The sequence below is a fragment of the Micromonospora sp. DT63 genome, assembly GCF_049841615.1.
Lineage (GTDB): Bacteria > Actinomycetota > Actinomycetes > Mycobacteriales > Micromonosporaceae > Micromonospora.
This window is the reverse complement of record NZ_JBNCKQ010000006.1, coordinates 447,025-504,201: the sequence shown is the minus strand read 5'-3', so window position 1 is coordinate 504,201 and position 57,177 is coordinate 447,025. Positions and strand designations below refer to the sequence as shown.

Below are 57,177 nucleotides of genomic sequence, written 5' to 3'. Positions count from 1 at the left end.
CGAGGTGTGCTTCCTCGACGCGGGGCGCGTCGTCGAGAGCGGCCCACCGGAGCAGGTGCTCGGCGAGCCGACGCAGGCCCGGACCCGTCAGTTCCTGCGCCGCATCATCGAGGCCGGCCGCCTGTGAGGTTCGCCGGCACCGGAGCCGGCGGCGTCAGCCGCCGAAGCCGACCCGCTGGGCGTTGCCGGCGGCCACGGTCCGGACGGCCAGGGCCGCGTCGAGCGCCGCCACTGTCGCCGCCCAGCCCTTGTCCTCCGCCGATCCGGGCAGCCCGGCCCGGTCCCGGGCCTGCTCGATGGTCTCCACGGTGAGCACGCCGTGCGCCACCGGCTTGCCCTCGTCCAGGGCCACCCGGGTCAACCCGTCGGTGACCGACCGGCACACGTAGTCGAAGTGGGCGGTGGCGCCCCGCACGACCACGCCGAGCGCGACCACCACGTCGCAGCGGCGGGCGAGGGCCTGGGCGACGACCGGCAGCTCGACGGAGCCGGCGACGCGCGCCACCACCGACCGCGCCCCGCACGCCTCGGCGGCGGCGACCGCACGCTCCAGCATGTGGTCGGTCAGGTCGCCGTGCCAGCGTGCGGCCACCACCCCGACGGTCAGCCCCGCGGCGTCGACCGCCTCGACTCCCGGCTCGCCGAAACCCGCCATCGTCATGCTCCGATCTCGTCGTCGGCGACCGGACGCCCCAGCGGCGCCTCGGACACCTCGTCCAACTCGTCCAGCAGGTGACCCATCCGGTCCCGCTTGGTGCGCAGGTAGCGCAGGTTCTCCGGGTGCGCGCCGGCCGGCAGGCTCTCGCGGCCGGTGACGGTGAGCCCGTAGCCCTCCAGCCCGGCCCGCTTGGCCGGGTTGTTGGTCAGCAGCCGCATCGAGCGCACGCCCAGGTCGTACAGGATCTGCGCGCCGGTGCCGTAGTCGCGGGCGTCGGCCGGCAGACCCAGGTCGAGGTTGGCGTCCACGGTGTCGCGTCCCTGGTCCTGCAACTGGTACGCCTGCAGCTTGTGCAGCAGGCCGATGCCGCGTCCCTCGTGCCCGCGCACGTAGAGCACCACGCCCCGGCCCTCGCGGGCGACCCGGGCGAGCGCGGCGTCCAGCTGCGGCCCGCAGTCGCAGCGCAGCGAGCCGAACACGTCCCCGGTCAGGCACTCGGAGTGGACCCGGACCAGCACGTCCTGACCGTCGCCGAGGTCACCGAGCACCATCGCGACGTGCTCGGCCGGGTCGTGCTCGGCGCGGTAGCCGAGCGCCCGGAACACCCCGTGCCGCGTCGGCATCCGGGCGTCGGCGACCAGCTCGACCTGCTTCTCGGTACGCCGCCGGTAGGCGATCAGGTCGGCGATGGTGATCAGCGTGAGGCCGTGCTCGGCGGCGAACTTCTCCAGGTCCGGCAATCGCATCATGGTGCCGTCGTCGTTGACCAGCTCACAGAGCACGCCCGCCGGGCGCAGACCTGCGAGCCGGGTCAGGTCGATCGCCGCCTCGGTGTGCCCGGGTCGGCGCAGCACCCCGCCCTCGCGGGCGCGCAGCGGCACCACGTGCCCGGGCCGGGCCAGGTCGGTCGGGTCGGTCGCCGCGCCGGCGAGCAGCCGGCTGGTGTGCGCGCGGTCGGCCGCCGAGATGCCGGTGCTGATCCCCTCGCGGGCGTCCACCGTCACCGTGTACGCGGTGCCGCGCCGATCCTGGTTGGTGTGGTGCATCGGCGGCAGGTCGAGCCGGTCGGCCTCGCTCTCGGTCACCGCCACGCACACGTACCCGGAGGTGTGGCGCACCATGAACGCCATCAGCTCCGGCGTGGCCCGCTCGGCCGCGAAGATGAGGTCGCCCTCGTTCTCCCGGTCGGCGTCGTCGACCACGACCACCGGCCGCCCGGCGGCGATCTCGGCGATCGCCTCGTCGATATCGGCGAAGCTGCTCATGCGACGGCCTCCGTGTAGGTGGGCGGGAGTGCGGCGGCCGGCCGGGTGGCACGCGAGGTGCGCCACCAGGCGGCGAAGCCCCAGGCGCAGAAGGCGCCGTAGACCAGGTACATGGCCGCCGACGGGTAGAACCCGCCGCGCAGCAGCAGCGGCACACCGACCGCGTCCACCGCGATCCAGACCAGCCAGAACTCGACCCAGCCGCGGGCCATGCCGTAGGTGGCCAGCAGGCTGCCGGTGAGGATCCAGGCGTCCGGCAGCGGGCCCCACGAGCCCAGCGCCTTGAGCACCGGGTACGCGACTGCGGTGCCGACGACGGCGGCCAGCAGCAGCACGAGCCGCTCCCGCCCGGTGGCCCAGCGCGGCAGCACCGCGGCGTGGTCGGCGTCCAGGCGGCTGTTGCGGCGCCACCGCCACCAGCCGTAGACGCTGACTGCGAAGAAGAACACCTGCCGGCCGGCCTGCCCGTACAGGTCGTGGGCCTGCGGGGTGGCGAACACCCCGCCGAGGAAGACGGTGAACAGCAGCGCGTTGCCGATCATGCCGACCGGCCACGCCCAGACCAGCCGGCGCAGCCCGAGCAGCGCGGAGACCAGCCCGAACACGTTGCCGACGATCTCCCGGGCCAGCACCGGCGAGCCGGCCACCTGCACCTGGGCGTCGAGCAGCCAGCCGAGGGGGCCCATCAGGCCACCCCGGGTGTGCTCGGGGTCGCCCCGGAGGCGTCGGTGAGCCGGGCGCCGAGCAGCCGCTCGACGTACTTGGCCACCACGTCGACCTCCAGGTTGACCGGGTCGCCGACGCCCTTCGCGCCGAGCGTGGTCAGCTTCAGGGTGGTCGGGATCAGCCCGACGGCGAACTCGTCCGCGCCGACCTCGGCCACGGTCAGCGACACACCGTCGATGGTGATCGAGCCCTTCTCCACCACGTACCGGGCCAGGGCGGCGGGCAGGCGGAACCGCACCGTCTCCCACTGCTCGGCCGGTTCCCGCGAGATCAGTTCGCCGACACCGTCGACGTGGCCCTGCACGAGGTGCCCGCCGAGGCGGCTGCCCAGTGCCGCTGCCCGCTCCAGGTTGACCGGGTCGCCGGGCCGCAGCGCGCCCAGCGCCGAGCGGCGCAGGGTCTCGCCCATCACGTCGGCGGTGAAGATGCCGTCGGCCGCGTCCACCACCGTCAGGCAGACGCCGTTGACGGCGATGGAGTCACCGTGGCGGGCGTCCGAGGTGACCAACGGGCCGCGCACGGCGACAAGCGCCGAATCGTCAGCCGTGGCGGTGACCCGGACGATCTCCCCCAACTCCTCGACAATGCCGGTGAACATGTCAGCCCTCCCTTTTGCGGGGCAAAGCGGTGATCCGGAGATCCGGACCGACCTGCGTAACGTCGACGAACTCCAGATCGATGGCCTCAGCGATGGTCGTCACTCCTGCGTCGACCAGGGCGGTGGGGCCGGCGCCGAGCAGCCGGGGCGCGACGTACCCGACGATCTTGTCGACCAGGCCGGCGGCCAGGAACGCGCCGGCCAGCCGGGGGCCGCCCTCCAGCAGCACCGCGCGAACCCCGCGCTGATGCAGCGCCGCGAGCAGCGCCGACAGGTCGACCCGGCCGTCCGGGCCCGCACCCACCTCGGCCGCGGTCGCGACCCACGTCCGCGCGGCGCCGTCGCGGACCCGGGCGTCGGCCGGGGTACGCCCCGAGCTGTCCACCACCACCCGCAGCGGCTGCCGGATGGCCAGGCTGCCGTCACGCAGGTTGCGGGCGGTCAACCGGGGGTCGTCGGCGAGCACGGTGCCCACCCCGGCGACGACCGCGTCGACGGTGCCGCGCAACGCGTGCACGTCCATCCGGGCCGCCTCGGAGGTGATCCACATGCTGGTGCCGTCCGCGGCGGCGGACCGGCCGTCGACCGTGGCGGCGTACTTCCAGATGACGTACGGCCAGCCCCGGCGCATCGAGGTCAACCACGCGACGTTGCCGGCCTCGGCCTCGTCGCCACGTACCCCCAGATCCACCTGGACCCCGGCGGCGCGCAACGTGGCGGCGCCACCGGAGGCCACCGGGTTCGGATCGGGTACGGCGATGACGACACGGGACACCCCGGCCTGGACGAGCGCGGTGCTGCAGGGGCCGGTGCGGCCGGTGTGGTCGCAGGGTTCCAGAGTGACGACCGCGGTGCCGCCCTCGGCGCGCGGGCCGGCCTGGGCCAGCGCGACGATCTCGGCGTGCGGCCCACCGGCGTAGGCGTGGAAACCCTCCCCCACGACCTCGCCGTCGGCGTCGAGCAGCACGCACCCGACCACCGGGTTGGGGCTGGTGGTGCCCAGCCCGCGAGCCGCCAGCTCGATCGCACGCCGCATCGCCTCATCGACGGAGACGCTGGCCATCGCCCTTTCCCTGCCCTCTCACTCGCCGGTCCGCGCGCGGGCGGTCAGGGAGGCGGCATGGGCCGCGGGCAGGCGGCGGCGGAGTCCGGGTACGGCACAGCCGACCCGGATGGGCGGCACGGCACGCTGAAGCCAGCGGCCGGCTCGGACCCGTCCGTCCCGCGCGCTGTCTCCCATCCGGACTGTCTGGGCGCGGACGAACCGCCCCCAACCGTCGGCCCCGGATTTTCACCAGGTCCACCGGGCGGCAGAGCCGTCCGGGTCGCGGGCTGACCACGGTTGGACCGTGGATCACCGCCGGTTCGGAATTTCACCGAGTCCCGCCAGCGCGTGGTGGGTACTTCGCAGTCTTACACGCCGAACGCGGTGTGTCCTTATCCAGGCGAGCTACTTCACAGCGGGATCACGCGTCAGGTGACGCCGCGCCGCCGGTCCACCGCCACGTACGACCCGGGTTGGCTCTTGGCGACCGTCTTCATCTCCGAGGCCACCGCGATGGCCTCCAGGGGGTCGGTGAACCGCTTGCCGGCGTCGGAGAGGGAGACCCCGATGGACAGCGTGACCAGGGCCGCCCGGCGGATGGTGCCCCGCCGGTCCTTCAGCTCGACGAAGCCCCGCTCCCGGTCGGTCGGGTCGTAGAGCGTGTCGGCGGACTTCTCGAAGTCGACCACCGCCCGGGAGGTCAGCGGGCGGACCTGGTCCGGCGCGCAGACGATCACGAAGTCGTCGCCGCCGACGTGGCCGAGGAAGGCCGGCGGCAGACCCACCGCCACCACCGCCCGGTGCAGGCTGCGGGCCAGCGCCGAGATGAAGTCGTCGCCGCGGACGAAGCCGTACCGGTCGTTGACGCTCTTGAACCGGTCGATGTCGATGTAGCCGACCGCGTAGTCCACCCCGTGCCGGACCCGGTCGCTGATCTCCCGACGGATCCGGCTGTTGCCGGGCAGCCCGGTCAGCGGGGAGACCTCCCGGAACTCCTTGTTGCGGCGCAGCGTCGAGGACACCCGGGCCACCAGCTCGGCGGTGTCGAACGGCTTGACCAGGTAGTCGTCGGCGCCGGCGCTGAGGCCGTGGACCTTGTCCACGGTCATCCCCTTCGCCGTCAACATGATCACCGGCAGGGCGGAGGTCATCGGGTCGGCGCGCAGTCGTCGGGTCAGCTCCAGACCGTCGATGCGGGGCATCATGAGGTCGACCACGGCCAGGTCCGGCCGTTGCCGCTCGATGACCTCCAGGGCCTCCTGGCCGTCACTGGCGTGGATCACCTCGAAGCCGTGCAGCCGCAGGTTGAACTCGACGAACCGGGCGATGTCCTCGTCGTCGTCGACGACGAGGATGATGTCCTTGCGGTCGACCTCGGGTTCCACCTCAGGCCCCGGGCGCCGCGCGCTCCGCGAGAGCCCGCAGGTGCCGGACCGCCTCGGCCGGGTCGGCGGCGCCGTAGACGGCGGTGCCGGCCACGAACGCGTCGGCCCCGGCGGCGGCCGCCTGCTCGATGGTGTCCGCGGCGATCCCGCCGTCCACCTCGATGCGCAGCTCCAGATGGCCGGCGTCGACGTGTCGACGGGCGGCACGGACCTTGTCCAACAGCTGCGGGATGAACCGCTGCCCGCCGAAGCCCGCCTTGATCGTCATGATCAGCAGGGTGTCGAAGCTGGGCAGCAGCTCCAGGTACGGCTCGATCGGGGTGTCCCGGTCGATGGCCAGCCCGGCCTTCGCGCCGGCCGAGCGCAGGTCCTTGGCCAGGGCCACCGGGTCGTCGGCCGCCTCGACGTGGAACGTGACGTTGTACGCCCCGGCGTCGGCGTAGCCCGGGGCCCACCGGCGCGGGTCGGAGATCATCAGGTGCACGTCGAACGGCATCGTGGTTGCGGCTCGCAGGCTCTGCACCACGGGCAGCCCGATGGTCAGATTGGGCACGAAATGGTTGTCCATCACGTCCACGTGCAACCAGTCCGCGGCGTCCTCGACGGCACGGACCTCTTCGGCGAGGCGGGCGAAATCGGCGGCCAGGATGCTCGGCGCGACGATCGGCGGCGGTACGGTCACGGGGCCAGTGTACGAACGCGGCCACCCGCCGCCCGCAGCACGGCACCAACTCCGACACGCTGTGACCCAGCAGTGACCAGTAGTGCAGAATGAGCCGGTCCGGGCCATCGATTCGGACGAACAGACATCAGTGGCTGGCCGATCGACCCAAACGGGACGACACTCCAAGCGGGACGGTGCCGTAGGCTGCACGCCCGCCGGGGTCGCGCCGCGGGGCGCGGTGACCGGTCGCCAGCTCGCGGGAGGGCGGACGATGCGACGGTGGCTTCCAGCGCTGGCGCTGATCGGCATCACGACGATGCTGCTGGCCGGCTGCGGGCCGGCGCGAGGCGCGGACGGTGACCTCACCGACGACTGGCCGGCACTGCGGGTTCCGCGGCCGTTCACCCCCGCCACCGACACCTGCCTGCCCCGGATCACCTCGGTCGTGCAGGCCAGCACGTACGAGACCGTCGACTGCGCCCGCAGCCACCTCGCCGAGGCGATCCACGTCGGCACGTTCACCGGCACGGCCGCGCAGGCCGGCACCCGACCGGGTTCGGGCTCGACAGCGCTGCGCGCCGCCCGCTCCGAGTGCGACCAGCGGGCCCGGGAGGTGCTCGGCGGCGACTGGCACACGGCCCGGCTCACCCTGACGCTCTCGCTGCCCAGCGGCCCGGCCTGGACCGGCGGGGCGCGCTGGTTCCGCTGCGACCTCAGCGAGACCGACAGCATCGACAACACCCGGCCGGTGAACCGCGTCGGCAGCCTGCGCGGCGCGTTGATCGGCGACACCCCGCTGACCCACGGCTGCTTCGACCCGAAGCTGATCGGCGACAACCTCAACTACATGGCCCCGGTGCTCTGCACCGAGCCGCACCGCGCCGAGTTCGTCGGCGTCTACTCCGAACGGGACATGAGCTGGGCCGAGTTCACCCGCTCGGGCGAGCAGGCGCACCGGCGCTGCATGGCGTTGATCGCCACGTACGCGGCCGTGCCGAACAACAGCGACCTGCCGTACCGGGCCGGGTCCATCTACTACCCACCGTCGCAGCGCGAATGGGAGGAGGGTGACCGGGGGGTGCGCTGTTTCCTGTGGAGCGACGACCGCAAACTCACCCGTTCGATGCGCGGCGTCGGCCCCGAGGGACTGCCGGCGATCTGAGTCACGGTGCCGTATGCTGCTGCGCCGTGGCGCTACCGGCCGGCTGGGGGCCGTCCGGAGCTCACCAGCGGCGGGAGGTCGACGATGCGACGGTGGTTGACGGCGATTGCCGGGGGCGCTGCGGTGGCCCTGGCGCTCACCGGCTGTGGCGCACCCGCCGGAGTCGACAGTGACCTCATCGACGACTGGCCGGCGCCCGTGGCGGCGCAGCAGTTCGTCCCCACCGCCGGCGTCTGCCACCACTCCTCCCAGCAGGTCGGCTTCCTGAGCGGCTACAACCCGATGGAGTGCGCCGAGTCGCACCGGGTGGAGACCCTGCACGTCGGCACGCTCACCGGCCCCGGCACCGACCGCGGCACACCTCCGCCGCCCGGCTCGGTGGGCATGCGGGCCGCGCAGGCCGGCTGCGAGACGGAGGTCAACAAGGCCCTCGGCGCCAACTGGCGCTCCGGGCGCCTCGGGCTGGCCGTCGTACTGCCCTCGCCGGCCGCCTGGGCCGGCGGGGCCCGCTGGTACCGCTGTGACGTCACCGAGATCGCCAGCATCGACGACACCGCCGTCGACCTGCGCACCGGCAGCCTGCGGGGCGCCCTGACCGGCGCGTCGCCGCTGGCGTACCGCTGCTTCAACCCCAAGCTGGACAAGGACAAGATCGAGGAGATGGTGGCGGTGTCCTGCACCGCCAAGCACCACGCCGAGTTCGTCGGGATCTGGCAGGCCCCGGACATCAGCTACGCGGAGTTCAACCGCACCACCAAGCGCACCCACCGCGCGTGCCAGTCGGTGACGGCCAAGTACGCCAAGGTGCCCGACAACTCGCAGCTCGACTTCCGCGCCGGAACGATCTACTACCAGCCGTACGAGCAGGAGTGGCGCAACGGCAACCGCGGCGTGCAGTGCTTCCTCTGGATCAGCGACCGGAACCTGACCCGCTCGATGAAGAACGCCGGAGACAAGGGCCTCCCGGTCACCTGACCCCGACCGACACGACCGCACCCGGCCGACTCGGCCGGGTGCGGTGTCGCGTTCAGCCCGTACGCGGGCCGGCGGTCAGCCCTCGCGCAGGACGGGTCAGCCCTCGCGCAGGACGGGTCAGCCCTTGCGCAGGACGGCGAGGAACATCGCGTCGGTGCCGTGGCGGTGCGGCCAGAGCTGCACGGTGGGGCCGTCGCCCAGGCCGGGCATGCCGGCCGGCAGCAACGGTCGGGCGTCGACGAAGTCCACCGACACGCCGCTGCGGCGAGCCGCCTCGGTGACCGTCACGTGCGTCTCCACGGTGTGCGGCGAGCAGGTGACGTACGCGACCAGCCCACCCGGTCGGACCGCCCGCAGCGCCGCGCCCAGCAACTCCCGTTGGAGCCGGGTCAGCGGCGGCAGGTCGGACGGCTGGCGGCGCCAGCGCGACTCGGGCCGGCGACGCAGCGAGCCCAACCCGGTGCACGGGGCGTCCACCAGGACCCGGTCGAAGTGGCCCTCCGGCAGCTTCGGGTCGGCGCCGACCTCACGACCGTCGGTGGCCACCACTGTCACCGGCAGACCCCGGGTCGCCTGGGACACCAGCCGGGCCCGGTGCTCGGCCACCTCCACGGCGGTCAGGCGGGCGCCGCGCTGCGCGGCCAACGCGCCGAGCAGACCGGCCTTGCCACCCGGACCGGCGCACAGGTCCAGCCAGCGCCCGTCCGGGCCGTCCAGCGGCGCGTCGGCGAGCGCGGCGGCCACGAGCTGGGAGCCCTCGTCCTGGACGTGGGCGCGACCGTCGACCACCGCCGGCACGTCGCCCGGCGCACCGCCGGGCAGATAGACGGCGTACGGCGAGAAGGCGCCGGGGGCGCCGCCGACCTGGTCGGCAAGCTCGATCGGGTCGATCAGGCCGGGACGGGCGCACAGGTGCACCGGGGGACGCTCGTTGTCCTCGATCAGGAGCCGGGCGGTCTCGCCCAGGTCGCCGTCGAGCGCCTCGGAGAAGGCCCGCACGATCCACTGCGGGTGGCTGTACGCCAGCGCCAGGTGCCCGACCGGGTCTGTCTCGATCGGCGGGGCGAGCTTGGCCACCCACGCGTCGATGTCGCGGGTGGACACCTCGCGCAGTACCGCGTTGGCGAACCCGGCGGCGCCCGGCGCGACCGAGCGGACCAGGTCCACCGTCGACGACACGGCGGCGTGCGGGGGCACCCGGGTGTGCAGCAGCTGGTACGCCCCGATCCGCAGCGCGTCGCGCGCCGGCGGGTCGATGCGGGCCACGTCCCGCCCGGACGCGTCGCTGAGGATCGCGTCGAGCGTGCCGACGTGGCGCAGGGTGCCGTAGGTCAGCTCGGTGGCGAACGCGGCGTCGCGGCCGTACAGCCCCTCCTCGCGCAGGATGGTGGGCAGCACCAGGTTGGCGAAGGCGTCGTCGCGGTGCACGGCCGCCACCGCCTCGTACGCCACGCGTCGTGGCCGGTCCAGTGGTGGCCGGGTCGGCCGGCGGTCGCCGCCGCGGCCGGCGGACGAACCGCCGCGGAACGGACGCGTCCCCTCCGGGGCCGTCACGCGAGGCCCTCGCCGGCGCTGACGCGGACGCCGCGCGCCCAGTCGGTGGCCGCCATGGCGCGCTTGCCCGCGGCGCGGACCTCACCGAGGCGCACCGGCACGGTGGCCGTGCCGGCCAGCACCCGGGTCTTCTCCACCAGCAGCTCCCCCGGTTTGAGGTCCGGGCCGTCGGGCACCGGTGCGACCGGGCCGAGCTTGACCCGCTCGTCCCGGAAGGTCGTCCACGGGCCCGGGGCGGGCGTGCAGGCGCGGATCCGCCGGTCCACGGCGAAGGCCGGGTCACTCCAGCGCACCCGGGCGTCCTCCACGGTCAGCTTCGGCGCCAGCGACACCCCGTCGGCGGGCTGCGGTTCGGCCCGCGCGGTGCCGTCGGCGATCGCGTCGAGCACCGCCACCAGCAGCCCGGCGCCGGAGTCGGCGAGCCGCTCCAGCAGGTCGCCGGAGGTGTCGCCGGGGCGGATCTCGTCGGTGAGGGTGCCGAAGACGGGGCCGGTGTCCAGGCCCTGCTCCAGTTGGAAGACGCTGGCGCCGGTCAGCTCGTCGCCGTGCAGCACCGCGTGCTGCACGGGCGCGGCGCCCCGCCAGGCGGGCAGCAGCGAGAAGTGCAGGTTGATCCAGCCGTACCGGGGGATCTCCAGGGCCGCCGGCGGCACCAGCGCGCCGTAGGCGACCACCGGCACGCAGTCCGGGGACAGCTCGCGCAGCCGGTCGAGGAACTCCGGGTCGCGGGGGCGGGCCGGCGTGAGCACCTCGATGCCGTGCTCGTCGGCCCACGCGCCGACCGGGGAGCGGGACAGGCCACGGCCCCGCCCGGCGGGCGCGTCGGGCCGGGTGACCACGGCGACCAGCTCGTGCCGGGAGGCGGCGACGGCGGCCAGGGCGGGTACGGCCACCGCCGGCGTACCGGCGAAGATCACACGCATCCCGGTCACCGACCCAGACCGAACGGGCTGCCGCCGGCGTGCGGGTTGACCTTGACCACCGGCGGCGCGGCGGCGTCGTACCACTCGGCCTGGCGGATGGCCTTCATGGCCTCCTTGCGACCGGCGGCGTCGAGACGGTCGAGGAAGAGCACACCGTCGAGGTGGTCGGTCTCGTGCTGCACGCAGCGGGCCATCAGCCCGGTGCCGACGATCTGCAGCGGGTCGCCGTAGCCGTTGAAGCCCTTGGCGATGACGTTCTGCCGGCGCTTGGTGTCGAAGTAGAGCCCGGGGATGGACAGGCAGCCCTCGGGGCCGTCCTGCTCCTCCTCGTCGGGGAACTCCAGCACCGGGTTGACCAGGTGCCCGAGCACGTCGTCGACGTCGAAGGCGAACACCCGCAGGCTGACACCGAGCTGCGGCGCGGCCAGGCCGGCGCCGTTCTGCCCCCGCATCGTGTCGGTGAGGTCGGCGATGAGCCTTCGCAGCTCAACGTCGAAGTCGACCACCGGATCGGCCGGCGTGCGCAGCACCGGATCCCCAAAAAGACGGATGGGCTGGACGGTCACGCGGGACGGCTCCTTCGGCAGGTGGGCGAGCGGTGCCGTACCAGTCTACGGAGTGCCTCCGAGTGACCCGGCCGGCGTACCTCGATCGGCCACCGCCGGTGTGCCCAGCGTCACCGGCAGGCTCTCGTAGCCGCGCAGGGTCAGGCGGGTCCGGTGCCGGGGCGGCCCCGCCAGGGCCAGCTCGGGCAGGCGGCGCAGCAGCATCGGGAACGCCAGCTGCGCCTCCTGCCGGGCCAGACCGGCGCCGAGGCAGTAGTGCGGGCCGGCGCCGAAGGACAGCGGATGCGCCTGCTCGCGGGTCGGATCGAAGCGCCCCGGCTCGGGGAACCGGCGCGGGTCGCGGTTGGCCGCGCCGAGCAGCAGCAGCGCCGTGCTGCCGGCCGGCAGGTCGAGCCCGCCGCAGCGCACCGGCGCGGTGCTCGTCCGGGTGGTCAGCTGCACCGGGGAGTCGTAGCGCAGCAGCTCCTCGACGTACGCCGGGGCGAGCCCGGGGTCGGCGCGCAGCGCGTCGGCGGCCCCGGGGTGGCGCAGCAGCACGACCAGGCCGTTGCCGAGCAGGTTGGTGGTGGTCTCGAAGCCGGCGACCAGCAGCACGACCAGGTTGGCCAGCAGTTCGTCGCCGGTGAGCCGGGCGCCGTCGGCGTCGTGCACCTGGACCAGCGCGGTGGTCAGGTCGTCGGCCGGTGCCCGGCGTCGGGCGACGATCAGCTCGACGAAGTAGTCGCGCAGCTCGGCGGCGCCCGCGTCGGCGACGGCCAGCTCCTCGGTGGTGATCTCCGGCTCCAGCACCCCGGTCAGGTCGCCGGCCCAGCGGCGGAACAGCGGCCGGTCGGCCGCCGGTACGCCGAGCAGCGCGCAGATCACCCCGACCGGCAGCGGGTACGCGAAGTCGGCCAGCAGGTCGACCGGCTCGCCGTCCGAGGCGCGGGCAATCATCGCGTCGAGCAGTTCCTCGGCCTGGGCGCGCACCACGTCGCGCATCCCGGCGATCCGGCGCGGGCTGAACGCGCCGGCGGCGAGTCGGCGCATCCGGCTGTGATCGGGCGGGTTGGTCCGCAGCATGGACCGGGCGATCGACGTGATCGCCGGGCTCTGCCGCCAGTTCGGCCAGACCTGGTCCCGCAGCGCGTCGTCGAGCACCCCGAGCCGGGGGTCGCGCAGCAGCTCGTCGACCTCCGGGTAGCCGGTCACCACGTACATGCCGGGCAACGCCTGCACCACCGGGCCGTGCGAGCGCAGCCGCTCGTACGTCGGGTACGGATCGACGCGTCCCTGCGGCGACATGAGCAGTGTGAGCGCCTCGGCAGCATCCATGACTGGCCTCCCCCGTCGATGCGTCGGAGGCTCCATCATCCCGGTGCCGCCGGCAGCCGGCATCCCCCCGCCCGGCACGCGCGTCAGCCCGGGGTGGCCGCCGCCCGGCTCAGCAGGGCGCGGACCCGCTCGCCGTCGGGGTGACCGAGGTCGTCGAGGATGCCCAGGGCACGCCGCCAGGTACGCGCCGCGCCGGCCGGGTCCCCCGCCGCGTGCCGGCTCTCGCCCAGCCGGGAGAGGGTGTCCGCCTCGTCGTAGCGGTCGCTGATCCGCCGGTACAGCCGCAGCGCCCGCCCGTAGCAGCGGATCGCCTCCCGGTGGTCGCCCAGGCGCGCGTGGATGAAGCCGAGGCTGTCCCAGGTGTTCGCCTCACCGTGCCGGTCGCCGGTCCGGCGCAGCAGCGCCAACGCCTGCTCGCAGTGGGTGAGCGCCGGGCGGTACTGGCCGAGCTGGGCGTGCGCCCAACCCACCGCGTTGCGGGCGCTGGCCTCCCCGGCCAGATGGCCGGCGTCCCGGTACAGCGCGAGAGCCCGCCGCACGTGGTCCAGCGCCTCGGCGTACCGGCCGAGGCCGTCGAGCATCGCGCCGAACGCCCGGTGGGTACGCGCCTGCCCGGTGTGGTCACCCAGCGCCCCGAAGAGCGCCAGGGCCTGCCGGTAGTTGCTCGCCGCCTCGTCGACCCGGCCCAGCCGGGACAGCACCCGGGCGAGGTCGCGGTGGGCGTTGGCCTGCCCGAGTCGGTCCCCCGCCTGCCGCGCCCCGGCCAGGGCGGTCCGTTGGGCGACGGCCAGGTCCGGCCACCGTCCCCGGCGTTGCAGGAAGTCCACAAGCGTCCACGCGAGCTGCCAGGCGTGGCCGTCGAACCCGGCGCGTTTCGCGTGCCCGACGGCCGCCAGCAGCACCGGGTACTCGACGGTGAACCAGGCGAGCGCCTCAGCGTGGTCGGTGATCTCCTCGGGCACCACGCCAGGTGGGGCCGCCGTCAGGGTGACCGGATCGCGACCCGGCTGCAGCAGCAGCGCCGCCGCGTGGGCGGTGTGCAGGTAGTGGTCCAGCCCGCGCCGGATCGCGGCCCGCCGCGCCTCGGCCGGCTCACGCCGCTCGGCCTGCTCGGCGGCGTACGCCCGGAGCAGGTCGTGCGCGCCGAACCGGCCGGGAGCGTGCTCGCTGACGAGATGGGCGTGGGCCAGCTCCGTCAACAGTCGGGGCACCTGTTGCCGGGGCAGCCCCGCCAGGCTGGCCGCTGCGGCGACCCCGATGTCCGGGCCGGGGTGGCAGCCGAACAGCCGGAACAGCCGGGCCGCCGCGGGCGTGAGGCTCCGGCACGACCAGGAGAGGACGGCCTGTACGTCGGTGCCCGCGTCGCCACCGTCGAAGGAGTCCAGCGGACGCGGCGCCCCGCGCAGCTCGGCGGCGAGGGTGGCCAGGGGGAACGCGGGATTCGCCGCACTCCTCGCGGCGAGCACCGCCAGGGCCAGCGGCAGCCGCGCGCACCGCTCGATGATCTCGTCCACGGCCTGCGGCTCGACCGCCAACCGCTCGGCCCCGAGTCGCCGGGCCAGCAGCTGCCAGGCCTCGGCGGCGCTGAGCAGGTCGACGCCGACCGGCCGGGCGCCCTCGGTGGCGACCAGGCCGGCCAGCCGGTTGCGACTGGTGACCAGGACCAGGCAGGTCGGGCTGCCGACCAGCAGCGGCCGGACCTGGTCGGCATCGCGGGCGTTGTCCAGCAGCACCAGCATCCGGCGACCGGCGAGCAGGCTGCGATAGAGACCCACCTGCGCGGGCAGGTGGGTGGGGATCCGTTCGGGCGGCACCTCCAGGGCCTCCAGGAAACCCCGTACCGCCTCGACGGCCGTCACCACCGTTCCGGTGGAGTCGAATCCGCGCAGGTCGACGTAGAGCTGGCCGTCCGGGAACCGGTCGGCGACCCGGTGCGCCCAGTACACCGCAAGCGTCGTCTTGCCCACCCCGGCCGTGCCGGACAGCGTCACCACCGTCGCCGGCGCCCGGCCGCCGTCGCCGGCGCTGTCCGGGTCGGCACAGGCGAGATCGAGCTGCGCGAGCTGGGCGGCACGTCCGACGAATCCGGGCAGCGCCGGGGGCAGTTGGCGGGGCACCGGGAAGCGGGCCGGAGCCGGGGCGGCCCGCGTCCCGCCGCTGCGGCCCCGTACGGCCCCGGCTCCCGCCCGGCCGGTGGCGGCGTGGTCCCGGGTCGCACGTCGACGTCGCTCCTCGATCCGGTCCCGCGCCGTGGCCAGCACCCCCTGCTCGGCGGGGGTCGCGCCGAGCAGCCGGATGAGCGCGTCGAACCGCTCCGGCGGAGGCAGGATGTTGCCGGCGAAGTACTCCCCGATGATCCCGCGCGACCAGCCGGTCTTCGCCGCCAACTGCCGGTACGTCAGCTGCGTCTCCCCCTGCTGCCGGGCTTCGCGGCGGCGCAGCTGGCGCAGCAGGCCGGCCAGCTCCGGCAGGGTCTGCGCCTCGACGCCGCCGCGGGCCACGTCGAACGCCGCGGGCGGCCCCTGCGGTGCTCGACGAACGCCGGACGGTACCCGTTGGTCGGACATGCGGCCCCCACCCCCTACCGGTCACCCGGCCGCCCCGGGTGCCGACACGGGCAGGCTAGTTGCGGTCACGCTCCGCTAGATAGGAGGCGGCCGATGTCTGACAGTTCACATCGGACCTTTGCCCCCGTCCGGCGGTGTCCGACCGTGTCCAGTCCCGTCCAGGATCGCCGTGCTGAACCGACGTCTCGTGCCACCGTCCCTGGTGCGGGTTCGGCCCGCGCCACGAAACCCTGGGGAAGGGGTACAGATGATCCGTCCACACCCGACCGCCCGACGGTCCACGACGATGCTGCGTCGCATCGCCGTCACCGCGTGCGGCCTCACGCTGCTCGTCGCGGGCGTGAGCGGCGCACCGGCCACCGCCGCGCCGAAGGGCAAGGCCACCACCGCCGGATCGTTCGTCGACAGCACAGCGGTGCCGGGCGGCTTCGCCTCCTGGTCCGAGCTGCTGGAGTTGCAGCAGCGGATGAACACCGCCGCCGCCCAGATCACCAACGCCGCGCAGCGCAGCGCGAACTCCGGCTTCGCCGGTATCATCGCCGATCCCACCACCCGCCAGCTCCAGGTCTACTGGAAGGGCGAGCCGCCGGCCCGCCTCGTGGCCAACGCCCGGGCCACCGTCGCGACGACGGTGCTGCCCGCCGCGTACTCGCAGCGGGAGCTGATGGTCGCGGCCGACCGGCTGCGGGCCTCGGCCGGCGACAGGATCACCACGGTGGGGCCGCGCGCCGACGGCGCCGGCCTGCTCGTCGGTACGCAGAGCGGGCTGCTCGGCGCGACGGCTCTCGCCGGCGTTCCGGTGACCGTGCAGACCGGCGTCGCCGCCGCTCCCGCCACCCGCTGGGACGACAGTCCGCCCTGGTGGGGTGGCGCCGCGTGGCGCAACACCGCCACCGGCGGCGGCTGCTCGACCGGCTTCGGCGTCTTTGCGGGCGGGGTGTCGCGGGTGCTCTCCGCCGCGCACTGCGCCAACCTGAACGTGGTGGCGGCCGACCCGACCGGGCAGACCATCGGCACCGTCATCAGCCGCAACGTCAGCAGCGACACCCTGCTCATCGCGGGCAGCTCCGGCGGCCGGGTCTTCAACAACAGCACCGACGCGGCCGGCGCGGTGGTCAGCGAGTTCAGCAACCAGGTGATCGGCGCGCAGGCCAGCCAGGTCGGCAACTGGGTGTGCAGCTCGGGCGCGTACTCCGGCACCCGGTGCTCGATCCAGGTGAAGGCCCGCAACCTGTGCATCAACGTGCGGAACTTCGGCACGGTCTGCGGCCAGGTGCAGGCCGAGAACACCACCCACACCAACGGTGTCGGTCAGGGTGACAGCGGCGGCCCGGTGGAGATCGTGAATGCGGCGAACACCCTCCAGGTCTGGGCGACCGGCACCAACACCGCCATCGACGACACCAACACCTCGACGGCGTGTACCGGCTACGTCCCCACCGGGCGGGTGTGCGCCTGGCGGTTCTACTACGAGGACATCTTCTCCGGCATGGCCGGCGTCGGCGCCTCGGGCGTGGTCCTGGGCTGACGCCTCGGGGCGTTCCGTCGGTCGACCCGACGGCCGGGCCGGCGCGCACCCCGCGCGCCGGTCCGGTTCCGCGCTGGGCTCAGGCGCCGACGCCCCGGTCGGCGGCGAGCACGGCGTCGCCGCCGAGCAGCGCCGGCTCGGGCAGCGGCAACTGGATCTTGTGGGCCGCCTCCCAGTCGTAGACCAGGCCGGGGCGCACCTGCGCGGCGAAGTAGTCCACGGCGCTCATCCCACCCACCACCGGCTCGTCGACCTCGGCGACGAGCTGGGCGGGGACCAGGGAGAAACCGTTCTGGATGGCGGCGCTGAGCCGACGGTGACCGTCGACGACGAAGAAGTACTCCCCGGTGAAGCCGATCTTCAGCGGTTCCAGGGACTCGTCGCCGGCCTCGGCCACGTCGCCGACGAACTCGCTGTCCCAGAGCCCGCGCAGCGTCGCGATGTCCTCGGTCGGGTAGACCCGCGCCGGGTCGAGCAGCAGCAGCGGCGGGCCGTCGCGCAGCACGTCGGCGCCGAGCGTGCCCTCGTACGCGGCGATGATGTGCTCGACCACCTCGGCGGCGGAGGCTCGGGTCGTGTCGCAGATCAGGTCGTAGTTGCGCAGCCGCGCCTTGTCCACCCCGTAGCGGACGATGAACCGGCTGCGTTCGCTCTCGCTGCGCTCACGGAGCTTGGCCTTCGCCTCATCCAGCGAGGCGTAGCTCTCCGCCGGGCCGGACGGGCGGGCCAGCACCCGGCGGGCCGCCTCACCCGGCTCAGTGATCATGTGCACCTTGAGCGCGTGGGTGAAGAAGTGCCAGGCCAGCCGCGAATCCATGATCAGATGCTCGCCGGAGGCGGCGATGTCGCGCTGGAGCTGGTCGACGTAACCGTCGACGGCCTGGTCCAGCTCGGCGTGCAGATTGAGCTGCAGGGCTGTCATCTGCCGCTGCTGCGCCATCTCCCGATAGAGGTCACCGACGCTGACCCGGCGCATCCCGAGCCGCTTGGCGATCTCCACCGACACGGTGCTCTTGCCGCTGCCGAGGTCGCCGTTGAAGACGATCGATTGTCGAACGGTCACGACTGGTCCACCCCTGATAACCGGCTTCCTGACATCATCGACATCGCGTCCGACCGACGCGTTCCCGGCCCGCCCGCTTCGGCGGTGCCGTGACCTGGGGCCGTCGTACGCCCGAGCATGACGGGCGATGCTACCACCTCGACGCCAGCGCTTTGCCGGACGCGGTGTGCGGGCGGCACCCGTCGGGCGGGGTACCGCCCGCCCGCGAGAGCGGCCATTCTCCGGGGAAAACGGTCAGAACAGGCTCAGCGGATCGACCTGGAGACGAACCGGGTCGGCGGCCTTGCGGGCGGTGCGCACCCCGGCGGCCGAGTGCAGGGCCTCGGCGAGCGCCGCGGCCCGCGCCCGGGGCACCCGGACCAGCATCCGCTCGCGCCCCTCGTCGGCCGGCACCGGCCCGAGCACCTCGGCGTCACCGGGCAGCCGGGCCGCGGCGAGCAGGTCGGCAACCGCCTCGGCCGGGCCGGTGACGCTGGCCATCCGCACCGCCGGCGGGAAACCCAGCTCGCGGCGCTCGGCCAGTTCCCGGCCGGCGAACCAGGCGGCATCCCAGCGCAGCAGCGCCTGCACCGGGGCGAGCGCGCCGTCGGCGACCACCACCACGCGGCCGGCCGGCGCCGGGCGGGCCAGGGCCGCGGCGGACAGCCACCGGCGCAGCGCCTCCTCGCCGGCCCGCAGGTCGGCCCGGGTCAGCAGGGCCCACGAGTCGAGCAGCAGGACCGCGCCGTAGCCGCCCTCGGCGACCGGCTCGGCGCCGGGGGTGGCGACCACCAGGGCCGCGCCGCCCGGCACGTCGGTCAGCACCTCCTCGCGCCCCGAGGTCCGCACCGGCACGTCGGGAAAGGCCCGGCCCAGCTCCTCGGCGGTACGTCGGGCACCGGTCACCGCGGCGCGCAGCCGCCGACCGCCGCACTGCGGGCAGGCGTACGCCGCGGCGACCCGGGCGCACCACCGGCAGGCGGGGGTGCCGCCGGCCGACGGCAGCGCGAGCGGCCCGGCGCAGTGCGCGCAGCGGGCCGGGGTACGACAGTCGGCGCAGGACATCGAGGGCAGGTAGCCACGCCGGGGCACCTGCACGAGCACCGGCAACCCCGCCCGCAGGGCGTCACGGGCGGCCGTCCAGGCGAGGCTGGGCAGCCGAGCGGTGGCCGCACCGGGATCACGGGCGAGCTGGGGGTCGTCACCGGTCGGCGCGATGGCCGGTATCCGCGCCCGCACCGTCGCCCGGTCGGCGACCACCTCCCGGGCCCAGCCGGTCTCCAGCAGCAGTTGCGCCTCGGCCGTCCGGGCGTACCCGCCGACCAGCGCGCCGGCCTCGCCGAGCTGCGCGCGGGTGAGCAGCACGTCGCGGGCGTGCGGATAGGGCGCCCGGGGTTCGGAGTGCAGGTCGTCACCGTCGTCCCAGATGGCGACGAGTCCGAGCCGGGGCACCGGGGCGAACATCGCGGCCCGGGTCCCGATGACCACCGGCACCTGCCCGCGCCGGGCGGCGAGGAACGCCCGGTAGCGCCGGGCCGGCCCGAGGGCGGCGGAGAGGCTGACGTGCCGGCCCGGGCCCAGCACGACGGTCAGGGCGGCGTCGAGGCGGTCGAGGTCGCGGGCGTCGGGGACCACGACAACGGCGCCGCGCCCACCGGCGACGGTGGCGGCCACCGCGTCGGCGTAGCGGGCGGCCCAGTCCTCGCCGGGCAGCGCGGACCAGACCGCGCGGGGCGCCCGGCCGTCGGTGAGCGCCCGCAGCAGCGCCGGCCCGGTCGGGTAGTCCCGCCAGCCGCGCGGGTCGACAGCCTCCCCCGGCACGGCGGGGGCCGTCGCCGGCGACGCGGGGGCCTCCCCCGGCGGGACGAAGGGGGCCTTCCCCGGCGGAGCGGAGGTCGTCCCCGGCGGGGCGGGGGGCTCTCCCGGCACAACGGGGCCGACCGCGTCGCCGGCAGCGCCGGACTCGGCCGCCGGCGTCAGCTGCTCGTCGTGGGGCTCCTTCTCGACCCGGGCGTGCCGGGGCGGCACGGCGAGCCGGAGCACGTCGGCCAGGTTGCCCGCGTACCGGTCGGCGACCGCCCGGGCCAACCGGGTGATCTCCGGGGCCAGCACCGGCTCGGGCGAGACCACCTTCTCCAGGTAGGCGAGCCGGCCGGTGTGCCCGGAGTCGTCCGCCCGCGACAGCAGCCAGCCGTCGACCAGCTGCCCCGCGAAGCGCACCTTCACCCGGGTGCCGGGCACCGCCACGTCGGCCAGCTCGGCCGGCACCAGGTAGTCGAACGGCCGGTCCAGGTGCGCCAGCGGAACGTCCACGCAGACGCGCGCGACCGGCGACCCGTCCGCGGGTCGCCGGTCGCTACGCCTGGTGGCGGTCAGGCTCCCGCGGCCGACTTGAGGTCGGCGGCCCGGTCGGTGCTCTCCCACGACAGGTCCGGCAACTCCCGGCCGAAGTGGCCGTACGCGGCGGTCTGCTGGTAGATCGGGCGGAGCAGGTTGAGGTCCCGGATGATCGCGGCCGGGCGCAGGTCGAACACCTCGGAGACGGCCTTCTCGATCGAGGCGACCGGCACGGTCTCGGTGCCGAACGTCTCGATGAACAGGCTCACCGGGTGCGCCTTGCCGATGGCGTAGGCGACCTGCGCCTCGCACCGCTCGGCCAGGCCGGCGGCGACCACGTTCTTGGCCACCCAGCGCATCGCGTACGCGGCCGAGCGGTCCACCTTGGACGGGTCCTTGCCGGAGAACGCGCCGCCGCCGTGCCGGGCGTACCCGCCGTAGGTGTCGACGATGATCTTGCGGCCGGTCAGGCCGGCGTCACCCATCGGGCCGCCGATCTCGAACCGGCCCGTCGGGTTGACCAGCAGCCGGTAGCCCTCGGTGTCCAGACCGAGGCTCTCCAGCTCGGGCGCGATGACGGAGTCGCGCACGTCCGGGGTGAGCAGCGACTCCAGCGAGATGTCCGCGGCGTGCTGGCTGGACACCACGACGGTGTTCAGGCGGACCGGGCGCAGCCCCTCGTACTCGATGGTGACCTGGGTCTTGCCGTCCGGGCGCAGGTACGGGATGGTCCCGTCCTTGCGGACCGCGGCGAGCCGGCGGGCCAGTCGGTGGGCGAGGGCGATGGGCAGCGGCATCAGCTCGGGGGTCTCCGAGCAGGCGAAGCCGAACATCATGCCCTGGTCGCCGGCGCCCTGCGCGTCCAGCGCGCTCTCCGACGCACCGGTGCGCAGCTCGAAGGCGTTGTCCACGCCCTGCGCGATGTCCTCGGACTGCGCGCCGATGGAGACGCTGACCCCGCAGGACGCGCCGTCGAAACCCTTCTTCGACGAGTCGTAGCCGATGTCGAGGATGGTGCGCCGGACGATGGTGGGGATGTCGGCGTACGCCTTCGTGGTGACCTCACCGGCGATGTGGACCTGGCCGGTGGTGATCATGGTCTCGACCGCGACCCGGCTGTGCGGGTCCTCGGCGAGCAGCGCATCGAGGATGCCGTCGCTGATCTGGTCGGCGATCTTGTCCGGGTGGCCTTCCGTGACCGATTCGGACGTGAAGAGGCGGCGTGTCACGGCACTCCTAAGCGTGTGAGGTCGTTCCGCGGCAGTCTAGTCACCGCTGCGGCCGGTGTCGGGATCGGTCGCGCGCTGTTCCACCCGTCAGGAGCGGTTGGCCAACCGCGCCACGACGAGGTCCCACACGGTGTCGGCCACGGCCTCCTTGGCCTGCTCCGGCAGACGGCTCACCGAGCCGTCCGCGCCGATGACCGTCACCGTGTTGGTGTCGGCGCCGAAGACCCGGTCCGGACCGACCTCGTTGACCACGATCAGGTCGGCCCGCTTCCGGGCGAGTTTCGCCCGGCCGTTGGCCTCCGCGTCGCCGGTCTCGGCGGCGAACACCACCAGCACCTGCTCCGGTCGCTTGCGCTGGCCGAGCTCCGCCGCGATGTCCGGGTTCGTGACGAGCTCGATGGTGGGAGCGACACCGTCGTCCGACTTCTTGATTTTGCCAGGCGCGTACGTCGCCGGTCGGAAATCGGCCGGAGCCGCCGCCATCACGACCGCGTCGGCCTCGGCGGCGGCCTGCAGGGTCGCCTCGTGCAGCTCGGCGGTCGTGCCGACGCGGACCAGGTCGACCCCGGCGGGGTCGGCGAGGGAGACGTTGGCCGCGATGAGCGTGACCCGCGCGCCCCGGGCGACAGCCGACCGGGCGAAGGCGTAGCCCTGCTTGCCGGACGAGCGGTTACCGAGGAAGCGGACCGGGTCCAGCGGCTCGCGGGTGCCACCGGCGGTGACCACCAGCCGGCGGCCGGTCAGGTCGGCGGGGGCGGACACGCCCCGAGCGAGGACCTGGCGGGCGACGGCGAAGATCTCCGCCGGGTCGGGCAGTCGGCCCTTGCCGGTGTCGGCGCCGGTGAGCCGCCCGACGGCCGGCTCGATGACCCGCACGCCCCGGGACCGCAACGTGGCGACGTTGGCGACGGTGGCCGGATGCTCCCACATCTCGGTGTGCATGGCCGGAGCCAGCACCACCGGGCAGCGGGCGGTCAGCAGCGTGTTGGTCAGCAGGTCGTCGGCGAGCCCGTGGGCGGCCTTGGCGAGCAGGTCGGTGGTGGTCGGCGCGACCACCACCAGGCCGGCCTGCTTGCCGAGGCGGACGTGCGGCACCTCGTGCACGTCGGACCAGACGTCGTCGGCGACCGGTTGGCCGGAGAGCGCCGCCCAGGTCGGCGCCCCGACGAACTTCAGCGCCGACGCGGTCGGCACGACCCGGACCCGGTGGCCCGACTCGGTGAAAAGTCGCAGCAGCTCACACGCCTTGTAGGCGGCGATGCCGCCGCCGACCCCGAGGACGATCGAGGCGGACATCGACGGATGCGGGCTTACGGCTGGTCGGTCGGCTCGGCGGTGAGCAGGCCCGCGTTGATCTCGCGCATGGCGATGGAGAGGGGCTTCTCCTGCGGGGTGGTCTCGACGAGCGGACCGACGTACTCCAGGAGGCCCTCACCGAGCTGGCTGTAGTAGGCGTTGACCTGGCGCGCGCGCTTGGCGGCGAAGATGACCAGCGCGTACTTCGACGTCGTCTTCTCAAGGAGCTCGTCGATCGGCGGGTTGGTGATGCCTTCGGGGTTGGCGATGGATCCCACGAATTAACCTCTGCGTCTTTCGAACCGCGCGGACGCGGTGCTGAGTCTCAACGGCGGCCGGCCGTCAGCCGCGTACACGCGACCAGGCCGGATCCGGATAAGAAGAACCGAGTAAGCCTACCAGCTCGTCGGCGACCCGATCGGTGTGGTCGTGCGTCAGGGTGTGCGCGAAGGCGGCGGCCACGGCGGCGTCGGGTCGGTGCCCGGGTGGGATCAACAGCACCAGCCGCGCGGCGGGCACTCGCGCCCGCACCAGATGGGCGCCGGGGACGTCGAGCGGGAGCAGGACCGGCTGCCCGGCGTCGAGCCGGGCGCGCAGCGGCGGGTCGAGGGTGCCCCGGTGGTACGCGCCGATCCGGGACCACTCCAGCAGGTCTCCGGTGGCCACCCGGCGCTCGAACTCGGCCGGGGCGAGAAAGACCCGCTGCTCACCGTCCACCTCCGGCTCCCGGCGCGGCCTCGTCGTTGCCGGCACCGGGATCCACACGGACGGAAAACGCGCCCGAACGAGCTCGACGACACTCTCCCTGCCGGAACCCGAAGGTCCAGCCAGGACAGTGAGCCGAGCCGCCGGGCGCGTCTCGCCATCCGTGCTCACTGCTTGTTTCTACACGCTGCCAGGTTCAGTTGGCGGCGAACTCTCCAAGCAGTGCCTTGCGCTGCTGCTCGCCGAGGCCACGCAGGCGACGGCTGTCAGCGATCTTGAGCTTCTCCATGATCTGGGTAGCCCGGATCTTGCCGATGCCCGGCATCGCCTGCAGGACGGCCGAAACCTTGAGCTTGCCCACGACGTCGTCGCTCTCGGCGCGCTCGAGGACGGCACCAAGGGTGGTCTTGCCCTGCTTGAGCTGCTCCTTCAGCTCGGCACGGGCCTTGCGGATCTCCGCGGCCTTCTCGAGCGCGGCAGCGCGCTGTTCGGGGGTCAGTGACGGGAGCGGCACCAGTTCTCCTCAGGTCCCTATCGCGGCGGGCGGGGCGCACCGCCGCATCTGTGAAACGTGGTGTCGCTGTGAACCAAGGGGTCCGTGGTTCCCAGCGCGGGGAAAACTAGCGGTCAACGGAGCTTTCGGCAACGTGGGCGCGCGATGATCATCGCAAAGTGACCGAGCCGTCAGTCAGTCACCGGGCAGCCAGAACGGCCCGGCACTCGGCCGAGACCCGGTCGGCGGCGGCCCGCAGGGCGTCCGCGTCCGGTCCCGCCGACAGGACCTCCCGGGAGTACGACGGGAGCACCGAAGCGAGGCTGGAACCGAAGACGGTGCGCAGATCCGCGGCGCCCGCACCCTGCGCGCCGAGCCCCGGAGCGAGCAGCGGACCCCCCACCCCGGAGAGGTCATGACCGGTGTCACCGATGGTCGCGCCGACCACCAGACCGAAGCTGCCGAGGGGGGTCGCACCCCTGTTGAGCTGGGAAATCTCGTCGATCACGGTCTGCGCGACGGTCCGCCCGTCGGCCGTGCGGGCCCGCTGCACGGCCGCGCCCTCGGGGTTCGAGGTGAGGGCCAGCACGAAGACCCCGCCGCCGTGTTTGGCGGCCAACTCGAACATCGGCGCCAGCGAACCTACTCCCAGGTAGGGACTGGCCGTGACCGCGTCGACATACAGCGGGCTGGATGGATCAAGGTACGCGGAGGCGTACGCGCTGACCGTTGAGCCGATGTCGCCACGCTTGACGTCCAGAAGAACGAGCGAACCGGCTTCTCGTAACTGTCGGATAGTTGACTCAAGGATCGCCACACCGCGGGATCCGAATCGCTCGAAAAAGGCCGACTGAGGCTTGACCACCGCAACCCGGTCACCGAGGGCTTCCACCACGGTCCGGGAGAACCGTTTGAGGCCGTCGACGTCGTCCGCGAGGCCCCACCGGGCCAGCAGACCGGGATGCGGGTCGATGCCCACACAGAGCGGTCCGCGCTCGCTGACGGCCCGGTGCAGTCGGGTGCCGAAGCTCTCCATCTGTGCACTTCCCCTCTACTCGTCCGGGCGGCGGACCGCCTCGGGGCGTACTCGTTGACCGGGACCGCTCAGCCGGCCGCCACCGCCGCCGCCACCCCGGCCGCGATACGGGCCAGGTCGGCGTCGTCGGTGACGTACGGCGGCATCGTGTAGATCAGGTCGCGGAACGGCCGCAGCCAGACGCCCCGCTCGACGGCCGCCGCGGTGGCCGCGCCGAGGTCGACCTCGTGGTCGAGCTGGACCACACCGATCGCCCCGAGCACCCGCACATCCGCCACGCCCGGCGCGGCGCGCAGCGGCTCCAGGCCGGCGCGCAGACCGGCGTTGACCCGGGACACCTGCGCCGCCCAGTCCCCGGCCCGCAGCAGCCCGATGGAGGCGTTGGCGACCGCGCAGGCCAGCGGGTTGCCCATGAACGTGGGCCCGTGCGCCAGCACGCCGTCGGCGGAGATGCCCCGGGCGACCTCGGCGGTGCACAGCGTCGCGGCCAGGGTCAGGTAGCCCCCGGTGAGCGCCTTGCCCACGCACATCACGTCGGGGGCCACCCCGGCGTGTTCGGCGGCGAACATCGCGCCGGTACGGCCGAACCCGGTCGCGATCTCGTCGAAGATCAGCAGCACCCCGTGCGCGCGGGTCACCTCGCGCAGCACCCGCAGGTAACCCGGATGGTGGAACCGCATCCCGCCGGCGCCCTGGACGACGGGCTCGACGATCACCGCGGCCAGCTCGTCGGCGTGCCGTTCGACGGTGTCCACCAACGCCGCCACGTACGCCTCGTCCGGCGGGTCGGTGAAGCCGCCGGGCGGCACCGGGGCGAAGATCTGCCGGGGCAGCACGTCACCCCAGAGGTGGTGCATCCCGCCCTCCGGGTCGCAGACGCTCATCGGGTGGAACGTGTCGCCGTGGTAGCCACCCCGCCAGGTCGCCAGCCGGCGCCGCTGCGGCCGCCCGACGGCCCGCTGGTACTGCAGGCACATCTTCGCCGCCACCTCGACGCTCACCGAGCCGGAGTCGGCCAGGAACACGTGCTCCAGACCCTCCGGGGCCAGCTCGACGAGGGTCCGCGCGAGCTGCACCGCGGGCTCGTGGGTGAGGCCACCGAACATCACGTGGCTCATCCGGGCGAGCTGGTCGGTCACCGCCGCGTCCAGCACCGGGTGCCGGTAGCCGTGGATCGCCGCCCACCAGGACGACATGCCGTCCACCAGCTCGCGGCCGTCGGCCAGGGTCAGCCGTACGCCCTCGGCGCTCCGCACCACGTACGGCGCGTTCGCCGGCGGCAGCGCGGCGTACGGGTGCCAGACGTGCGCCCGGTCGGTGGCCAGAATCTCCTCGGGCGTCATGCGTGCTCCTTCCGGACCGGACGGCGGACCAGGCGGTGGGCCGGACGACGGGCCGCGCGGCCGGGCGGCACCTCTCCCCATCCGCCTTTGCTCTGCTTCAGCGGAGGCAACAGTGGGTGTCCGGATATCGGACGCCCACTGTCTCCTCGGTTGAAGCAGTGCAAAGGCGGCAGTGACCGGTCGGGGTCCTCGGCCGACCGACACACGGACCCGGCGGTGCCGCCGGGCCGAGGGCTGCTCACCGGCCGGCGACCGGATCCGGTGTCGCCGCGGTGGCGCTCGCGCGGGCGGCGGCGCGCACCAGGGCCGGGCCGCGGTAGATGAAGCCGGTGTAGAGCTGCACCAGGGCGGCGCCGGCATCGAACATCCGCGCCGCGCCGTCCGGATCGAGCACCCCGCCGACTCCGATGATCGGTAGCCGGCCGCCGGTCTCACGGTGGACGAACGCGACCACCTCCCGAGCCCGCCCGGTCAGCGGTCGACCGGAGAGGCCACCGGCCTGGGTGCCGCGCTCGGCATCCACAGTGGCCAGCCCGGTACGGGCCAGCGTGGTGTTGGTGGCGATCACCCCGGCGGCGCCCCGGGCCAGGCAGACCTCCAGCAGCTCGGCGATCGCCGCCTCGGTCAGATCCGGCGCGATCTTGACCAGCACCGGCTTCTCCCCCACCAGCGCGCCGAGCAGCGCGTCCAGGTGCGCGCGGTCCTGCAACGACCGTAGGCCCGGGGTGTTCGGTGAGGACACGTTGACCGCGAAGTAGTCGCCGTGCCCGCGCAGCGCCCGGTACGAGGCGAGGTAGTCCTCGACCGCCTCGTCGAGCGGGGTCACCTTGGACTTGCCCAGCGAGATCCCCAGCGGCACCCCGATGGGGCGCGGCAGCGCGTCCAGCCGGGCGGCCAGCGCGGCGGCCCCGGCGTTGTTGAAGCCCATCCGGTTGACCACGGCCTCGCTGGCCGGCAGCCGGAACAGCCGCGGCCGGGGGTTGCCCGGCTGGGCGTGCGCCGTCACCGTGCCGACCTCGACGAAGCCGAAGCCGAGCGCCGGCCAGGCCGCCAGCGCGGCGCCGTCCTTGTCCATGCCGGCGGCCAGGCCGACCGGGTTGGGGAACCGCACGCCGAACACCGTGCGGGGCGCCTGAACGGCGTAGCGGGCCCGCAGGGCCGCGAGGGCCACCGGACGCCGCGACAGCCCGGCCAACCGCCGCAGCGTCCACTCGTGCGCCGCCTCGGCGTCGCCGCCGCCGAGACGGAACAACCCCGGCCGCACGACCCGCTCGAACAGGGTCACTGGGCCGCCCGGAGGGTGGCGTGCAGGTCCTGCAGCGGGCGCACCTGCATGTCGCCCCGGATGCGCGCCTCGATGCCCATGACCGCGGCAGCCGCGCCCGGAACCGTGGTGATGCAGGGGATGTCGGTGGTGACGGCGGCGCTGCGGATCTCGTAGCCGTCCGAGCGGGCGCTGGCACCCGAGCCCTGCGGCGTGTTGATCACCAGAGCCACGTCGCCGCGCAGGATCAGCGACACCGCGTCGTCTCCCTCGCCCGCCTGGTAGTGCTTGCGGATCTGCTCGCAGGCGATGCCGTGCCGGCGCAGCACCTCGGCGGTGCCGGTGGTCGCCACGATCTCGAAGCCCAGGTCGGCCAGCCGCTTGATCGGGAAGATCATGCCGCGCTTGTCCCGGTTGGCCACCGACACGAAGATCTTCCCGGCGGTCGGCAACGACCCGTACGCGGCCGACTGGCTCTTGGCGAAGGCGTGCCCGAAGTTGGTGTCGATGCCCATCACCTCGCCTGTCGACTTCATCTCCGGGCCGAGCAGCGAGTCGATCCCCTTGCCCGCCCGGGTCCGGAAGCGCTTGAACGGCAGCACCGCCTCCTTGACCGCGATCGGCGCGTCGGCGGGCATCGTGCCGCCGTCCCCCGTCGCCGGGAGCAGGCCCTCGGCGCGCAGCTCGGCGATCGTCGCGCCGAGCGCGATCCGGGCGGCGGCCTTGGCCAGCGGAACGGCAGTCGCCTTCGAGACGAACGGAACGGTCCGCGACGCGCGCGGGTTGGCCTCCAGGACGTAGAGCACGTCGTCCTTGAGCGCGTACTGCACGTTGAGCAGACCGCGCACGCCGACACCGCGGGCGATCGCCTCGGTGTAGCGGCGGACCTCAGCCAGGTGCGACCCCGCGAGGGTGATCGGCGGCAGCGCGCAGGACGAGTCGCCGGAGTGGATACCGGCCTCCTCGATGTGCTCCATCACGCCACCGATGTAGACCGCGCCGTCGGCGTCGCACAGGGCGTCCACGTCGATCTCGATGGCGTCGTCGAGGAACCGGTCCACCAGCACCGGGTGGTCGCCGGAGATGTCGGTGGCCCGACCGATGTAGTCGCGCAGCGTCGGGTCGTCGTAGACGATCTCCATGCCCCGCCCGCCCAGCACGTACGACGGGCGGACCAGCACCGGGTAGCCGATCTCGTCGGCGATCGCCTTGGCCTCGTCGTAGGACGTGGCCATGCCGTGCGCCGGCGCGCGCAGCCCGGCACGGGCCAGCACCGCGCCGAACGCGCCCCGCTCCTCGGCCAGGTGGATCGACTCCGGGGAGGTGCCGACGATCGGCACGCCCGCGTTCTTGAGCCGCTGCGCCAACCCCAGCGGGGTCTGCCCGCCAAGCTGCACGACCACCCCGACCACGCCCGGCCCGCCGGCCGCCCGGCCGGACGAGTCCTCCGCGTGCCAGACCTCCAGGACGTCCTCGAAGGTCAGCGGTTCGAAGTAGAGCCGGTCGGCGGTGTCGTAGTCGGTGGAGACCGTCTCGGGGTTGCAGTTGACCATGACGGTCTCGTAACCGGCCGACCGCAACGCCTGGACCGCGTGCACGCACGAGTAGTCGAACTCGATGCCCTGCCCGATCCGGTTCGGACCGGAGCCCAGAATCAGCACCTTCGGCCGGTCCGACGGCACGACCTCGGTCTCGGTGTCGTACGTGGAGTAGTGGTACGGCGTGGTGGCCTCGAACTCGGCCGCGCAGGTGTCCACCGTCTTGTAGACCGGGCGTACGTCGAGGCGGTGCCGCAGGGTCCGTACGCCGTCCTCGGCCGCCAGCTCCGGACGCAGCGCGGCGAGCTGCCGGTCGGACAGGCCGGCCCGCTTGGCGCGACGCAGCAGCTCGGCGTCGAGCACCGGCGCGTCGACGATCTCGGCGCGCAGCTCGATCAGCGCGACGATCTGGTCCAGGAACCACGGGTCGATCCCGCCGGACGCCTCGGCGACCTCGGCGATCGACGCGCCGAGGCGCAGCGCCCGCTCCACCGTGTAGAGCCGGCCGTCGTGCGGGACACGCAGCGCGGCGAGGGTGTTCTCCCGCGTCGCGTCGGCCGGGTCGGGGACGGTCCAGAAACCAGATGATTTGGTTTCCAGCGAGCGCATCGCCTTGTTCAGCGCCTCGGTGAAGTTGCGCCCGAGGCTCATCGCCTCGCCCACCGACTTCATGGTGGTGGTCAGCTCCGGGTCCGCGCCGGGGAACTTCTCGAACGCGAACCGGGGGATCTTCACCACCACGTAGTCGAGGGTCGGCTCGAACGCCGCCGGGGTCTTCAGCGTGATGTCGTTGGGGATCTCGTCGAGCGTGTAGCCGATGGCCAGCTTCGCGGCGATCTTCGCGATCGGGAAGCCGGTCGCCTTGGACGCCAACGCCGAGGAACGCGACACCCGCGGGTTCATCTCGATCACGACGATCCGGCCGTCGACCGGGTTGACCGCGAACTGGATGTTGCAGCCGCCGGTGTCCACCCCGACCTCGCGCAGCACCGCGATGCCCAGGTCACGCAGGCGCTGGTACTCCCGGTCGGTGAGCGTCATGGCCGGGGCCACCGTGACGCTGTCGCCGGTGTGCACGCCCATCGGGTCGAGGTTCTCGATCGAGCAGACGACCACCACGTTGTCGTGCCGGTCGCGCATCAGCTCCAGCTCGTACTCCTTCCAGCCGAGCACGCTCTCCTCGATGAGCACCTCGTGCACCGGGCTGGCGGTCAGGCCGTCACCGGCGATGCGGGCCAGGTCCTGGGGCGTGTGCGCCATGCCGGAGCCCAGGCCACCCATGGTGAACGACGGCCGGATCACCACCGGCAGGCCCAACTCGGCGACTGTCGCCTCGACCTCGTCCATGGAGTGGCACACCCGGGAGCGGGGCACCAGCCCGGCCGGGTCGTCGACGCCCAGGCGTACGCCGGCCTTCGCCACGATCTCCTTGAACAGCTGGCGGTCCTCACCCCGGTTGATGGCGTCGATGTTCGCGCCGATCAGCTCGACGCCGTACTTGTCCAGGACGCCGGCCTCGTGCAGGGCGACTGCCGTGTTCAGCGCGGTCTGCCCACCGAGGGTGGCCAGGATGGCGTCCGGGCGCTCCTTGGCGATGACCAGCTCCACGAATTCCGGGGTGATCGGCTCGACGTACGTGGCGTCGGCGAACTCGGGGTCCGTCATGATCGTGGCGGGGTTGGAGTTGACCAGGCTGACCCGGATCCCCTCGCTGCGCAGCACCCGGCACGCCTGGGTGCCGGAGTAGTCGAACTCGCAGGCCTGCCCGATGACGATCGGCCCGGAGCCGATCACGAGGATGTGCTTGAGATCGGTCCGCTTAGGCATTCTTGGCGCCCTCACTGCGATTCAGGTCGAGGCCACGGCCCTCGATCAGCTCGGCGAAACGGTCGAAGAGGTAGTCGGCGTCGTGCGGGCCGGCTGCCGCTTCCGGGTGGTACTGCACGGTGAAGGCGGGGACGTCCACGGCCCGCAGCCCCTCGACCACGTTGTCATTGAGGCAGACGTGCGACACCCGCACGCCGCCGAAGTCGGTGTCGATCACCTGGTCGGGAACCACCGCGCCCGGCCCCGCACCGGGCACCTTGACCGCGCCGAGCCGCTGTTCGCGGCCCGACACGTCGACCGCGAAGCCGTGGTTGTGGCTGGTCACCTCGACCTTGCCGGTGGCCCGGTCGAGCACCGGCTGATTGATCCCCCGGTGGCCGTAGCCCAGCTTGTAGGTGCCGAAGCCGAGCGCCCGGCCGAGGATCTGGCTGCCGAAGCAGATGCCGAACAGCGGCACCTCCCTCCGCAGCGCCTCCCGGGCCAGCGCCACCGGGCCGTCGGCCGTCGCCGGGTCGCCGGGGCCGGGCGACAGGAAGACCGCGTCGGCGCCGGTGGCCAGCAGGTCCTCGATGCTCGACGAGGCCGGCAGCACGTGGGTGGTCACCCCGCGCGCGGCCAGCCGGCGCGGCACGTTGCGCTTGATGCCCAGATCCAGAGCCGCCACGGTGAACCGGTGCTCGCCGAGCGCCTCGACGACGTACGGCTGGGCGGTGGTCACCTCGGCGGACAGGTCCGCGCCGACCATCTGCGGCGACTGCCGGACCCGGGCCAGCAGGCTCTGCGGGTCCTTCTCGACGCTGGAGATGCCCACCCGCATGGCGCCCCGCTCGCGCAGGTGCCGGGTCAACGCCCGGGTGTCCACGCCGCTGATGCCCACCACACCCTCGGTGGCGAGGCGGTCCTCCAGGCTGCCGGTGGCCCGCCAGTTCGAGCCGATCCGGGCCGGCTCGCGGACGACGTAGCCGGCCACCCAGATCCGGCCGGACTCGTCGTCCTCGCCGTTGACGCCGGTGTTGCCGATGTGCGGCGCGGTCTGCACCACCACCTGCCGGTGATAGGACGGATCGGTGAGCGTCTCCTGGTAACCGGTCATGCCGGTGTTGAAGACCGCCTCGCCGAAGGTCTCACCGACGCTGCCGTACGCCTCACCGGGGAACGTGCGCCCGTCCTCGAGGACGAGGATCGCGGGTCTGCGCTTGACCATTACTTGACAGCCTTTCCGTCCAGGACCGTCGGCTCGCCGCGCAGGAAGGTCGCCACGATGCGACCCGGCAGCGTCATGCGGGCGTACGGGGTGTTACGACTGCGACTGGCCAGTTCCGCCGGCTCGATGGTGCGGCGGACGGCCGGGTCGATCACTGTCAGGTTGGCCGGCACGCCGGGCGCCGGGTCGATGCCGTGCCCGGTCAGCCCCGCGATCCGGGCGGGGGTGCGGGACATCCGCTCGGCGATCAGGTCCCACTCGGGGCCGAACACGTCGAGCGCGATGGACAGCGCCGTCTCCAGGCCGAGCATCCCCGGCCGGGCGTACGCCCACTCGCACTCCTTGTCCTCCACGGCGTGCGGGGCGTGGTCGGTGGCGATGATGTCGATGACGCCGTCGGCGAGCGCGGACCGCAGGGCGGTGATGTCCGCGGCCGTGCGCAGCGGCGGGTTCACCTTGAAGACCGGGTCGTAGCTCTCCGCGTGCTCGTCGGTGAGCAGCAGGTGGTGCGGGGTGACCTCGGCGGTGACGCGTACACCACGGGCCTTGGCCTGGCGCAGCACCTCGACGCTGCCGGCGGTGGAGACGTGGCAGACGTGCAGGCGGCTGCCCACGTGCTCGGCGAGCAGCACGTCCCGGGCGATGATCGCCTCCTCGGCGACCGCCGGCCAGCCGATCAGGCCGAGCCGGGTGGAGACCTCACCCTCGTGCATCTGGGCGCCCTCGGTGAGGCGGGGCTCCTCGGCGTGCTGGGCGATGACCCCGTCGAACGCCTTGACGTACTCCAGGGCCCGGCGCATCAGCAACGGGTCGGCGACGCAGTGCCCGTCGTCGGAGAAGATCCGCACCCGGGCCGCGGAGTCGGCCATCGCGCCCAGCTCGGCGAGGCGCTCGCCGGCCAGCCCGACGGTGACCGCGCCCACCGGCTGCACGTCGACCAGCCCGGCCTCCCGGCCGAGCCGCCAGACCTGCTCGACGACGCCTGCGGTGTCCGCGACCGGCGAGGTGTTCGCCATCGCGCAGACCGCCGTGTAGCCGCCCAGCGCCGCCGCCCGGGACCCGGACTCGACGGTCTCGGCGTCCTCCCGGCCGGGCTCGCGCAGGTGGGTGTGCAGGTCGACCAGGCCCGGCAGGGCGACCAGCCCGGCGCCGTCGACCACCACGGCGTCCGGCGCGGACAGCCCCGGACCGACCTCGGCGACGACGCCGTCGCGGATCAGCAGGTCGGTCGGCGCGGCGCCGACGATGCTCACGCTGGTGATGAGGTACGCGGTCACCGGTTGTTCCCTCCGAGCAGCAGGTACAGAACAGCCATCCGCACGGAGACCCCGTTGGTGACCTGTTCGACGATTGTGGAGCGGGGTGAGTCGGCCACCTCGGGGGTGATCTCCATCCCCCGGTTCATCGGGCCCGGGTGCATGACGATCGCGTGCTCGGGCAGCCGGCGCATGCGCGGGCCGTCCAGCCCGTAACGGCGGGAGTACTCGCGCGCGGAGGGGAAGTAGGAGTCCTTCATCCGCTCCCGCTGCACCCGCAGCATCATCACGACGTCGACGTCGGGCAGCACGGCGTCGAGGTCGTACGACACGTCGGTGCCCGGGGCGAGGGCGCCGGCGATGTCGACGGGGATGAGGGTGGGCGGACCGACCAGGGTGACCTTCGCGCCGAGGGTGGACAGCAGCAGGACGTTGGAGCGGGCCACCCGGGAGTGCAGCACGTCCCCGACCACCGCGACCGACAGGCCGGCGAGGCGGCCCAGCCGGGCCCGCATGGTGTACGCGTCGAGCAGCGCCTGGGTGGGGTGCTCGTGGGTGCCGTCGCCGGCGTTGACCACCGACCCGTCGACCCAGTTGGCGAGCCGGTGCGGGGCGCCGGAGGCGGGGTGCCGCACGACCACCGCGTCGGCGCCCATGGCCTGCAGGGTCAGCGCCGTGTCCTTCAGGCTCTCGCCCTTGGCGACGCTGGACCCCTTCGCGGAAAAGTTGATCACGTCGGCGCTGAGCCTCTTCGCCGCCGCCTCGAACGAGATCCGGGTCCGGGTGGAGTCCTCGTAGAAGAGGTTCACCACCGTCCGGCCGCGCAGCGCGGGCAGCTTCTTGATCTCGCGGCCGGCGACGGTGGCCATCTCGGCGGCCGTGTCCAGGATCTCGGTGGCGGTGTCGGCGTCCAGGTCCGCGCCGGAGAGCAGGTGCCTGATCATGAGTGGGTTCCCCCGTACAACTTGACCTCGTCGGCGCCGTCGGTCTCGGCGAGCGTCACCTTGACGCTCTCGGCGAGCGCCGTCGGGATGTTCTTGCCGACGTAGTCGGCGCGGATCGGCAACTCGCGGTGGCCGCGGTCGACCAGGACGGCGAGCTGCACCGACGCCGGGCGGCCCACGTCGTTGAGCGCGTCGAGCGCGGCCCGCACGGTGCGCCCGGAGAAGAGCACGTCGTCGACGAGGATCACCCGCTTGCCGTCGATGCCGCCGCTGGGCACCTGGGTCGGGCCGATCGCGCGGGTGGCGTGCCGGCGCAGGTCGTCGCGGTAGAGCGTGATGTCGAGCACACCGACCGGGACGACGACGTCCTCGAAGGTGCTGATCCGGGAGGCGAGCCGCCGCGCGAGAGGCGCACCCCGGGTGGGAATCCCGAGCAGCACGGTGTCGGCGGCGCCCTGGGTCTTCTCCAGGATCTGGTGGGCGATGCGGTCGACCACGCGCTGCACGTCGGCGCTGGCGAGGATCACCTTCACCGAGGGTTGTCGCGGTGGTGACGAGCGGGCAGCCGGTGGGTATGCCACGGCGGACCTCCTTCCCCGCCTCACGGGACGGGTCGTTAAAGGATGTCGGGCACCTCCGGCCGGTGAGCGCGAGCAGACCGACCGAGGCTTCACGCCACGTTACCAGTGGTCACCAGGCCGACGGACGGCGGCTGCTGACCACTGGATCAGGCCGACGAAATGGGGATAACTCCCTCGGTGCTCCCCAACGGTAAGGTCACGACCACTTGACCACGTGTCGCATTCCCCGTACCGTCACGCTCCGTAGCGATCGACGGGAGAACCCCGAGCAGCACTGGGAGTGTCCGAATGCCCTCTGAATACGCCAAATCTCTGGGCGCACGCCTGCGCTCCATCCGCCAGCAGCAGGGCCTCTCCCTGCAGGGTGTGGAGGAGAAGTCGAACGGGCGGTGGAAGGCCGTGGTGGTCGGCTCGTACGAGCGTGGCGACCGGGCCGTGACGGTGTCCCGTCTGGCCGAGCTGGCCGAGTTCTACCGTGTGCCCGTCTCGGAACTGCTGCCCGACGGCAGCGGCGTCCGGCACGAGCCCACCAGCAAGATCGTCCTGGACCTGGAGCGGCTCTACGACGAGGCCTCCGAGGACCTGGCCTACGTCGCCCGCTACGCCCGCGCCATCCAGCAGCAGCGCGGTGACTACAACGGCCGGGTGCTCTCCATCCGCGCCGACGACCTGCGGGCGCTCGCGATCGTCTACGACGCCTCACCGTCGGGTCTGATCGAGCGGCTCACCGAGCACGGCGTGCTGGTGGCCGACCCCCGGGCGTTCTTCGCCTCCTGAGCTGTCGCTTCACCGCAAGAAGGGCCCGTGCCGATGGCACGGGCCCTTCTTCGTCGTGCGGGTACGCGGGCCGCTCAGCGGGTGGCGTACTCGGCGATGCGGCCGAGCACGCCGTTGAGGAACCGCGGCGAATCGTCGGTGGACATCTGCCGGGCCAACTCGACGGCCTCGCTGATCGCCACCGCGTCGTCGATCTCGTCGACGTAGAGCAACTCGTAGACGGCGATCCGGGCCAGGTTGCGGTCGACCACCGGCATCCGCTCCAACGTCCAACCCTCGGCGTAGCTGGCGATCAGCTCGTCGATGCGGTTGAGGTGCTCGGCGACCCCCTCGATCAGGCCCACCGCGTAACCCAGGTGCTCCGGGCGGGGCTGTTCGATGCGCTGGAGGTAGCCGGCCAGGACCTCGACGGGCGGCCGGTCCCGCAGGTCGGCCTCGTAGAGGACGTCCAGCGCCCGCTTGCGCGCCTTGCGGCGTGCCGGCATCTGCTGCTTGGGACCCTCAGCCATCAGGCGCGGCCGAGGTAACGGCCGTCGCGGGTGTCGACCTTGATCTTCTCACCGGTGGTGATGAACAGCGGAACCGGCACGGTGGCGCCGGTCTCCACGGTCGCCGGCTTGGTGCCGCCGGTCGAACGGTCGCCCTGCAGGCCGGGCTCGGTGTAGGTGACCTCCAGCACGACGCTGGTGGGCAGCTCGATGTAGAGCGGCACACCCTCGTGCTGGGCGACGGTCGCCTCCGCCTCGGGCAGCAGGTAGTTGGCTGCCTCGCCGACGGTGCCGCCGGGCACGGTGATCTGGTCGAAGGTCTCCAGATCCATGAAGACGAAGTCCTCGCCGTCGGCGTACAGATACTGCATCGTGCGCTTGTCCACGGTCGCGGTTTCGACCTTGGTGCCCGCGTTGAAGGTCTTGTCGACCACCTTCCCGGACAGCACGTTCTTCAGCGTGGTGCGCACGAACGCGCCACCCTTACCGGGCTTGACGTGCTGGAACTCGACGACGGCCCAGAGCTCGCCGTCCAGGTTGAGTACCAGGCCGTTTTTGAGGTCGTTGGTGGAGGCCATTTCCTGCCTTGATCATCAATTGGCGGACAGACCTGGCAAGTCTACAAGCTGCGCCGAGACGCGTTACCCGCCGTGGTCGCCACCCGCGCAATCAGGCGTCCGACGCCCACCTTTGATAACTTTCCGTCATCGCCGCTTCACCACCGCGCGCCCACACTTCGTCCTTTGCTCTGCTTCAGCGGAGGTAACAGTCACGGTCCGTGGCGCACCATGATCGGCGCCCCACCTCGACCCATCGCAGAGATCAGCAGCTCACGGCACCTGTTTCCTCTGTTGAAGCAGAGCAAAGGACGCGAAGCAGCAGGGCGCTCCCCTTCAGCGGGCGAGGAGCCGACCACCATCGGTGACGCCGCCGACATTCCACGACATCACGGTGGGTGAAACTTCGGAACGGGGCGGTCAGCCGACGCGAGCGGCCAGGTGGTGCAGGGCGAGGCGGTAGCCGTCGATGCCGAGACCGCAGATCACCCCGGTCGCCACCGCAGAGACCACCGAGTGGTGCCGGAACTCCTCGCGGGCGTGGATGTTGGACAGGTGCACCTCCACCAGCGGCCCGCGCAGCATGGCGCAGGCGTCGCGCACCGCGTACGAGTAGTGCGACCAGGCGGCCGGGTTGAGCACCACGGCGGCGCCCCCGTCGGCGGCGGCGTGCAGCCAACCGAGCAGCTCGTGCTCGGCGTCGGTCTGCCGGACACTCACGTCGAGCCCCAGCTCCCGGCCGGTGGTCTCGCAGAGCGTCACCAGGTCGGCGTAGCTGGTCGAGCCGTACACGGCGGGCTCCCGGGTGCCGAGGCGGCCCAGGTTCGGCCCGTTCAACACGTACACCCTCATCAGATCGCCAGCTCGCGGTAGGCGGCTTCGAGCAGCGCGTCGTCCGGGCCCTCCAGCATCGCCGGGCGGGCCAGAGCGTCCAGCACCACGAACCGCAGCTTGCTGCCCCGGGCCTTCTTGTCCACCCGCATGACGGCCAGCAGCCGCTCCCAGGCGTCCGCCGGGTAGCTCACCGGCAGGCCGAGCGCGGTCAGGGTGCGGCGGTGCCGCTCGGCGGTCGGCGCGTCCAGCCGGCCGGCGAGCCGGGCCAGCGCGGCCGCGTACACCAGGCCGACGGCGACGGCGTGGCCGTGCCGCCAGCGGTAACCCTCGACCTGCTCGATGGCGTGGGCGAGGGTGTGGCCGTAGTTGAGCACCTCCCGCAGGCCCGACTCGCGCAGGTCGCCGGCGACAACGTCGGCCTTGACCCGGATGGCCCGCTCGATCAGCTCCCGGGTCACCGGGCTGCGCGGGTCGGTGGCCGCCGCCGGGTCACGCTCGACGAGATCCAGGATCACCGGGTCGGCGATGAAGCCGCACTTGACCACCTCGGCCAGCCCGGCCGCCAGGTCGACGGCGGGCAGGCTGTCCAGGGTGGCCAGGTCGGCCAGCACGCCGACCGGCGGGTGGAACGCGCCGACCAGGTTCTTGCCGGCGGCGGTGTTGATCCCGGTCTTGCCGCCCACCGCAGCGTCCACCATGCCCAGCAGCGAGGTGGCCACCGGCACCCAGCGCACGCCGCGCAGCCAGCAGGCCGCGACGAAGCCGGCCAGGTCGGTCACGGCGCCGCCGCCGACGCCTACCACCGCATCGGTACGCGTGAAACCAGCCGCGCCCAGCCGGTCCCAACAGGCGGCGGCCACCTCGATCTGCTTGCCCGACTCCGCGTCGGGCACCTCGATCGGCAGCGGCTCGACGCCTGCCGCGCGCAGCCGTTCGCCGATCGCGTCGGCCAGGGCCTTGAGTGGGGGCGTGTGCAGCACCGCCGCCCGGGTCGCGCCGGGCAGCAGCCCGGGCAGCGCGTCCAGCAGGTCGCGCCCGACCAGCACGTCGTACGGCCGTTCGCCGCCGACCGGAATCCGGGTCACCTCGTCCATCGCCGGCAGCCTAGTCCAGCGGACGGCGTGGCGACGGCGTCTGTCCACCTGCTGGCCGGGCGGCCCAGTCGGCCAGCCGGCGCGCGTGCTCGGCCACGGCGGCACGCAGCGCCTCCGGGTGGCGCACGGTGAACGCGCAACCCAGCCCGGCGAGCAGCGCCGCCATGCCGGGAAGGCTCTCCGCCCGGGCCCGCAGCAGCACCCCGTCGCCGGTGGCGGTCAGCTCGGCCACACTGGCCGGGATGCGCCGCCGGGCGGCGACGAGGTCGGTCTCCAGCAGCACCTCCACCTCGTGCCGGTACGGCACGCCCGCCAGCGACCGGGTCAGCCACGCCACCGCGTCGAAGCCGTCCGGCACGGTGAACGTCGCCGCGCCGGGGGTGACCGCGCCGATCCGGTCCAGTCGGAACGTGCGCACCTCCCCGCGCCGGTGGTCGTGGCCGGTGACGTACCAGCGGCCGGCGTGGAAGACCAGCCCGTACGGGTCGAGGTCACGATGCGACAGCTCACCGCGCCACGAGCGGTAGTCCAGGCTCACCCGCTGCCGGTGCCGGGCGGCCGCGGCCAGGGCCAGCAGGGTGCCCGACGCGGGTCGCGCCTGGGGTTCGGGCCGCCGCAGGGTGAAGCCGAGGTGCTCCTGCACGGCGGTCAGCCGGTCGGCGAGCGCCGCCGGCAGCACCCGGCGGATCTTCGCCAGCGCGGTCGCGGTGGCCGGCAGCTCGGTGGCCAGCCCGACCCGTTCGGCGACGACCAGACCGAGCAGCACGGCCACCGCCTCGTCGTCGGTGAGCATCAGCGGCGGCAGCTTGAACCCGGGATGCAGCCGGTAGCCGCCGTGCCGGCCCCGGTCGGCGAGCACCGGGATGCCCAGCTCGACCAGGGTGGCCGCGTACCGGCGCACGGTCCGTTCGTCCACACCGAGCCGGCTGGCGAGGTCGCCGGCCGTCGCCCGGTGCCGGGCCTGGAGCAGCTCGAGCAGGGCCAGCACCCGGCCGGCGGGATGAGACACGGGTCACTCCTTCAAACCGGGCGGATCCTGTCCGGTTTCGATCGTACGGTCGGTCGGTAACCGAGAGAAGGAGCCACAGATGGCGACGTTCGTACTGGTGCCAGGGTTCTGGTTGGGCGCCTGGGCGTGGCGGGAGGTGACTGGTCAGCTGCGCGCGCAGGGGCACGACGTCCACCCGATGACGCTGACCGGGCTGGCCGAGCGCCACCACCTCGCGGGGCCACAGGTGACCCTGGAGACGCACACCACCGACATCGTCCGGTTGATCGAGGTCGAGGATCTGCGCGACGTGCTGCTGGTCGGGCACTCGGGCGGCGGCATGCCGGTGGCCCAGGCGGCCGACCTCATCCCGGACCGCATCGCCCGGGTGGTCTACGTGGAGAGCGGGCCGCTACCGGACGGCACGGCGCAGTTCGACACGGTGCCGCCGCAGGAGCAGCAGCGGCTGCGCGCGGCGATCGGCGACGGGCACCTGCTGCCACCGCCGCCCTGGGACCCGACGGCCGATCCGACCAACCTGGCCGGCCTGGACGAGCCGACGCTGTCCCTCCTGCGCGAACGCTCCACCCCGCAGCCCCTGCGCACGGCGACCGATCCGGTGCGCCGCACGGGTGGGCACCCGGTGCCGACCGCGCTGGTCGCGAGCACGTTCCCGCTGACTGTGGTGCGGCAGATGATCGACGAGGGGCACCCGTTCTTCACCGGCCTGGCCGACGGCCAGCTGCACGAGCTGCCCACCGGGCACTGGCCGATGCTCAGCGAGCCGAAGGCGCTGGCCGACGTCCTCGACCTGATCGCGCGTACCTGACCGGAGGCCCGCACCGGGCGGCGGGCGCACCGGCCGCCCGGTACGGGCGGGCCGGCGTCAGCGCGGAAGCAGGGCGGCGATCTCGGCGACGACCGCCGCCGGCGTCCGACCGTCGGTGGTCACCGTCTCGGTGGCCACCTCGGCGTAGAGCGGCCGGCGCTGGTCCATCAGGTGCTTGAGGGTGGCGCGCGGATTGATCGCCAGCAGCGGCCGGCCCGCGCCGAGCCCGACCCGCTTCACCGCGTCGGGCAGCTCCACCGAGAGATGCACGACCCGATGCCCCACCAGGGCCGCCCGGGTCTCCTCGGACAGCACGGCGCCGCCGCCGAGGGCGAGCACACCGGTGCCGGCGGCGAGCGCCGCCGCCACGGCGGCCCGCTCCAGGGCCCGGAAGTGGTCCTCACCCTCGTCGATGAAGATCTCCGGGATGGTCTTGCCGGCCAACTGCTCGATGTCGGCGTCGGTGTCCCGGAACTCCACGCCGAGGGTGGCGGCGAGCGCCTGCCCCACTGTGGTCTTGCCGCAACCGGGCACCCCGACCAGGACCACCACCGGCGCCATCAGCGGATGACCAACGCGTCGAGGTAGCCGGCCAGGTTGCGGCGGATCTCGGCGACCGAGTCACCGCCGAACTTCTCGGTGGCCGCCTCGGCCAGCACGAGCGCCACCATCGCCTCGGCGACGACCGCCGCGGCGGGCACCGCGCAGACGTCGGAACGCTGGTTGATGGCGGTCGCCGGCTCGCCCGTGACGACATCCACGGTGGCCAGCGCACGGTTCAGCGACGAGATCGGCTTCATGGCGGCGCGCACCCGCAGCGGCTCGCCGGTGGTGATGCCGCCCTCCAGCCCGCCGGCCCGGTCGGTGACCCGACGGACACCTGTGGCCGACGGGATGATCTCGTCGTGTGCCTCGGAGCCGCGGGAGCGGGCCTGCTGCCACCCGTCGCCGATCTCCACGCCCTTGATCGCCTGGATCGACATCAGCGCCGTGGCCAACCGGGCGTCGAGTTTGCGGTCCCACTGCACGTGACTGCCCAGACCCGGCGGCACCCCGTACGCCAGGACCTCCACCACGCCGCCGAGGGTGTCGGCGGCCTTCTTCGCGGCGTCCACCTCGGCGACCATCAGGGCGCTGGCCTCCGGGTCGAGGCAGCGCAGCGGGTCGGCGTCGATGCGGTCGGCGTCGGACGGGGTCGGGCGCAGCCCGGGCTTCGCGGCCACCGGCCCCAGCTCGACGACGTGCGAGACGATCTCGATGCCCAGGGCCTGCCGGATCAACGCCTTGGCGACGGTGCCGACGGCGACCCGGGCGGCGGTCTCCCGGGCGCTGGCGCGCTCCAGGATCGGCCGGGCGTCGTGGTGGCCGTACTTCTGCATGCCGGCCAGGTCGGCGTGGCCGGGCCGGGGGCGGGTCAGCGGCGCGTTGCGGGCCTGCCGGGCCAGCTCGTCGGGGTCGACGGGATCGGCGGCCATCACCGTGCGCCACTTCGGCCACTCGGAGTTGCCCACCCGGATCGCCACCGGACTGCCCAGGGTCACGCCGTGCCGCAGCCCGCCGATCACCTCGATCTCGTCCTGCTCGAACGACATCCGGGCACCACGGCCGTAGCCCAGCCGACGGCGGGCGAGCTCGCCCGCGATCTCGGTGGTGCTCACCTCGATGCCGGCCGGCACCCCCTCCATCAACGCGACGAGGGCGGGACCGTGCGATTCACCTGCAGTCAGCCAGCGCAACACAGCGGTCAGTCTGTCACGGCGCGCGACGGGCGCGTCGCGCTGCCCGCCTCGTCCCGCCCTGCGGACGGCCGGGACCGTCCGCAGGGCGGCTTCGCGCGGAGAATCAGATGCCCCGGCCGCGTTTGTGCAGGGTGCGCAGCACCGCGTCGGCCCGGACCACGCGACCGGCGACCGCGAGCGCCAGGTAGGCCCGCGGCTCACGGGGATTGCTGCGCAGCGTGCGTCCCGCCCAGCGCAGCGCGCCCCGGCGGTCACCGGAGGCGGCCTGGGCGAACGCGATCTGCCCGGCGACGCGGGCCGCGCCGGCCGGCTGGGTGGCGAACTCCGGGTAGCGCCGCAGCAGCCACTGCAACGCCTCGGAGATGGTGTCCCAGCGCTGCGCGAAGTACGAGCGCTTGTGCCAGCGCACCAGCACCGCCGGCGTCGGCAGGTTGATCAGCGGCGCGCTGCGGGCGGCCCGCAGCAGAAACTCGTAGTCCTCCGCGTAACTGCCCGGAATCTCCTCGTCGACCAGGCCGAAGCCCTCGCGCAGCGCCGTCGCGCGGATCAGGAAGGTGGACGGGTGCAGCTCGGTCAACCGGTCCCGCAGCAGGTCGTCGAGGGTGATCCGGTCCTTGTCGAGCACCCGGTCGACGGTGTGCCCGTCGTAACTGACCCGGATGCCGCAGCAGACGAACTCGGCCGCCGGGTCGGCGGCCAGGGCGTCGACCTGGGCGGCCAGCTTGCCCGGCAACCACTCGTCGTCGTCGTCGCAGAACGCGATCAGCTCACCCTCGGCGGCGAGGGTGCCGCTGTTGCGCGCCCCGGCCAGCCCCGGCGCGCGCCCGTTGCTGATGACCCGCACCGCCCGGTCCGGCCCGGCGAGGGCCGTCAGCGACTCGTCGGGCGTGGACTGGTCGAACACGACAACTGCTTCGATCCGGCCCGGGTACTCCTGGGCGAGGATCGCCGCGAGGGCGGCGCGCAGCAGCTCGGGGCGGTCCCGGGTGGGCACCACGACGCTGACGCTCGGCTGTCGGATCATCGGGTCTCCTCCGTGCTCTGCCCGGATCGCGACCAGGCCCGCCAGCGCGGTCGGCGTCGGGCCGAGCGGGCCACCAGGTCATCCACGATCTGCCCCACCCGGGCGACGGCCGCGCGCTGGGCCTCGTGCGCGGCCGGGTCGGCGGCGACCGCGTACCGGGACGGGTCGGCCTGCCCGGCGGCGAGCGCGTCGTGCAGCGCCTCTTGGGTCTCGCAGAGCGCCACCAGCCCGGCCGCGCCGAGCCGGCGCGCGAAGAGCTGCTGATGGTCGTCGACGTGCTCACCGAGCGACGGGTCGCGGGGCACCACGATGGGCAGGTGCCCGTGCCGGCGGGCCTCCAGGATCGTCGCCGGGCCGCCGTGACACACCACCAGGTCCGCGTCGGCCATCGCCTGTTGCAGGGCGTCGTGACCGAGGAACGGCACCGCGCCCGGCAGGGGCGGCGCTGCGGTGTGGCCGTGCTGCATCGTCAACCCGACCGGCCCGGCCTGCGCGTGCCACCGGGCCACCCAGTCCACGAGCCGGTCGAAGGGGTGCTTGTCGGTGCCGACCGCGACGAGCAGCCGGGTCTGCTCGACGTCAGTGGTGTCGCGCTGGCGCGGCAGCCGGGACGGGCCGGAAACGGTGTCGCGGCGGGCCGTGCCCGTCTCCGGCCTCACAGCAGGGTCCCGACGACGATGGCCTCCGGATACTGCCGGCGCTGCTCGTCCCACTGCACGAGCATCGCGGACAGGAACGGCCGGCAGAGCCGGGCGGTCAGCGTCGGGGTGTCGATCCGGTCGTACACCTCGATGTAGACGGTCGGGATGCGACGCAGGCGGGCCAGCACCACGAACGGCACGGCCACCCCGGCGCCGGTGGTGACCACGGCGGCGACCCGCCGACCCCGCAGCACCCGCCAGGCCAGTCGCGCGTTGCGCAGCAGGTTCGGCACGTTGCGGGTGGTCGGGTGGTGCGCCGGCACCAGATCCTCACCGGTCAGCAGCGACACCGCCTCCGGGGTGTCGAAGGTGACCCAGCAACGCCGCCACCGTTCGTACCAGGGCCGCAGGGCAAGTAGTTGGGCCAGGTGGCCGCCGCTGGATCCCACCAGCAGCAACACCGGCGACTCGTCGTCGTTGTTCGTGTCCACGCGACTCCCCACAAGTTCGCTTGGAATTCCGATTCACGCCAGGCAGAAGCAGATCACAGGTTTCCCGGTCGCTGAATACTGCGACCGGAGCGCGGCGACGATCTCCACTCGGCATGGTCAGGCCCACTGTCGGCCCCGCAGCCATCGATCGTCGTCACGACCTGCCATTTTGTCGTCACTCTACGACGCGCACCCGGCGTCGCGCTTTCTCCAGTTCAGTCGCTATGTCGTTTCTCGATGACGTCCAACAGTGCGGGATGCAGCGCGCCGTTCCACCCGGCGCCGGCGTCCGCCAGCCGCCACGTCCGCAGCCACATCTCCAACAGGTACGCGTCGGCCACCAGCCGGCACTGTGCCGGGCCCAGGCCGAGCCGCGCACCGTGCCGACCCAACTGCCCGTCCACCGCCACGGCCGCCACCGCAGCCGGTTCGGCGCGCAGCACCAGCGACCGCTGGAAGGCGTCGTGCGCCAGGTCGAAGCCGACCGGCACGTCCGGACCACTGTGCTCCCAGTCCCAGGCGACGAGGCGGCCGTCGTGCGTGCCCAGGTTCCACGGCACCCAGTCGCCGTGCCAGTGGCCGAACTCGACAGCCGTGTCGCCGTGCCGGCGGCCCAGCGCGGCTACCGCGGCGACCGCCCGCGCCCCGGCCGGCCCGGCCGCGGCGGCCCGCTCGGCCTGGGCGGCCAACCGGGTCAGGAACGTCGAGGAGCCCAGCGCTCGCGGGACCCCGGCCGGGGCCCCGCGGCGGGCGACCGCGAGCAACGCCGCGATCCGCGGCGGGTCGTCGGCCGGCACGCCTCGTACGTCCGGTGGCAGTGGTTCGATCACCGCGACCGCCTGACCGGCCCACGCCGTCTCGGTGAGCAGCCCCGGCGGCGCCGGATGGTCGACGACGCCGCTGACCGCGCGCAACGCCCGCAGCGCGCCGGCCTCGGCGGTGACCAGCGCCCGGGTGGCGTCGTTCCAGCCGATCTTCGCGTAGCCGCGCGGACGACCGTCGACGGTGAACAGTTGCAGGGTCGGTTTGACGTTCGGGTCCGGCGGACGGACACCGCACGCCGCCAGCAGCGGCGTACCGCCCAGCGCGTCGGCGAGCCGCTCGGTGAGCAGCAGCTCGGTCACGGGCGCCCCCACCGGCACCGACACGGTCAACGTCGGAAACGGCGCCAGACCCGCCCCGCCGAACCGGGCCAGCCCACCGAGCGCGGCCCGCAGCGCCCGCACCTTCGGCGGCCGCAACGCGTTGTACGCCAGCAACGACGCCGCACCGGCCCGGGGTGCGCCCAGCGGCACGAGGAACCGGGCCCGGGCCACCGACGGCACCACCGCGTACCGGGCCACCGCCCGATGCCCGGCCGGCAGCGCGCCACCCACCGTCAGGCCGACCCGGTCGTCCGGGAACACCGCGCGGCTCACCCAGCCCAGCCCGTCCACCCGGGACCGGGGATCGGTGGCCGGGGTGACCCCGGTGCTCACGCCGCCCGGTCCGCCCAGTCGAGGTCCAACCCGAGCCGCTCACGCAGCGCGTCGTTGTACGGGCGGTAGTAGTCGGTCAGCTCGGCGCGGACCGCCGGCTCCAGCGGCGCGGAGCGCCGGTCGTTGTAGACCTTGAAGTTCGGCAGGTCGTACGGCGGCAGACCGAGGAAGTCGAGGGTGCGCCGGTACGTGGCGCGGGAGTCGCGGTACAGGTCCTCGCTGGGCAGAAAGAGGATCTGCTCGGAGTCGAAGCGCTCCAGCCACGGCTCCAGGTGCTCCAGGTAACGCCCCCGCGCCCGGTACGTGTACCAGTCGTACGCCTCGCTGAACGCCTCCGGCTCGGCGATGAGCCGCTCCCGCTCCCCCGCCGTACGCTCCGGCTCGGCGGCCAGCGCGGCGGCGAAGTCCAGCGGCTCGATGCCGTGGGTGCGGCGCTCCTTCCAGTGCGAGTACGCCCGCTCGACCGGGTCGCGCAGCAGCACGATCAGCTTCACGGTCGGCATCAGCGCGGCGACCCGCTGCGCGGCGAGCGGGTGGAACATGTAGAGCGGGGCGGCCTCGCCGACCCGGACCGGCCCGCCGTGTCGCTTGGCGAGGGCCTCGCGGTGCCGCTCGGTCGGGAAGTGCGAGCGGTACCACGCCTCGCCGCGACCCCAGTGCTCCTCGAAGTAGTGCGCCGACTTGGTGTTCCATGCCGGAAAGAGCCGGGGCACCAGGGGGTGCTGGATGAGGTAGTTCCACAGGGAGGTGGTGCCGCCCCGTTTGGTGCCGATGATCAGGAAGTCCGGCAGGGGTCGCCGGTCACTGGTGCGCACCCCGTAGTCGACCAGGGACTCTTTCACCCGGGTGGTCACCTGGGTCGGCACCAACTGCTTCACCCGGTCACGGATGGACGCCACGATGGCCCTCACCTGCCTCTCGTCGATTCCGGGCCGACCCGGCGGCCGTGGCCGCGTCGTCGGATCCACGGATCTGCCTCATGGTCACCCGGATGCCGGCGCGCACCCGGGGCAACGTCAACAAGCCGACGCAACCGGCCAGCAGCACGCCCAGCGACACCGCCAGGCCCGGCAGGCCGCGCCCACCGGCCAGCACGCCGACAGCCGCCGCGAGGCCCACGCCGCCGAGGGTGGCCGCCGCCGCGCGCAGCGTCGCGGCGTCGACAAGCGGCTCGGCGACCACCGCACGGGCGAACGCGGCGGCCGTGAGGTTCTCGGTGGCGATGCCGGCGGCCCAGGCGAGTGCCGCGCCCGTCGCGCCGTGCCCGGGGATCAGCCACAGCCCGAGCGAGACGGTCACGGTGAGCCCGGCCAGGGTGGACACCAGGTGCAGCCCACTGCGCCCGCCCATCAGGAGCAGGCTCTGCACGTTGCCGACGCCGGTGTTCACCAGCATCGCCAGCGCGAGCACAGTCATCGCCGGCACGCCCGCGGTGAACTCCGGGCCGAACAGTTGCAGGAACGCGAGCGCGAACACCGCGAGCAGCAGGTACACCGGCCAGGACAGCACCAGCCCCCAGGTGGTCAACTGCCGGTGCACCGCCGCGGCGGCGGCCCGCTCACCACGGCCCAGCAGCCGGGACAGCTGCGGTGACACGGCCACCCGCAACCCCTGCATGGCGAGCTGGCCGGCCAGCACGTACCGGCCGACCGCGCCGAACACGCCCGCGTCGGCCGGCCCGGCCAGCACCGACGTCAGCAGCACCCCCACCCACATGCTGCCCGCGTCGATGGCCGCCGAGGCGGCCCGGGGCAGCGCGAACCGCCAGAACGTCGACCAGTCGGCCCGGCCCGGTCGCAGCGCCGCGCCCCGGCCCAGGCCGAGCGGGCCGGCCACCAGGGTGAGACAGGCCAGCAGCGCCAGCGCCGCCGGGACCAGCCAGCCGGTCATCCCGGCGAGCAGGCCGCCGCCGGCCAGCGCGGCCGCGCCGACCAGCGCCGGGCGGGCCACCGGCAGCAGGAGGAACTGCACGCCGACGTACGCGCGGATGGGTCGTACGCAGCGCAGCGCGGCCAGCAGCAGCGTCATCGCCACCACCACCGGCACGGCGGCGAAGGTGAGCGTCAGCAACGCGTGGCCGCCGTCGCCCGAGCCCCGCAGGAGTCGGGGGGCGAGCGCGTCGGCGCTCAGCGCTCCGACACCGGCGACCACGAGCCCGGCCAGCAGCGGGGGGATCAGCGCCACCGGAAGCACCCGGGCCGCGTCCCCGGGGACACCGAGACGACGCCGGGGCAGCGCCCACATCAGACCGGTCTCCGCGCCCAGCGTGCAGACCGCGGTGGCCACGGTGACCACGCCGATGGCGGCGAAGAACGCGCCCGCGCCGGCCGTCCCGTACCCCCGGGTGATCACCACGGCCAGCACGAAGCCGAACAGTCCGCTGGTGGCGGCGCCGAGCAGCCCGGCCACGCCGCTGCGTGCGCTGCGGCGCGTCTCCGCCGTGCCGATGTCGACGGTGCTCTCGGCGAGCGCCCCCGAGCGGTGCGGGCCGTCGGGGCCGGCGCCGGCCGGCGGTCGGGTGGCGGCGGTCATGCCGGCACCGCCGTAGCGGGCGGACGCGGCAGGCGTCGGCGCTGCCCGCTCGCCAGCCGTTCCCGTTCGGCGAGCGCCATGGCGAAGGCGACAGCGAAGAACGCGACCGACAGGTTCTGGTTGGCCATGCCGTAGAACGGGACCTGCACGAGGCAGACCACCGGCACCACCGCCAGCCACTGCCCCGCCGCCGAGGTCGCCCGCGCGCAGATCACCGCGGCGGCGACGAACCAGCCCAGGAAACACACCAGCGCCGGTACGCCGTGGCTGAACAACACCATCCACAGCTGCCCCTGGGTGCCGATCGGCGCGGCCGCGGAGACCGTGTCCACGTTCACCGGAGCGCCGTAGCCCAGCCACGGCGAATCTTGTACGCGGCGGATCACCTCGGTGTAGAGCGACAGGCGGTCGGTGTTGGTGTCACTGGAGTCGACGCGCTGGCTGATCAGGTCGGTGATCGGGATGAAGAGGGTGGCCAGCGCGCCGATCACGACCACGCCGACGATGGACGCGGCGACCCGGACGTTGCCGCGCAGGCTGGCCCGCACCCCGAGCACCGCGAGCCCGGCGCCCAGGCTGAGGAACATCGCCCGGTTCAGCGTGAGGAACGCCGGTGCCAGCGACAGCGGCAGGGACGCCAGCAGCATCCAGCGCAGCAGCCCCCGGCGGCGCAGCATCGTGTACGCCACCACGCAGGGCAGGGTCATGGCGTACGCGCTGCCGTAGTTGTTGGTGTACGAGAACGGCGCGGCCGGCCGGTAGATGGGGTTGAGCGAGCGCTCGCTGTACTCCGCGGTCCTCAGGTGCACCATGTCCCGGATGAACGGGGTACGGGCCACTCCGCCGGGCAGCAGCACCTCCATCGGGGTGGTCATCCCCAGTCGGGGCACCAGCACCCCGAGCCAGCCCAGCACCACCAGCGCGAACCAGAACGCGCAGAGCGGGGTGAGCACCGCCACCAGGTCGGCGCGTTCCCGGGCGGCGGCGTAGACGTAGACCCCGACCACCAGCGCGGTCAGGTAGAAGGCCAACCGCAGGGCGAACGTCAGCAGCGAGGCCGGCGAGGCCAGTTGGGTGGCGCTGACGACCACGATGGCCAGGAACAGCAGCCAGATGCCGGCGGCCGGCGGCAGTGGCACCCGACCCCGGGTGAGCAGCAACGCGAGCAGCAGCGCGCCCAGCAGCGGCCAGCCCAGGTAGAAGGCCCCGAGCGACCACCAGAGCGGCACCAGCCCGAAGGTCAGCGCCAGCGGCCAGAGCGGCAGCCGGGCGGGGGGTGGGGGCGGCGGCACCGGCCCGAGGGGGGCGGCGGCCTCGCCGGGTGGCGGCTCGGTGGCCGGAGCGCGGGTGACCGACACGGATCAGGCCCGGCCGTTGCGGGTCAGCACGAAGCCCAGCGGGGTGACCCCGGCGGCGCGCAGACGCTCGACGAGCCGCCGCAGATCACTCTGGCGGGTGCGGTCCCGCTCGACCACCACCACGGCGCCGCCCTGGCGGGCCACCGCCACGCCACGCTCGTCGGACTCCGCCGGTGGGGCGTTGAACAGCACCAGCCCGTGGTCCGCGCCCTGGCGCCAGGTGCCGAAGCGGACGCTGCCGACCCCCACGGTCACCTCGTCCGCAGACGCCGGCCGGCCGTTCTCGGAGTTGCCGGACGCCACCCGGGGCAGGGTCAGCGTGGCGTCCGGGTCGGTGGACGGGCGGGCGCCGGGCGGGTGCGGGGAGGGCCGCCGAGGCGCCGGACTCTCCGCGGTGGCGCCGGCCGGGCTCGGCGTGCCGGCCGGTCGGGGTTTGGGCACCAGCGGCCGGGACGGGTCGATGGGCAGCCGCCCACGGTCGGCGAGGACGACGGCGCGCAGGCGCTCCACGCGCCCGCTGTCGTCGGCCACGAAGACCTCCCGGCCGTCCGCGGCGAGCGCCACGGCCAGCCCGGCGGTGAGTGCCGTGGCGTCTTCGCGGGCGGTGACCAGCGCGACCCGGGCCGGTTGGCGCACCCGCTCGGCCACCGCCATCGCCACGTAGCGGATGTCCGCGTCGACGGCCCGGGGGCTGCCCCGAAAACCGGCCCGGCGCACCGTGCCGAGCAGCGGCAGGCCGCTGGCATCCCGAGCGTCGCTGACCGAGCGGACCCGCCGGTCGGTCGACTCCCAGACGTACGCCAGCACGACACCGATCAGCGCGCCGCCGAGCAGGCCGGCGACCAGGTAGAGCGGCCGGTGCCCGGCGGAGGTGGCCAGTGCCCGCTCGGCGGTCTGGGTGATCCAGCCGGGATTGACGTCGACCGCGGCGATCTCGGTGCGGGCGGCGTTGAGCTGGGTGAGCTGGTTGTTGATTCCGGACAGTTCGGCAAGCGCGGCGTCGCCGACAGCGGTGCCCTTGGCGCTGCTCACCCGCTTCTGCACGGCGGCCTGCTGGGCGGCGACCTTGGTGATGCTGGCGTCGTAGGAGCGCAGCATCTCGGCGCGCTGCTGCTCGTACATGGTGCGCCGCACGTCGAGGTACGCCTGCGCGGCGAGGTTGGCTCCCTGCACCGCCCGCTGCGCGTTGGACGCCTGATAGGTGAAGCGCAGGATCTGCCCGCCGGTGGGCACCTCGACCTCGAGGGCGTTGCGGATGTCGCGTGGCTCGCCGCCGGTGGCGTCGGCGAGACGCTGGACCACCTGGGTGCCGGTGGCGAGGCCGCTCTCCACGTTCATGTTGACGGCGCGGTCGGCGCCCGCGCCGCTGGGGGTGAAGGCGTCGGTGACCACCGGGCGGACCGCCACCACCGCGTTCGCGCTCACCGCCGCCGGGACGAGCAGCACGTAGCCGAGGGCGGCGAGCAGGCCGACCAGGGCTACCGCTACCACCAGTCGCAGCCGGTGCATCGGCACCCGCAGCAGGTCGGTGAGCGTGACGGCACGGGCGGTGCCGGCGGACGGGCCGTCCGTCGGCCAGGGGGCGGGTGTCGTGTCAGTCATGGAACTTCTTCACCGTCTGTTGAGGATTGCCGACGACGACGACGCCCGGTGGCACGTCCGCGCGCACCACCGTCGCCGCGCCCACGACGCTGTCCCGGCCGACGCGGACTCCCTTGAGGACCAGGGCGTGCGCGCCGACCCACACGTTCTCCTCGAGGACGATCGGGGCCCGCGTGGCCGGGCCGGGCGGGGCGTGCCGCTGCCCGGGCGGCAGGTTGTGAAAGTCGTTGTCGAGGAGTTCGCAGTCGGACAGAAGGCACCTGTCTCCCACCGTCACCGACGTCCAGGTGCCGATCCAGGTGGCGTTGAGCAGGCAGTCGGCGCCGATGCGCACCTCGCCGGGGCCGGCGAAGCGGACCAGTTTGTTGAGTCGGCTCCGGTCGCCGATGCTGACCCGTACGCCCCGGCGCAGCCGGATCCGACCTCGGATCTCCACGTCCCGGCCGAGCGTGAGGCGCCGGTAGCGCAGCCTGTACCACACGCGTTTGAGCGCGAAGACCAGGTGCACGGCGCGTTTCGCGCGGATGCCAGCGGCGCCGACCAACGACCCCTCCCCCACATCGTGGGGCCGGCGACGGTGCTCCCGCCGCCGACCCAACACGAACAATCTACCGATGTTCAGTTACAAACGGTTGACCCTTACTGCACGGAGAAGAACATCGAGGGGGTAGACCAGGACAACTCGGGCGTCGCTGCGGCGATGACTGTCGCCGTGGCGCCGTTGACCACGGCGGTCGGCGCGGCCGTCGGATCGAACGGCACGCTGCGCAGCGTGCCGTCGGTCGCACCGTAGACGATTCGACCGCCGACCCAGGCCATGCCGCGCACACTCGACCAGGTGACACCCGTGGTGGGCAGCGCGAACTCGGTGGCGCCAAGGTAGTTGCCGTCGATCTCGAAGTAGCGGTAGTAGAGGTTGTTGGTGCCGGTGCGGGTGTAGTAGAGCCGACCGTCGAGATAGAACGCCCCGGTCAGCAACGCCGGGTTGTACCAGTCGTTGTAGCCGGACGCCTCCCACGGCGCCCCGATCGCGCCGCCGTTGAACAGCGAGACGTCGATCCGGCTGCCGGTGGGCGTGCCCGCGACGGTGTGCGCCCAGTAGATCCGGTCGTCGACCCGCCAGGTCGCGCCGGCCGCGGTGTAGGCGGGCTGGCTGACCGCTGTCGAGGCACCCAGCGCGGCGCCGTCGAACGGCACCTTGGTCACCGTGCCCGGTGCGGTGCCCAGGTAGAGGTTGCCGGTGGTCGCCGACGGCGGGTTCTTCGCGGTGAACGTACGCCCGCCGGCGAGCGGGAACATGCCGAGCCGCCCGTGGTACTCCTCGCCCATCCCGTCGGAGTTGTGCCCGAAGTAGAGGCCGTCCGAGCCGCGCCAGAGCACCGGCACGGCGGAGCCCCAGGCGGTGGTGCCGGCGGGCATCGAGGCGCTGCCGCTGCGGCGCGGGTTCCAGTTGACCGGAAGGCCGGTGGCCGGGGTGACCGCGCCGATGCCGAGCCGGTCGATGGCGCCGTTGCCTGCGGTGTCGCTGGCGTTCGGGTTGTTCAGCCACCGGAAGTGACCGCCGAGGTAGATGACGTTGTCGGCCACCTCGACCGAGGTGATGGTGTCGTTGCCGGTGAAGTCGAGCCAGGTGGCGAGCTGGCCGCTGCCCCGGGCGGGGGTCTCGAAACGGGCCAGGGCGTCGCAGTAGGCGGTCGGCCAGCCACCGCCGCCGTTGGAGCCGACCACGAACCAGCTGCCGTCCTCACCGAACTTCACGTCCTGCACGTAGTGCACGAACGTGGCCGGGGACGCGCACGGCGACACGTACTTCTCGGTGCTCCAGTCCAGCACCGTCGGCGTGCTGGTGAGGTCGACGAGCGCGATCTGGTTGCGCGGCAGGTCGTTGACGAGCGTGAAGTTGCCGCCCAGCACCAGGGTGTGGCCGTCCGGCGTGACGTCGATCGTCCACACGTACGACGAGGTGCCGTTGCGTCCGACGGTGGCGTCGACGGCAAACGTCGGGTCGATCGCGCCGGTCGTCGCGTTGAGCCGGGCGAGGCCGGCGTGCGCGGTGCCGTTGAGCCAGTTGAACGCGCCGGCCACGTAGAGCCAGCTGCCCGACAGGACCAGGTCGCGGACGGCGCCGCCGTCGGAACGCCCGACCCAGCTGTCGACGATCGCGCCGGTCGCGGGGTTCAGCGCGACCAGGTTCTTGCGGGAGACGCCGTTGACGGTCTTGAAGGCGCCGCCGACGATCAACGTGCCGCCGGGGCCGGCGACCAACGTGTTGACCGCGCCGTCGAGCACCGGCAGGAAGGTCGTGGACATGGTGCCGCTGGTGCGGTCGTACGCGAAGAGGTAGCGCTGCGTGACCCACGCGGAGCTGGCGGTCTGTCGGAGCTGCGTGAAGCTGCCGCCGACGAAGACGGTGTTGCCGACCTGCGCGAAGGCGCGGGTCTCGCCGTCACGGGCGTGCGGGGTCGAGTCGCTGGGATTCGCGGACACCAGGGTCGCGGTTTCGGGCACCGGTACCACTGCCGCCGAGGACACCGAGGGCACGCTGAGCACCGCGGCGACGACCGCCAGAGCGACCACCCCCGCCCGAGTACGACGTCGTACTGACAAACGCCACGAGTGCGAGAGTTTGGGCACGCTGCGCCTCCAAGATGGATGAGAACCCGAGGTAGCGTGCCTCGCCCAGCCTGGTAGGCGCATCCGCCGATTGGGCGGTGCATGAATCTGCTAGCCGACAGAACGCCGGAGGATCAGATGGCTGCTCCTCGATGAACGGCGCGTGTCGTCACGGTGTCGTCATCTCGTCAGCGGCTGCCTCCGGTGGGCTGCCGAAGGTACGCGTCCTTGCCGGCCTGGGTGAAGCCGGCCACCGAGGAGGCGTCGTGGTTCATCGTCATGTCACAGGTCGCCGTGCGGGTGGTCATGCCCGGCGAGTTGAAGTAGATGGCGGCCTTGATCTTCGGGTGCGCCTTCAGAGCCGCCGGGAACTCCTGGAACCAGCGCTGCTTGGCACCCGGGTCCTTGGCGTCGAAGTTCGTGCCGAACTCGGCGAGCATCCGCGGCTTGCCGGCCCCGATGCCGTTCTCGTCGAGCCAGCGGTAGAAGCCGTCCACAGTGGTGCTCGGGCTCTTCCACACGGTGCTGCCGTTGCAGACGTGGAAGTTGTACGGGTCGTAGGCCACCCAGTCGACGTACCGGTCACCGGGGTAGAGGCCGGCGTACCGGGAGTAGTGCCCCGACCAGCCCATCATCGTCCAGACCCAGACGGCGTTGTCCGCGCCGGCCTTGGCGAACCGCTCGTACACGTACTTCCAGGCCCGGACGAAGTCGGCGTCGCTGCCCTTGCCCGGCTCGTCCTCCGGCTCGTGGTCGAAGCCCATGAACACCGGCACCTTGGCGTCGCGGATGCGACCGGCGACCGCGTCGATCGTGGCGTCCTGCCGGCCACCGTAGATGTCGGACCACTTCAGCGTGGTGCCGGCGGAGAAGTCGCGGGACTCCCACGCGAAGAACATCAGCCGGCCCTCGCGCATCTGCTGGGCCTCGTACGCGTCGGGGAAGGCGCCGTTGCTGCCGGCGTTGGAGAAGTCGTGGTAGCGGTGCACGATGTCGAACTTGCGCCCGACCTGCGCCTCGACGTCGGTGATCGCCTTGCCGTGGTCCCAGCCGCTGCCCGCGTTGGCGGGTGAGTACATCCCCCACCAGGCGCCGCAGGAGGGCACGAGCGTGTCGGACACCTGGCCGCACTTGCCGGACGGGAGGGTGGGGCTCTGCGTCGGGGTCGGCGTACGGGTCGGCGCGACAGTCGGCGTGGGCCGGGGCGCGGCGGTGGTCGGCGCGACGGTCGGCGAGGGCGGCGGTGCCGGCTTGGTGGTCGGCGCCGACGTGGGTCCGCTGCCGAGGTCGTAGCTGATCACCAGGCTGGGACGCAGATCGGGATTGCGGTTCTCGACCGACGCCCAGTAGACACGGGTCTCCAGACCGGTCTGGGCGAGCGACACCGTCCAGGTGCCGTTTCCGGTGACCAGTTTGGAGACGTCCCACTCGTTGATGCCCTTGGCCACACCGGTCACGGTGTCCAAGCCGGTCCCCACCTGCACCGGGACCGGTCGCGCCTCGCGGGCGCTCACCGATGAGGCGTGCGCGGTCACCGTGGCGGCGAACTGCTGCCAGGCGTGCATGCGCAGCGTCGCCCGGACGTTGACGGCGGCGGCGGGGAGAGTGGTCACCGCGAACTCGACGACCGCCTCCCGGCCGCCGCGCGGGTTGCCGTCGCAGCGCGCCGGACACGTCGCGAGGGTTCCCTTGGTGGCGTTGTCGCCGTCCTGCGACACCATCGTCGCGGTGGTGTCCGCCACCGCGCGGATCGACAGGTCGTCGCTGGCCAGCAGCGGCATCATTGTCGCCACGATGCCGGCCACCACCGCACCGCCGACCACGCCGACGGCGATCGCCTTGCGCCGGGGGCCGTTGCGGAGCCGGGTGATGCGGTGCAGTCCATGCCTGGTCAAGGAGAACTCCCTGTGTCTGCTGCGATAACCGAGAGCAGCGTATCGACGACCAGGGCATGTCGTGTGCAGGACAGTTTCCCGTAAGCGCGTCTTAACCGTCAGCTAAGAAAGGCGCTCCGGCGGGCCGCCACCAGCGCCTCCCGCATCGCCCCGACCGGCGCGGCAACGCCGGTGAACTGCTCGAACTGGCCGACCGCCTGCGCCAGCAGCAGGTCCAGTCCGGACACCACGCGCAGACCTGCCGCACGCGCGGACGCGGCCAGCGGTGTCGGCCACGGGTCGTACAGCGCGTCGAAACACACAGCACCCGGCCGCCACGTCACCACGTCTGCGAGCGGGTCGGCGACGCCCTTGGGCACCGTGGAGACGACCACGTCGGCGACGGCCAGGTGCCGGGGCGCGTCGGCCCAGGCGCCAGCCGCCAGCGCCACGTCGAGGGCGTCGGCCACCGGGCGCAGCTCGTCGACCGCCTCGGGCCGGCGGGCCACCACCGTCACCGACGAGCACGCCAGTCGCGCGGCGGCGGCCAGCGCGGCGCGGGCCGTTCCCCCCGCGCCGAGGACGGTCAGGGCCGCGCCGGGCAGCACCCCGGCCTCGGTGAGCACCTCGACCATGCCGCCGACGTCGGTGTTGTCCGCGTACCAGGAGCCGTCCGGACGGCGTACCAACGTGTTGGCCGCGCCGACGGCGACGGCGACCGGCGACGCGGCGTCGGCCACGGCGAGCGCCGCCTCCTTGCCCGGCATGGTCACCGACAACCCGGCCCACTCCGGGCCCAGGTCGGCGACCAGGGCCGGCAGCTCCGCGGCCGCGCACTCGATTCGGGTGTACGACCACCCGGTCAGCCCGGCGGCGGCGTAGCCGGCGGTGTGGATCACCGGCGAGAGGGAGTGCGCGATGGGCTTGCCGAGCACCGCCGCCCGACGGGCCACCACGGTCCGCGTCATGTCCCGCCCCCCGTACACGTCGCCTCGACCCTACCCACCGCACCGATCACCGCACCACCCGCCGCCGACCGCGCCCACGATGTTCGCTTGACGTTCCATCGACGTCGGTGAAAGCATTCGGCGCAGGACGATCGATCGGAAACAGGGGGGAACAATGAACAAACGGATTCTGCGCGTCCTCATCGCGATTGCCGCGGCCTTCAGCATGTCGTTGCTGGCCGCCGCACCCGCGCGTGCGGACAGCGCGGCCGGCAGCTGGTCGGAC

General features: G+C 73.3%; 53 protein-coding genes and 1 riboswitch (2 of these 54 cut by a window edge). Of the genes, 7 read left to right on the top strand and 46 right to left on the bottom strand.

The genetic code is table 11. The features are described from left to right. Positions 1-127: the end of an amino acid ABC transporter ATP-binding protein gene (locus ACLQ27_RS23765; RefSeq protein WP_357497742.1), read on the top strand. The gene continues 617 nt to the left of window position 1, outside the view; only the last 127 of its 744 coding nucleotides appear in the window; the start codon falls outside the window, past its left edge; its stop codon occupies positions 125-127. 27 nt (positions 128-154) lie between these two features. Here the strand turns inward: ACLQ27_RS23765 and ribH are convergent, their stop codons facing one another. The 7 genes from ribH to rpe all read right to left on the bottom strand — a co-directional run bounded on the left by ribH (position 155) and on the right by rpe (position 6,359). Then, positions 155-655 carry a 6,7-dimethyl-8-ribityllumazine synthase gene (gene ribH / locus ACLQ27_RS23760; RefSeq protein ID WP_234589790.1) on the bottom strand — a complete coding sequence of 167 codons (501 nt, stop codon included), beginning with the start codon at positions 653-655 and terminating at the stop codon, positions 155-157. Between the two features lie 2 nt (positions 656-657). After that, a complete protein-coding gene (locus ACLQ27_RS23755; protein WP_234589746.1) occupies positions 658-1,923 on the bottom strand; it encodes a bifunctional 3,4-dihydroxy-2-butanone-4-phosphate synthase/GTP cyclohydrolase II in 1,266 nt (421 codons plus the stop codon). Continuing rightward, positions 1,920-2,609 carry a nicotinamide riboside transporter PnuC gene (pnuC, locus tag ACLQ27_RS23750; protein ID WP_234589744.1) on the bottom strand — a complete coding sequence of 230 codons (690 nt, stop codon included), beginning with the start codon at positions 2,607-2,609 and terminating at the stop codon, positions 1,920-1,922. The genes ACLQ27_RS23755 and pnuC overlap by 4 nt, the downstream gene beginning before the upstream one ends. Beyond that, complete coding sequence (locus ACLQ27_RS23745) at positions 2,609-3,247, bottom strand: riboflavin synthase (RefSeq protein WP_425868665.1); 639 nt, start codon at positions 3,245-3,247, stop codon at positions 2,609-2,611. The genes pnuC and ACLQ27_RS23745 overlap by 1 nt, the downstream gene beginning before the upstream one ends. A 1-nt stretch (position 3,248) precedes the next feature. After that, the gene (gene ribD / locus ACLQ27_RS23740) at positions 3,249-4,310 is read right to left on the bottom strand and encodes a bifunctional diaminohydroxyphosphoribosylaminopyrimidine deaminase/5-amino-6-(5-phosphoribosylamino)uracil reductase RibD (RefSeq protein WP_234589740.1); all 1,062 of its coding nucleotides are present in this window, start codon (positions 4,308-4,310) and stop codon (positions 3,249-3,251) included. A 161-nt stretch (positions 4,311-4,471) separates the two neighbouring features. Further along, positions 4,472-4,642, bottom strand: a riboswitch (FMN riboswitch). 78 nt (positions 4,643-4,720) lie between these two features. After that, positions 4,721-5,677: a GGDEF domain-containing response regulator gene (locus ACLQ27_RS23735; RefSeq protein ID WP_357497735.1), complete on the bottom strand. Its 957-nt coding sequence runs from the start codon at positions 5,675-5,677 to the stop codon at positions 4,721-4,723. Position 5,678: 1 nt separating this feature from the next. After that, the gene (gene rpe, locus ACLQ27_RS23730) at positions 5,679-6,359 is read right to left on the bottom strand and encodes a ribulose-phosphate 3-epimerase (RefSeq protein WP_357497733.1); all 681 of its coding nucleotides are present in this window, start codon (positions 6,357-6,359) and stop codon (positions 5,679-5,681) included. 253 nt (positions 6,360-6,612) lie between these two features. On the opposite strand from rpe, the gene ACLQ27_RS23725 reads away from it, so the two are divergent. After that, positions 6,613-7,503: a septum formation family protein gene (locus tag ACLQ27_RS23725; protein WP_357497731.1), complete on the top strand. Its 891-nt coding sequence runs from the start codon at positions 6,613-6,615 to the stop codon at positions 7,501-7,503. A gap of 84 nt (positions 7,504-7,587) precedes the next feature. Then, a complete protein-coding gene (locus tag ACLQ27_RS23720; RefSeq protein WP_234589718.1) occupies positions 7,588-8,478 on the top strand; it encodes a septum formation family protein in 891 nt (296 codons plus the stop codon). A gap of 117 nt (positions 8,479-8,595) precedes the next feature. Here the strand turns inward: ACLQ27_RS23720 and ACLQ27_RS23715 are convergent, their stop codons facing one another. The 5 genes from ACLQ27_RS23715 to ACLQ27_RS23695 form a co-directional block, all read right to left on the bottom strand. Next, on the bottom strand, positions 8,596-10,074 hold the full coding sequence (locus ACLQ27_RS23715) for an RsmB/NOP family class I SAM-dependent RNA methyltransferase (RefSeq protein WP_425868715.1): 1,479 nt from the start codon (positions 10,072-10,074) through the stop codon (positions 8,596-8,598). Beyond that, on the bottom strand, positions 10,029-10,955 hold the full coding sequence (gene fmt / locus ACLQ27_RS23710; protein WP_357497727.1) for a methionyl-tRNA formyltransferase: 927 nt from the start codon (positions 10,953-10,955) through the stop codon (positions 10,029-10,031). Before fmt ends, ACLQ27_RS23715 begins: the two co-directional genes overlap by 46 nt. A gap of 5 nt (positions 10,956-10,960) precedes the next feature. Then, the gene (gene def, locus ACLQ27_RS23705; RefSeq protein ID WP_266249922.1) at positions 10,961-11,521 is read right to left on the bottom strand and encodes a peptide deformylase; all 561 of its coding nucleotides are present in this window, start codon (positions 11,519-11,521) and stop codon (positions 10,961-10,963) included. A gap of 45 nt (positions 11,522-11,566) precedes the next feature. Continuing rightward, on the bottom strand, positions 11,567-12,835 hold the full coding sequence (locus tag ACLQ27_RS23700; protein ID WP_357575897.1) for a cytochrome P450: 1,269 nt from the start codon (positions 12,833-12,835) through the stop codon (positions 11,567-11,569). Positions 12,836-12,918: 83 nt separating this feature from the next. Then, the gene (locus tag ACLQ27_RS23695) at positions 12,919-15,402 is read right to left on the bottom strand and encodes an ATP-binding protein (protein ID WP_425868661.1); all 2,484 of its coding nucleotides are present in this window, start codon (positions 15,400-15,402) and stop codon (positions 12,919-12,921) included. 247 nt (positions 15,403-15,649) lie between these two features. Between ACLQ27_RS23695 and ACLQ27_RS23690 the strand changes: the two genes are divergently transcribed. After that, positions 15,650-16,930, top strand: a complete 1,281-nt coding sequence (locus ACLQ27_RS23690) for a hypothetical protein (protein WP_357575898.1) — start codon at positions 15,650-15,652, stop codon at positions 16,928-16,930. A 79-nt stretch (positions 16,931-17,009) separates the two neighbouring features. On the opposite strand, the gene ACLQ27_RS23685 is transcribed toward ACLQ27_RS23690, so the two are convergent. From ACLQ27_RS23685 to pyrR, 15 genes are all read right to left on the bottom strand, one after another. Further along, positions 17,010-17,993: an AAA family ATPase gene (locus ACLQ27_RS23685; RefSeq protein ID WP_234589692.1), complete on the bottom strand. Its 984-nt coding sequence runs from the start codon at positions 17,991-17,993 to the stop codon at positions 17,010-17,012. Positions 17,994-18,227: 234 nt separating this feature from the next. Further along, positions 18,228-20,285: a primosomal protein N' gene (locus ACLQ27_RS23680; RefSeq protein WP_425868658.1), complete on the bottom strand. Its 2,058-nt coding sequence runs from the start codon at positions 20,283-20,285 to the stop codon at positions 18,228-18,230. A 59-nt stretch (positions 20,286-20,344) separates the two neighbouring features. Beyond that, complete coding sequence (gene metK / locus ACLQ27_RS23675; RefSeq protein WP_234588148.1) at positions 20,345-21,538, bottom strand: methionine adenosyltransferase; 1,194 nt, start codon at positions 21,536-21,538, stop codon at positions 20,345-20,347. Positions 21,539-21,625: 87 nt separating this feature from the next. After that, on the bottom strand, positions 21,626-22,834 hold the full coding sequence (gene coaBC, locus ACLQ27_RS23670) for a bifunctional phosphopantothenoylcysteine decarboxylase/phosphopantothenate--cysteine ligase CoaBC (RefSeq protein ID WP_425868655.1): 1,209 nt from the start codon (positions 22,832-22,834) through the stop codon (positions 21,626-21,628). A gap of 14 nt (positions 22,835-22,848) precedes the next feature. Beyond that, the gene (rpoZ, locus tag ACLQ27_RS23665; RefSeq protein ID WP_007075826.1) at positions 22,849-23,112 is read right to left on the bottom strand and encodes a DNA-directed RNA polymerase subunit omega; all 264 of its coding nucleotides are present in this window, start codon (positions 23,110-23,112) and stop codon (positions 22,849-22,851) included. A 64-nt stretch (positions 23,113-23,176) separates the two neighbouring features. Continuing rightward, positions 23,177-23,710, bottom strand: a complete 534-nt coding sequence (locus ACLQ27_RS23660; protein ID WP_425868653.1) for a guanylate kinase — start codon at positions 23,708-23,710, stop codon at positions 23,177-23,179. Between the two features lie 25 nt (positions 23,711-23,735). Further along, a complete protein-coding gene (gene mihF, locus ACLQ27_RS23655; RefSeq protein WP_007458370.1) occupies positions 23,736-24,053 on the bottom strand; it encodes an integration host factor, actinobacterial type in 318 nt (105 codons plus the stop codon). A gap of 178 nt (positions 24,054-24,231) precedes the next feature. After that, on the bottom strand, positions 24,232-25,068 hold the full coding sequence (gene pyrF, locus ACLQ27_RS23650; RefSeq protein WP_425868651.1) for an orotidine-5'-phosphate decarboxylase: 837 nt from the start codon (positions 25,066-25,068) through the stop codon (positions 24,232-24,234). Between the two features lie 68 nt (positions 25,069-25,136). Further along, the gene (locus ACLQ27_RS23645; RefSeq protein WP_425868649.1) at positions 25,137-26,411 is read right to left on the bottom strand and encodes an adenosylmethionine--8-amino-7-oxononanoate transaminase; all 1,275 of its coding nucleotides are present in this window, start codon (positions 26,409-26,411) and stop codon (positions 25,137-25,139) included. Positions 26,412-26,649: 238 nt separating this feature from the next. Continuing rightward, complete coding sequence (locus ACLQ27_RS23640; protein ID WP_425868647.1) at positions 26,650-27,696, bottom strand: quinone-dependent dihydroorotate dehydrogenase; 1,047 nt, start codon at positions 27,694-27,696, stop codon at positions 26,650-26,652. Beyond that, positions 27,693-31,040, bottom strand: coding sequence for a carbamoyl-phosphate synthase large subunit (carB, locus tag ACLQ27_RS23635; RefSeq protein WP_357497706.1), 3,348 nt, complete (start codon positions 31,038-31,040; stop codon positions 27,693-27,695). Before carB ends, ACLQ27_RS23640 begins: the two co-directional genes overlap by 4 nt. Further along, positions 31,033-32,244, bottom strand: coding sequence for a glutamine-hydrolyzing carbamoyl-phosphate synthase small subunit (gene carA, locus ACLQ27_RS23630; RefSeq protein ID WP_425868645.1), 1,212 nt, complete (start codon positions 32,242-32,244; stop codon positions 31,033-31,035). The genes carB and carA overlap by 8 nt, the downstream gene beginning before the upstream one ends. After that, positions 32,244-33,521, bottom strand: a complete 1,278-nt coding sequence (locus ACLQ27_RS23625) for a dihydroorotase (RefSeq protein WP_357497702.1) — start codon at positions 33,519-33,521, stop codon at positions 32,244-32,246. Before ACLQ27_RS23625 ends, carA begins: the two co-directional genes overlap by 1 nt. Then, a complete protein-coding gene (locus tag ACLQ27_RS23620; protein ID WP_007458351.1) occupies positions 33,518-34,444 on the bottom strand; it encodes an aspartate carbamoyltransferase catalytic subunit in 927 nt (308 codons plus the stop codon). The genes ACLQ27_RS23625 and ACLQ27_RS23620 overlap by 4 nt, the downstream gene beginning before the upstream one ends. Further along, on the bottom strand, positions 34,441-35,025 hold the full coding sequence (pyrR, locus tag ACLQ27_RS23615; protein ID WP_234588133.1) for a bifunctional pyr operon transcriptional regulator/uracil phosphoribosyltransferase PyrR: 585 nt from the start codon (positions 35,023-35,025) through the stop codon (positions 34,441-34,443). Before pyrR ends, ACLQ27_RS23620 begins: the two co-directional genes overlap by 4 nt. Before the next feature lie 288 nt (positions 35,026-35,313). Between pyrR and ACLQ27_RS23610 the strand changes: the two genes are divergently transcribed. Beyond that, positions 35,314-35,802, top strand: a complete 489-nt coding sequence (locus tag ACLQ27_RS23610) for a transcriptional regulator BldD (RefSeq protein WP_007458348.1) — start codon at positions 35,314-35,316, stop codon at positions 35,800-35,802. Positions 35,803-35,876: 74 nt separating this feature from the next. On the opposite strand, the gene nusB is transcribed toward ACLQ27_RS23610, so the two are convergent. The 5 genes from nusB to ACLQ27_RS23585 all read right to left on the bottom strand — a co-directional run bounded on the left by nusB (position 35,877) and on the right by ACLQ27_RS23585 (position 39,784). Beyond that, a complete protein-coding gene (gene nusB, locus ACLQ27_RS23605; protein WP_193376622.1) occupies positions 35,877-36,287 on the bottom strand; it encodes a transcription antitermination factor NusB in 411 nt (136 codons plus the stop codon). Between the two features lie 23 nt (positions 36,288-36,310). After that, positions 36,311-36,868 carry an elongation factor P gene (gene efp, locus ACLQ27_RS23600; RefSeq protein ID WP_007458344.1) on the bottom strand — a complete coding sequence of 186 codons (558 nt, stop codon included), beginning with the start codon at positions 36,866-36,868 and terminating at the stop codon, positions 36,311-36,313. 399 nt (positions 36,869-37,267) lie between these two features. Further along, positions 37,268-37,699 (bottom strand): type II 3-dehydroquinate dehydratase, encoded by a 432-nt coding sequence (aroQ, locus tag ACLQ27_RS23595; RefSeq protein ID WP_425868642.1) that lies wholly within the window; start codon positions 37,697-37,699, stop codon positions 37,268-37,270. Continuing rightward, positions 37,699-38,775 carry a 3-dehydroquinate synthase gene (gene aroB, locus ACLQ27_RS23590; protein ID WP_425868640.1) on the bottom strand — a complete coding sequence of 359 codons (1,077 nt, stop codon included), beginning with the start codon at positions 38,773-38,775 and terminating at the stop codon, positions 37,699-37,701. The genes aroQ and aroB overlap by 1 nt, the downstream gene beginning before the upstream one ends. A gap of 10 nt (positions 38,776-38,785) precedes the next feature. Beyond that, positions 38,786-39,784, bottom strand: coding sequence for a helix-turn-helix transcriptional regulator (locus ACLQ27_RS23585; RefSeq protein WP_425868638.1), 999 nt, complete (start codon positions 39,782-39,784; stop codon positions 38,786-38,788). Between the two features lie 79 nt (positions 39,785-39,863). On the opposite strand from ACLQ27_RS23585, the gene ACLQ27_RS23580 reads away from it, so the two are divergent. Then, on the top strand, positions 39,864-40,592 hold the full coding sequence (locus ACLQ27_RS23580) for an alpha/beta fold hydrolase (RefSeq protein ID WP_425868636.1): 729 nt from the start codon (positions 39,864-39,866) through the stop codon (positions 40,590-40,592). 57 nt (positions 40,593-40,649) lie between these two features. Here the strand turns inward: ACLQ27_RS23580 and ACLQ27_RS23575 are convergent, their stop codons facing one another. The 14 genes from ACLQ27_RS23575 to ACLQ27_RS23510 all read right to left on the bottom strand — a co-directional run bounded on the left by ACLQ27_RS23575 (position 40,650) and on the right by ACLQ27_RS23510 (position 56,912). Then, the gene (locus ACLQ27_RS23575; protein WP_357497693.1) at positions 40,650-41,153 is read right to left on the bottom strand and encodes a shikimate kinase; all 504 of its coding nucleotides are present in this window, start codon (positions 41,151-41,153) and stop codon (positions 40,650-40,652) included. Then, the gene (gene aroC / locus ACLQ27_RS23570) at positions 41,153-42,331 is read right to left on the bottom strand and encodes a chorismate synthase (protein WP_234588121.1); all 1,179 of its coding nucleotides are present in this window, start codon (positions 42,329-42,331) and stop codon (positions 41,153-41,155) included. The genes ACLQ27_RS23575 and aroC overlap by 1 nt, the downstream gene beginning before the upstream one ends. A gap of 103 nt (positions 42,332-42,434) precedes the next feature. Then, complete coding sequence (locus tag ACLQ27_RS23565; protein WP_425868633.1) at positions 42,435-43,355, bottom strand: glycosyltransferase family 2 protein; 921 nt, start codon at positions 43,353-43,355, stop codon at positions 42,435-42,437. Then, positions 43,352-44,014, bottom strand: coding sequence for a glycosyltransferase (locus ACLQ27_RS23560; protein WP_425868631.1), 663 nt, complete (start codon positions 44,012-44,014; stop codon positions 43,352-43,354). Before ACLQ27_RS23560 ends, ACLQ27_RS23565 begins: the two co-directional genes overlap by 4 nt. Continuing rightward, entirely contained in the window at positions 44,011-44,487 is a 477-nt protein-coding gene (locus tag ACLQ27_RS23555) for a UDP-N-acetylglucosamine--LPS N-acetylglucosamine transferase (protein WP_357497689.1), read from the bottom strand. The genes ACLQ27_RS23560 and ACLQ27_RS23555 overlap by 4 nt, the downstream gene beginning before the upstream one ends. A 215-nt stretch (positions 44,488-44,702) precedes the next feature. After that, positions 44,703-45,965, bottom strand: a complete 1,263-nt coding sequence (locus ACLQ27_RS23550; protein ID WP_425868629.1) for a hypothetical protein — start codon at positions 45,963-45,965, stop codon at positions 44,703-44,705. Further along, positions 45,962-46,864, bottom strand: a complete 903-nt coding sequence (locus tag ACLQ27_RS23545; RefSeq protein ID WP_357497819.1) for a sulfotransferase domain-containing protein — start codon at positions 46,862-46,864, stop codon at positions 45,962-45,964. The genes ACLQ27_RS23550 and ACLQ27_RS23545 overlap by 4 nt, the downstream gene beginning before the upstream one ends. Further along, the gene (locus ACLQ27_RS23540; RefSeq protein ID WP_425868627.1) at positions 46,848-48,497 is read right to left on the bottom strand and encodes a lipopolysaccharide biosynthesis protein; all 1,650 of its coding nucleotides are present in this window, start codon (positions 48,495-48,497) and stop codon (positions 46,848-46,850) included. The genes ACLQ27_RS23545 and ACLQ27_RS23540 overlap by 17 nt, the downstream gene beginning before the upstream one ends. Further along, positions 48,494-49,789 carry an O-antigen ligase family protein gene (locus tag ACLQ27_RS23535; RefSeq protein ID WP_357497817.1) on the bottom strand — a complete coding sequence of 432 codons (1,296 nt, stop codon included), beginning with the start codon at positions 49,787-49,789 and terminating at the stop codon, positions 48,494-48,496. The genes ACLQ27_RS23540 and ACLQ27_RS23535 overlap by 4 nt, the downstream gene beginning before the upstream one ends. A gap of 69 nt (positions 49,790-49,858) precedes the next feature. Next, a complete protein-coding gene (locus ACLQ27_RS23530; RefSeq protein WP_425868625.1) occupies positions 49,859-51,457 on the bottom strand; it encodes a lipopolysaccharide biosynthesis protein in 1,599 nt (532 codons plus the stop codon). Continuing rightward, positions 51,450-52,001 (bottom strand): acyltransferase, encoded by a 552-nt coding sequence (locus ACLQ27_RS23525; protein WP_357497683.1) that lies wholly within the window; start codon positions 51,999-52,001, stop codon positions 51,450-51,452. The genes ACLQ27_RS23530 and ACLQ27_RS23525 overlap by 8 nt, the downstream gene beginning before the upstream one ends. 95 nt (positions 52,002-52,096) lie before the next feature. Continuing rightward, a complete protein-coding gene (locus tag ACLQ27_RS23520; RefSeq protein ID WP_425868713.1) occupies positions 52,097-54,064 on the bottom strand; it encodes a hypothetical protein in 1,968 nt (655 codons plus the stop codon). Between the two features lie 194 nt (positions 54,065-54,258). Further along, complete coding sequence (locus ACLQ27_RS23515; RefSeq protein ID WP_425868623.1) at positions 54,259-55,965, bottom strand: glycosyl hydrolase; 1,707 nt, start codon at positions 55,963-55,965, stop codon at positions 54,259-54,261. Between the two features lie 98 nt (positions 55,966-56,063). After that, positions 56,064-56,912, bottom strand: coding sequence for a shikimate dehydrogenase (locus tag ACLQ27_RS23510; RefSeq protein ID WP_425868621.1), 849 nt, complete (start codon positions 56,910-56,912; stop codon positions 56,064-56,066). A 154-nt stretch (positions 56,913-57,066) separates the two neighbouring features. Here ACLQ27_RS23510 and ACLQ27_RS23505 point away from each other — a divergent pair, with 154 nt between their 5' ends. After that, positions 57,067-57,177 carry the 5' portion of a peptidoglycan-binding domain-containing protein gene (locus ACLQ27_RS23505; protein ID WP_234588109.1) on the top strand. The gene runs 381 nt beyond the window's last position, so only the first 111 of its 492 coding nucleotides appear in the window; the start codon lies at positions 57,067-57,069; the stop codon falls past the right edge of the window.

Bases quoted from the DNA above. Each gene is read 5' to 3' on its own strand.
- ribH (WP_234589790.1), bottom strand. From the start codon at position 655: ATGGCGGGTTTCGGCGAGCCGGGAGTCGAGGCGGTCGACGCCGCGGGG.
- ACLQ27_RS23755 (WP_234589746.1), bottom strand. From the start codon at position 1,923: ATGAGCAGCTTCGCCGATATCGACGAGGCGATCGCCGAGATCGCCGCC.
- pnuC (WP_234589744.1), bottom strand. From the start codon at position 2,609: ATGGGCCCCCTCGGCTGGCTGCTCGACGCCCAGGTGCAGGTGGCCGGC.
- ACLQ27_RS23745 (WP_425868665.1), bottom strand. From the start codon at position 3,247: ATGTTCACCGGCATTGTCGAGGAGTTGGGGGAGATCGTCCGGGTCACC.
- ribD (WP_234589740.1), bottom strand. From the start codon at position 4,310: ATGGCCAGCGTCTCCGTCGATGAGGCGATGCGGCGTGCGATCGAGCTG.
- ACLQ27_RS23725 (WP_357497731.1), top strand. From the start codon at position 6,613: ATGCGACGGTGGCTTCCAGCGCTGGCGCTGATCGGCATCACGACGATG.
- ACLQ27_RS23720 (WP_234589718.1), top strand. From the start codon at position 7,588: ATGCGACGGTGGTTGACGGCGATTGCCGGGGGCGCTGCGGTGGCCCTG.
- fmt (WP_357497727.1), bottom strand. From the start codon at position 10,955: ATGCGTGTGATCTTCGCCGGTACGCCGGCGGTGGCCGTACCCGCCCTG.
- ACLQ27_RS23700 (WP_357575897.1), bottom strand. From the start codon at position 12,835: ATGGATGCTGCCGAGGCGCTCACACTGCTCATGTCGCCGCAGGGACGC.
- ACLQ27_RS23695 (WP_425868661.1), bottom strand. From the start codon at position 15,402: ATGTCCGACCAACGGGTACCGTCCGGCGTTCGTCGAGCACCGCAGGGG.
- ACLQ27_RS23690 (WP_357575898.1), top strand. From the start codon at position 15,650: ATGATCCGTCCACACCCGACCGCCCGACGGTCCACGACGATGCTGCGT.
- coaBC (WP_425868655.1), bottom strand. From the start codon at position 22,834: ATGTCCGCCTCGATCGTCCTCGGGGTCGGCGGCGGCATCGCCGCCTAC.
- pyrF (WP_425868651.1), bottom strand. From the start codon at position 25,068: ATGGAGAGCTTCGGCACCCGACTGCACCGGGCCGTCAGCGAGCGCGGA.
- ACLQ27_RS23645 (WP_425868649.1), bottom strand. From the start codon at position 26,411: ATGACGCCCGAGGAGATTCTGGCCACCGACCGGGCGCACGTCTGGCAC.
- carB (WP_357497706.1), bottom strand. From the start codon at position 31,040: ATGCCTAAGCGGACCGATCTCAAGCACATCCTCGTGATCGGCTCCGGG.
- carA (WP_425868645.1), bottom strand. From the start codon at position 32,244: ATGGTCAAGCGCAGACCCGCGATCCTCGTCCTCGAGGACGGGCGCACG.
- ACLQ27_RS23620 (WP_007458351.1), bottom strand. From the start codon at position 34,444: ATGATCAGGCACCTGCTCTCCGGCGCGGACCTGGACGCCGACACCGCC.
- ACLQ27_RS23610 (WP_007458348.1), top strand. From the start codon at position 35,314: ATGCCCTCTGAATACGCCAAATCTCTGGGCGCACGCCTGCGCTCCATC.
- nusB (WP_193376622.1), bottom strand. From the start codon at position 36,287: ATGCCGGCACGCCGCAAGGCGCGCAAGCGGGCGCTGGACGTCCTCTAC.
- efp (WP_007458344.1), bottom strand. From the start codon at position 36,868: ATGGCCTCCACCAACGACCTCAAAAACGGCCTGGTACTCAACCTGGAC.
- aroQ (WP_425868642.1), bottom strand. From the start codon at position 37,699: ATGAGGGTGTACGTGTTGAACGGGCCGAACCTGGGCCGCCTCGGCACC.
- aroB (WP_425868640.1), bottom strand. From the start codon at position 38,775: ATGGACGAGGTGACCCGGATTCCGGTCGGCGGCGAACGGCCGTACGAC.
- ACLQ27_RS23580 (WP_425868636.1), top strand. From the start codon at position 39,864: ATGGCGACGTTCGTACTGGTGCCAGGGTTCTGGTTGGGCGCCTGGGCG.
- ACLQ27_RS23575 (WP_357497693.1), bottom strand. From the start codon at position 41,153: ATGGCGCCGGTGGTGGTCCTGGTCGGGGTGCCCGGTTGCGGCAAGACC.
- ACLQ27_RS23565 (WP_425868633.1), bottom strand. From the start codon at position 43,355: ATGATCCGACAGCCGAGCGTCAGCGTCGTGGTGCCCACCCGGGACCGC.
- ACLQ27_RS23540 (WP_425868627.1), bottom strand. From the start codon at position 48,497: ATGACCGCCGCCACCCGACCGCCGGCCGGCGCCGGCCCCGACGGCCCG.
- ACLQ27_RS23530 (WP_425868625.1), bottom strand. From the start codon at position 51,457: ATGACTGACACGACACCCGCCCCCTGGCCGACGGACGGCCCGTCCGCC.
- ACLQ27_RS23510 (WP_425868621.1), bottom strand. From the start codon at position 56,912: ATGACGCGGACCGTGGTGGCCCGTCGGGCGGCGGTGCTCGGCAAGCCC.